The following is a 55,890-nucleotide window of genomic DNA, read 5'->3' as shown; positions in this document are numbered from 1 at the left end:
AAGAAGTGGTTGAAATGCGGAATGGTCAGAAGCGCAAGAGTGAACGCAAGTTCTTCCCTGGCTACGTGCTGGTACAGATGGACATGAACGAAGGTACTTGGCACTTGGTCAAGGACACTCCTCGTGTTATGGGTTTCATCGGCGGTACCGCTGATAAGCCTGCTCCGATCACTGACAAAGAGGCAGAAGCGATTCTGCGTCGTGTTGCTGACGGTAGCGACAAGCCTAAGCCGAAGACGTTGTTCGAGCCGGGTGAGGTTGTTCGTGTCACAGATGGTCCGTTTGCTGATTTCAACGGCACCGTCGAAGAAGTTAACTACGAAAAGAGCCGGATCCAAGTGGCAGTGCTCATTTTCGGTCGCTCTACTCCGGTAGAGTTGGAGTTCAGCCAGGTCGAGAAGGTCTAGCTGAGCAAGCATCCCAACCCCGCAGCCTTAGGCTGTGGGGTTTTGTCGTCACTGGGATAAACGCGCAAGTAACCGGGGAGCCTTTCGAGGCGTTCGAACCCGTAATTGGAGTGCCTCATGGCCAAGAAGATTACCGCTTACATCAAGCTGCAAGTGAAGGCCGCTCAGGCCAACCCTAGCCCACCCGTCGGTCCAGCTCTGGGTCAGCACGGCGTGAACATCATGGAATTCTGCAAGGCCTTCAACGCCCGTACTCAGGGTCTTGAGCCAGGTCTGCCGACTCCAGTGATCATCACTGTATACAGCGACCGTAGCTTCACCTTCGAAACCAAGTCGACCCCGGCTTCGGTTCTGTTGAAGAAAGCTGCTGGTCTGACTAGCGGTTCCGCTCGTCCTAACACCGTTAAGGTTGGCACCGTAACTCGTGCTCAGCTGGAAGAAATCGCGAAAACCAAAAACGCGGATCTGACTGCAGCTGATATGGATGCAGCCGTGCGTACCATCGCCGGTTCTGCTCGTAGCATGGGCCTTAACGTGGAGGGTGTGTAATGGCTAAGCTGACCAAGCGCCAAAAGGCTATCGCCGGCAAAATCGAAGCAGGCAAGGCCTACAACTTTGTAGACGCTGCTGCCCTGCTGACCGAGCTGTCGACTGTCAAGTTCAGCGAGTCCGTTGACGTTGCTGTAAACCTCGGTGTTGACCCACGTAAATCCGACCAGGTCGTTCGTAGCGCTACTGTGCTGCCACACGGTACTGGCAAGACTGTACGTGTTGCTGTCTTCACCCAAGGTCCGGCAGCTGAAGCCGCTCTGGCCGCTGGCGCTGATCGCGTTGGCATGGACGACCTGGCTGCCGAAATGAAAGGCGGCGACCTGAACTATGACGTAGTTATTGCTTCCCCGGATGCAATGCGCGTTGTAGGTCAGTTGGGTCAGATCCTGGGTCCACGTGGCCTGATGCCTAACCCTAAAGTCGGCACCGTAACTCCAGACGTAGCTACCGCGGTTAAAAACGCCAAGGCTGGTCAGGTTCGTTATCGCACCGACAAAAACGGCATCATTCACACCTCCGTTGGCAAAGTCGGCTTCGATGCCGTCAAGCTGAAGGAAAACGTTGAAGCCCTGATCGCTGATCTGAAGCGTATCAAGCCAGCTTCCTCGAAAGGTATCTACGTCAAGCGCGTTACCCTGAGCACCACTATGGGCCCAGGTCTGGTCATCGACCAAGGCTCGCTGGACGTATAAGACACAGATTGGCGCAAGCGATTGCGCCAATTGGAAAAAATTGGGGTCCCTGCCTGGCGGGGGCTATCCAAGACCGTAGGCGGCGCAAGTCTTAAACCACAAGCCTACGCAGATGGTGCTCCCGGTTCCTTACCGAATCAGACACCAAAACGACATCCGGCCTAGGCCAGATGAAACGGTAACAAGCAGGAGTTAAACCCGTGGCAATTAATCTCGAAGACAAGAAGGCCATCGTCGCTGAAGTCAACGAGGCTGCCAAAGCTGCTCTGTCCGCTGTCGTGGCTGATGCCCGTGGTGTGACAGTAGGCGCTATGACCGGACTCCGTAAAGAGGCTCGTGAAGCTGGCGTATACGTACGTGTTGTACGTAACACCCTGCTCAAGCGCGCTGTTGCTGACACTGAATACAGTGTCCTCAACGACGTGTTCACCGGCCCGACTCTGATCGCGTTCTCCAAAGAACATCCAGGCGCTGCTGCCCGTTTGTTCAAGGAATTCGCCAAGAGTCAGGATAAGTTCGAGATCAAGGCAGCTGCGTTCGAGGGCAAGTTCCTCGCAGCTAACCAAATCGACGTACTGGCAACACTGCCGACCCGTAACGAAGCTATTTCGCAGCTGATGAGCGTGATTCAAGGCGCTACCAGCAAGCTGGCTCGTACTCTGGCTGCAGTTCGCGAGCAAAAAGAAGCTGCCGCAGCCTAAGGCTGAGCAAATTCTCTCGCGTATTTTTGTTTATTTCGATGGCCGCGTAGGCCGTCCCCCAATTCAGGAAATACAGCAATGTCTATCTCCCAAGACGATATCCTCAACGCCGTAGCTGAAATGTCGGTTCTGCAGGTTGTTGAGCTGATCAAAGCTTTCGAAGAAAAATTCGGCGTTTCCGCTGCCGCTGCTTCCGCTGGCCCAGCCGCTGTTGCTGCTGTTGCTGAAGAGCAAACCGAATTCAACGTCATGCTGCTGGAAGCTGGCGAGAAGAAAGTAAACGTGATCAAGGCAGTACGTGAACTGACCGGTCTGGGCCTGAAAGAAGCCAAGGCTGTAGTTGACGGCGCTCCTGCCATGGTTCTGGAAGCTGTTGCCAAAGACGCAGCTGACAAAGCCAAAGCAGCACTGGAAGAAGCAGGCGCTAAAGTCGAGCTGAAGTAAGCATCGACCTTGCGTCTCCAGCCCACGCGTTAAGCTGAAGGCTGATGGCTGGTGGCTCTTGCCACCGGCCTTTTTCCGTTCTTGGCTGCCGACTCGGTCGCCGCCATGAACGCGCTGTAGCCACCCGATGCGGTGGTGCAAACCATGGGGTTTGCAAGATTTTCTGGCTGCTCCCGTCGGAGGGGCCAAACAAGCAGGTGACCAAGCTGGGGAACGCTGATGGCTTACTCATATACTGAGAAAAAACGTATCCGCAAGGACTTTAGCAAGTTGCCGGACGTCATGGATGTCCCGTACCTTCTGGCTATCCAGCTGGATTCGTATCGTGAATTCTTGCAGGCGGGAGCGACCAAAGATCAGTTCCGCGACGTGGGCCTGCATGCGGCCTTCAAATCCGTTTTCCCGATCATCAGCTACTCCGGCAATGCTGCGCTGGAGTACGTCGGTTATCGCCTGGGCGAACCGGCATTTGATGTCAAAGAATGCGTGTTGCGCGGTGTTACGTACGCCGTACCTTTGCGGGTAAAAGTCCGTCTGATCATTTTCGACAAAGAATCGTCGAACAAAGCGATCAAGGACATCAAAGAGCAAGAAGTCTACATGGGCGAAATCCCACTGATGACTGAAAACGGTACCTTCGTTATCAATGGTACCGAGCGTGTTATCGTTTCCCAGCTGCACCGTTCCCCGGGCGTGTTCTTCGACCACGACCGCGGCAAGACGCACAGCTCCGGCAAGCTCCTGTACTCCGCGCGGATCATTCCGTACCGCGGTTCGTGGTTGGACTTCGAGTTCGACCCGAAAGACTGCGTGTTCGTGCGTATCGACCGTCGTCGCAAGCTGCCGGCCTCGGTACTGCTGCGCGCGCTCGGCTACACCACTGAGCAAGTACTGGACGCTTTCTACACCACTAACGTGTTCAGCCTGAAGGATGAAACCCTCAGCCTGGAACTGATCGCATCGCGTCTGCGTGGTGAAATTGCCGTTCTGGACATCCAGGATGAAAACGGCAAGGTCATTGTTGAGGCTGGTCGTCGTATTACTGCGCGCCACATCAACCAGATCGAAAAAGCCGGTATCAAGTCGCTGGAAGTGCCTCTGGACTACGTCCTGGGTCGCACAACCGCCAAGGTCATCGTTCACCCGGCTACAGGCGAAATCCTGGCTGAGTGCAACACCGAGCTGAACACCGAGATCCTGGCCAAAATCGCCAAGGCTCAGGTTGTTCGCATCGAGACCCTGTACACCAACGATATCGACTGTGGTCCGTTCGTCTCCGACACGCTGAAGATCGACTCCACCAGCAACCAATTGGAAGCGCTGGTCGAGATCTATCGCATGATGCGTCCTGGCGAGCCGCCAACCAAAGACGCTGCCGAAACCCTGTTCAACAACCTGTTCTTCAGCCCTGAGCGTTATGACCTGTCTGCGGTCGGCCGGATGAAGTTCAACCGTCGTATCGGTCGTACCGAGATCGAAGGTTCGGGCGTGCTGTGCAAGGAAGACATCGTCGCGGTACTGAAGACCCTGGTCGACATCCGTAACGGTAAAGGCATCGTCGATGACATCGACCACCTGGGTAACCGTCGTGTTCGCTGCGTAGGCGAAATGGCCGAGAACCAGTTCCGCGTTGGCCTGGTACGTGTTGAGCGTGCGGTCAAAGAGCGTCTGTCGATGGCTGAAAGCGAAGGCCTGATGCCGCAAGACCTGATCAACGCCAAGCCAGTGGCTGCGGCGGTGAAAGAGTTCTTCGGTTCCAGCCAGCTCTCGCAGTTCATGGACCAGAACAACCCGCTCTCCGAGATTACCCACAAGCGCCGTGTTTCCGCACTGGGCCCGGGCGGTCTGACCCGTGAGCGTGCAGGCTTCGAAGTTCGTGACGTACACCCGACGCACTACGGGCGTGTTTGCCCGATCGAAACGCCGGAAGGTCCGAACATCGGTCTGATCAACTCCCTGGCTGCCTATGCGCGCACCAACCAGTACGGCTTCCTCGAGAGCCCGTACCGTGTGGTGAAAGACGCTCTGGTCACCGACGAGATCGTATTCCTGTCCGCCATCGAAGAAGCCGATCACGTGATCGCTCAGGCTTCGGCCACGATGAACGACAAGAAAGTCCTGATCGACGAGCTGGTAGCTGTTCGTCACTTGAACGAGTTCACTGTCAAGGCGCCGGAAGACGTCACCTTGATGGACGTTTCGCCGAAGCAAGTAGTTTCGGTTGCAGCGTCGCTGATCCCGTTCCTGGAGCACGATGACGCCAACCGTGCGTTGATGGGTTCCAACATGCAGCGTCAAGCTGTACCGACCCTGCGTGCTGACAAGCCGCTGGTAGGTACCGGCATGGAGCGTAACGTAGCCCGTGACTCCGGCGTTTGCGTCGTGGCTCGTCGTGGCGGCGTGATCGACTCTGTTGATGCCAGCCGTATCGTGGTTCGTGTTGCCGATGACGAAGTTGAAACTGGCGAAGCCGGTGTCGACATCTACAACCTGACCAAATACACCCGCTCGAACCAGAACACCTGCATCAACCAGCGTCCGCTGGTGAGCAAGGGTGATCGCGTTCAGCGTAGCGACATCATGGCCGACGGCCCGTCCACCGATATGGGTGAGCTGGCACTGGGTCAGAACATGCGCATCGCGTTCATGGCATGGAACGGCTTCAACTTCGAAGACTCCATCTGCCTGTCCGAGCGTGTTGTTCAGGAAGACCGTTTCACCACGATCCACATTCAGGAACTGACCTGTGTGGCACGTGACACCAAGCTTGGGCCAGAGGAAATCACTGCAGACATCCCGAACGTGGGTGAAGCTGCACTGAACAAACTGGACGAAGCCGGTATCGTTTACGTAGGTGCTGAAGTTGGCGCAGGCGACATTCTGGTTGGTAAGGTCACTCCGAAAGGCGAGACCCAACTGACTCCGGAAGAGAAGCTGTTGCGTGCGATCTTCGGTGAAAAAGCCAGCGACGTTAAAGACACCTCCCTGCGTGTACCTACCGGTACCAAAGGTACTGTCATCGACGTACAGGTCTTCACCCGTGACGGCGTTGAGCGTGATGCTCGTGCACTGTCCATCGAGAAGACCCAGCTCGACGAGATCCGCAAGGACCTGAACGAAGAGTTCCGTATCGTTGAGGGCGCGACCTTCGAACGTCTGCGTTCCGCTCTGGTAGGCCACAAGGCTGAAGGCGGCGCAGGTCTGAAGAAAGGTCAGGACATCACCGACGAAATCCTCGACGGTCTTGAGCATGGCCAGTGGTTCAAACTGCGCATGGCTGAAGATGCTCTGAACGAGCAGCTCGAGAAGGCTCAGGCCTACATCGTTGATCGCCGCCGTCTGCTGGACGACAAGTTCGAAGACAAGAAGCGCAAACTGCAGCAGGGCGATGACCTGGCTCCAGGCGTGTTGAAAATCGTCAAGGTTTACCTGGCAATCCGTCGCCGCATCCAGCCGGGCGACAAGATGGCCGGTCGTCACGGTAACAAGGGTGTGGTCTCCGTGATCATGCCGGTTGAAGACATGCCGCACGATGCCAATGGCACCCCGGTCGACGTCGTCCTCAACCCGTTGGGCGTACCTTCGCGTATGAACGTTGGTCAGATCCTCGAAACCCACCTGGGCCTCGCGGCTAAAGGTCTGGGCGAGAAGATCAACCGTATGATCGAAGAGCAACGCAAGGTCGCAGACCTGCGTAAGTTCCTGCACGAGATCTACAACGAGATCGGCGGTCGCAACGAAGAACTGGACACCTTCTCCGACCAGGAAATCCTGGATCTGGCGAAGAACCTGCGCGGCGGCGTTCCAATGGCTACCCCGGTGTTCGACGGTGCCAAGGAAAGCGAAATCAAGGCCATGCTGAAACTGGCAGACCTGCCAGAAAGCGGCCAGATGCAGCTGTTCGACGGCCGTACCGGCAACAAGTTCGAGCGCCCGGTTACTGTTGGCTACATGTACATGCTGAAGCTGAACCACTTGGTAGACGACAAGATGCACGCTCGTTCTACCGGTTCGTACAGCCTGGTTACCCAGCAGCCGCTGGGTGGTAAGGCTCAGTTCGGTGGTCAGCGTTTCGGGGAGATGGAGGTCTGGGCACTGGAAGCATACGGTGCTGCTTACACTCTGCAAGAAATGCTCACAGTGAAGTCGGACGATGTGAACGGTCGTACCAAGATGTACAAAAACATCGTGGACGGCGATCACCGTATGGAGCCGGGCATGCCCGAGTCCTTCAACGTGTTGATCAAAGAAATTCGTTCCCTCGGCATCGATATCGATCTGGAAACCGAATAACACGTGACGCGAATCGAGAGCGGGGCTGTTTAGCCCGCTCTCTGCTCCGCCAGGAGGAAAGGCCTTGAAAGACCTACTGAATTTGCTGAAAAACCAGGGTCAAGTCGAAGAGTTCGACGCCATCCGTATTGGGTTGGCATCGCCTGAGATGATCCGTTCGTGGTCGTTCGGTGAAGTTAAAAAGCCGGAAACCATCAACTACCGTACGTTCAAACCTGAGCGTGACGGCCTGTTCTGCGCCAAGATCTTTGGCCCGGTAAAGGATTACGAGTGCCTGTGCGGTAAGTACAAGCGCTTGAAGCACCGTGGTGTGATCTGCGAGAAGTGCGGCGTTGAAGTTGCACTGGCCAAGGTTCGTCGTGAGCGCATGGCGCACATCGAACTGGCTTCGCCGGTTGCCCACATCTGGTTCCTGAAATCGCTGCCGTCCCGTATCGGCTTGCTGATGGACATGACCCTGCGTGATATCGAACGCGTTCTCTACTTCGAGAGCTATGTCGTTATCGATCCAGGCATGACCACCCTTGAAAAAGGTCAGCTGCTGAACGACGAGCAGTACTTCGAAGCGCTGGAAGAGTTCGGCGACGATTTCGATGCCCGCATGGGTGCCGAAGCTGTCCGCGAACTGCTGCACGCTATCGACCTGGAGCACGAGATTGGCCGTCTGCGTGAAGAAATTCCGCAAACCAACTCCGAAACCAAGATCAAGAAACTGTCCAAGCGTCTGAAGTTGATGGAAGCCTTCCAGGGTTCCGGCAACTTGCCAGAGTGGATGGTGCTGACCGTTCTGCCGGTTCTGCCGCCAGACCTGCGTCCGCTGGTACCGTTGGACGGTGGTCGTTTCGCGACGTCCGACCTCAACGACCTGTACCGCCGCGTGATCAACCGTAACAACCGCTTGAAGCGCCTGCTTGATCTGTCCGCTCCGGACATCATCGTGCGCAACGAAAAGCGTATGTTGCAAGAAGCTGTCGATGCCTTGCTCGACAACGGTCGTCGTGGCCGCGCTATCACCGGTTCGAACAAGCGTCCTCTGAAATCCCTGGCTGACATGATCAAGGGTAAGCAAGGTCGTTTCCGTCAGAACTTGCTCGGTAAGCGTGTTGACTACTCCGGTCGTTCGGTAATTACCGTAGGCCCGACCCTGCGTCTGCACCAGTGCGGTCTGCCTAAGAAGATGGCTCTCGAGCTGTTCAAGCCGTTCATCTTCGGCAAGCTGGAAATGCGCGGTCTCGCGACCACCATCAAAGCGGCCAAGAAAATGGTCGAGCGCGAACTGCCAGAGGTTTGGGACGTTCTCGCTGAAGTGATTCGCGAACACCCGGTTCTCCTCAACCGTGCACCGACCCTTCACCGTCTGGGTATCCAGGCGTTTGAACCGGTACTGATCGAAGGTAAGGCTATCCAGCTGCACCCTCTGGTCTGTGCTGCGTACAACGCCGACTTCGACGGCGACCAAATGGCCGTGCACGTACCGCTGACACTGGAAGCCCAGTTGGAAGCGCGTGCGTTGATGATGTCGACCAACAACATTCTGTCGCCAGCCAACGGTGAGCCAATCATCGTTCCGTCGCAGGACGTTGTATTGGGTCTGTACTACATGACCCGTGAAGCGATCAACGCCAAAGGCGAAGGTCGTGTGTTCGCTGACCTGCAAGAAGTTGACCGTGTGTTCCGTGCCGGCGAAGCCGCACTGCACGCCAAGGTCAAAGTGCGGATCAACGAAACCGTCAACGACCGTGACGGCGGCAGCGTGAGCGGCACCCGTATCGTCGACACCACTGTCGGCCGTGCGCTGCTGTATCAAGTTGTGCCAAAAGGTCTGTCGTACGACGTCGTCAACTTGCCGATGAAGAAAAAGGCGATCTCCAAGCTGATCAACCAGTGCTACCGCGTGGTTGGTTTGAAAGAGACCGTGATCTTCGCTGACCAGTTGATGTACACCGGTTTTGCTTATTCGACCATCTCCGGCGTTTCCATCGGTGTTAACGACTTCGTTATCCCGGATGAAAAAGCCCGCATCATCAGTGCTGCCACTGACGAAGTGAAAGAGATCGAGAGCCAGTACGCCTCGGGCCTGGTAACACAGGGCGAGAAGTACAACAAAGTGATCGACCTTTGGTCCAAGGCCAACGACGAAGTTTCCAAGGCAATGATGGCCAACCTCTCGAAAGAGAAAGTCATCGACCGCCACGGCGACGAAGTTGACCAGGAGTCCTTCAACTCGATGTACATGATGGCCGACTCGGGCGCACGGGGTTCTGCTGCGCAGATCCGTCAGCTCGCCGGTATGCGTGGCCTGATGGCCAAGCCGGACGGTTCCATCATCGAAACGCCGATTACTGCGAACTTCCGTGAAGGTTTGAGCGTACTTCAGTACTTCATCTCCACTCACGGTGCTCGTAAGGGTCTTGCGGATACCGCGTTGAAAACCGCTAACTCCGGTTACCTGACTCGTCGTCTGGTAGACGTTGCACAAGATCTGGTTGTAACCGAGATCGATTGCGGCACCGAGCACGGCCTGCTGATGACTCCGCACATTGAAGGCGGTGACGTTGTAGAGCCGCTGGGTGAGCGCGTATTGGGTCGTGTTATTGCCCGTGACGTATTCAAGCCAGGTACCGAGGAAGTTATCGTTCCTGCCGGCACCCTGGTAGACGAGAAGTGGGTCGAGTTCATCGAACTCAACAGCATCGACGAAGTGATTGTTCGCTCGCCGATCAGCTGCGAAACCCGCTACGGCATTTGCGCCAAGTGCTACGGCCGTGACTTGGCTCGTGGTCACCAGGTGAACATCGGTGAAGCGGTCGGCGTTATCGCTGCCCAGTCCATCGGTGAGCCGGGTACCCAGCTGACCATGCGTACGTTCCACATCGGTGGTGCGGCAAGCCGGACCTCCGCAGCTGACAGCGTTCAGGTGAAGAATGGCGGTACCGTCCGTCTGCACAACCTGAAGCACGTTGAGCGAGTGGATGGCCACCTGGTTGCTGTGTCCCGTTCCGGTGAGCTGGCTATCGCTGATGACTTCGGTCGTGAGCGCGAGCGTTACAAGCTGCCGTACGGTGCCGTGATTTCGGTTAAAGAAGGTGACAAGGTCGACGCTGGCGCAATCGTGGCCAAGTGGGATCCGCACACTCACCCAATCGTTACCGAAATGAAAGGTACCGTGACCTACGTGGGCATGGAAGAAGGCATCACGATCAAGCGTCAGACTGACGAATTGACCGGTATGACCAACATTGAAGTACTCGACGCTAAAGATCGTCCAGCTGCCGGTAAAGACATCCGTCCTGCCGTTAAGATGGTCGATGACAACGGCAAGGATCTGTTGCTGCCAGGCACTGACGTAATCGCTCAGTACTTCCTGCCAGCCAACGCCCTGGTCGGTGTAGCGGATGGTGCGAAGATCGCGATCGGTGATGTTATCGCGCGTATCCCGCAAGAAACTTCGAAGACCCGTGACATCACCGGTGGTCTGCCGCGTGTTGCCGACTTGTTCGAAGCTCGTCGTCCGAAAGAAGCGTCGATTCTGGCTGAAGTCAGCGGCACCATCGCATTCGGTAAAGAGACCAAGGGCAAGCGCCGTCTGGTCATTACCCCGAACGACGGTACCGACCCGTACGAAGAGCTGATTCCGAAGTGGCGTCACCTGAACGTCTTCGAAGGCGAACAGGTAAACCGCGGCGAAGTTATCTCCGACGGCCCAAGCGATCCACACGACATCCTGCGTCTGCTGGGTGTGAGTGCGCTGGCCAAGTACATCGTTAACGAGATCCAGGACGTTTACCGCCTGCAAGGCGTGAAGATCAACGATAAGCACATCGAGACCATCCTGCGTCAGATGCTGCGTAAAGTTGAAATCGCTGAATCCGGCGATTCCAGTTTCATCAAGGGCGACCAGATGGAACTGACTCACGTACTGGTAGAAAACGAGCGCCTGACGAACGACGAGAAATTCGTTTCCAAGTTCACTCGCGTACTGCTGGGTATCACCAAGGCGTCGTTGTCCACTGAGTCGTTCATCTCGGCGGCCTCCTTCCAGGAGACCACTCGCGTACTGACCGAAGCAGCGGTAACCGGCAAGCGCGATTACCTGCGCGGCCTGAAAGAGAACGTGGTCGTGGGTCGTCTGATCCCGGCCGGTACCGGTTTGGCTTACCACAGCGAGCGTAAGCGCCGCCGTGATGCAGACAAGCCGCTGCGCGTAAGCGCCAGTGAAGTGGAAGCTGCACTGACCGAAGCACTGAACTCAAGCGGTAACTGAGTTCTGCAGTAGATAAGTCCGGGCCCTGGCAGCCCCATTCGTCGGATCGAGGCAGTTTTGCCGCGGTTCGATGAGAGGGGAGGTCGGGGCCTTGCCTTGACTGGGGACAAGATCCTCTTTAGACTCTTGTACCCCTAAATTTGGCGGGAATTCGTTCCTGCCATTTTGCTTTTCTTGCAAGACAATAGCGTCGCAAGACAACAGTGGAGCTAGTAGATGGCAACTATCAACCAGCTGGTACGTCAGCCGCGTAAGCGTATCGTCGAGAAATCCGACGTACCTGCGCTGCAGAACTGCCCGCAACGTCGTGGCGTATGCACCCGTGTGTATACCACCACGCCGAAAAAACCTAACTCGGCACTGCGTAAAGTATGCCGTGTGCGCCTGACCAACGGTTTCGAGGTTTCCTCGTACATCGGTGGTGAAGGTCACAACCTGCAAGAGCACAGCGTGGTACTGATCCGCGGCGGTCGTGTAAAAGACTTGCCAGGTGTTCGTTACCACACCGTACGCGGCTCCTTGGATACTTCCGGCGTTAAAGGTCGTAACCAGGGTCGTTCGAAGTACGGTACCAAGAAGCCTAAGTAGTAGCGGCTTTTTGTAAAACTGAATCATCTTATTTTCTGAGTCGATAAGAGTAAGGTCGGAGGCGTCCCGAAAGGGCACCGATTCCGAGCGAACCTGAAGACCGTTTGAGGGCTTATCCATGCCAAGAAGACGCGTAGCAGCCAAGCGCGAAGTGCTTGACGATCCAAAATACGGAAGCCAAATCCTGGCCAAGTTCATGAACCACGTGATGGAAAGCGGCAAGAAAGCCGTTGCCGAGCGTATCGTTTATGGCGCGCTGGAAAAGGTTAAAGAACGCAAGAATAGCGACCCCCTGGAAATCTTCGAGAAAGCTCTCGACGCCATCGCTCCGCTGGTCGAAGTGAAGTCGCGCCGTGTAGGCGGTGCTACTTACCAGGTTCCGGTTGAAGTTCGCCCGTCCCGTCGTAACGCTCTGGCAATGCGCTGGTTGGTAGACTTCGCCCGTAAGCGCGGCGAGAAGTCTATGGCTCTGCGTTTGGCCGGCGAGCTGTTGGACGCTGCTGAAGGTAAAGGTGCTGCTGTTAAGAAGCGTGAAGACGTGCACCGTATGGCTGAAGCTAACAAAGCTTTCTCGCACTACCGCTTCTAATTCTAGCTTCACTAATTTTGCGAGGGCTTTATGGCTCGTACTACTCCGATTAGCCGCTACCGTAACATCGGTATCGTCGCTCACGTGGATGCTGGTAAAACCACCACCACCGAGCGCGTACTGTTTTACACCGGCAAAAGTCACAAAATGGGCGAGGTGCATGACGGCGCCGCGACCACAGACTGGATGGTTCAGGAGCAGGAGCGTGGTATTACCATTACTTCTGCTGCTATTACCGCCTTCTGGAAAGGTTCCGAGAAGCAGTACAAAGACGAGCACCGCTTCAACGTAATCGATACCCCGGGCCACGTAGACTTCACCATTGAAGTTGAACGTTCCCTGCGCGTACTCGACGGCGCTGTCGTTGTGTTCTGCGGTACCTCGGGTGTTGAGCCTCAGTCGGAAACCGTATGGCGTCAAGCCAACAAGTACGGCGTTCCACGTCTTGTTTACGTAAACAAGATGGACCGTGCTGGTGCCAACTTCCTGCGCGTGATCGGTCAGATCAAGCAGCGTCTGGGTCACACTCCGGTGCCAATCCAATTGGCTATCGGTTCCGAAGACAACTTCCAAGGCCAGATCGATCTGCTGACCATGGAAGCTGTTTACTGGAATGACGCTGACAAAGGTATGGTTCCTGTTCGCAAGCCTATCCCGGCTGAGCTGCAAGAACTGGCTGACGAGTGGCGTAACAACATGGTTGAGGCTGCGGCCGAAGCCAGCGAAGAGCTGATGAACAAGTACCTCGAAGGTGAAGAACTCACCAACGTGGAAATCAAGGCCGCTCTGCGTCAGCGTACTATCGCTGGTGAGATCGTCTTGGCTGTTTGCGGTTCCTCGTTCAAGAACAAGGGCGTTCCCCTGGTTCTCGATGCTGTGATCGACTACCTGCCTGCTCCAACCGACATTCCTGCTATCAAGGGTTCCAACCCTGATAACGAGGAAGAAGAAATGGAGCGTCACGCAGACGACAGCGAGCCGTTCTCGGCCCTGGCGTTCAAGATCGCTACCGACCCATTCGTGGGTACCCTGACTTTCGTCCGCGTTTACTCGGGCGTGTTGGCCTCCGGCGACGGCGTGATCAACTCGGTCAAGGGTAAGAAAGAGCGCGTGGGCCGTATGGTGCAAATGCACGCAAACGCCCGTGAAGAGATCAAGGAAGTACGCGCTGGCGACATCGCGGCCCTGATCGGCATGAAGGACGTCACCACTGGTGAAACCTTGTGCGACGCTGCTAAGCCAATCATCCTGGTTCGCATGGACTTCCCGGAGCCGGTTATTTCGGTTGCCGTAGAGCCTAAGACCAAGGATGACCAGGAAAAAATGGGTATCGCTCTGGGCAAACTTGCTCAGGAAGATCCATCTTTCCGCGTTAAGACTGATGAAGAGACTGGTCAAACGATCATCTCTGGCATGGGCGAGCTGCACCTGGACATCCTGGTTGACCGGATGCGCCGTGAGTTCAACGTCGAAGCCAACATCGGTAAGCCTCAGGTTTCCTATCGTGAGCGCATCACGAAGAACTGTGAAATCGAAGGCAAGTTCGTTCGTCAGTCCGGCGGTCGTGGTCAGTTCGGTCACTGCTGGATCCGTTTTGCTCCTGCTGACGAAGGTCAGGAAGGTCTGCAATTCGTGAACGAAGTAGTAGGTGGTGTTGTTCCTAAGGAATACATCCCTGCTATCCAGAAGGGTATCGAAGAGCAGATGAAGAACGGTGTTGTTGCCGGCTATCCGCTGATCGGCCTGAAAGCAACCGTTTTTGACGGTTCTTACCACGACGTCGACTCCAACGAGATGGCGTTTAAGGTGGCTGCTTCCATGGCTACCAAGCAACTGGCCCAGAAGGGCGGTGGTGAGTTGCTTGAGCCAATCATGGCGGTAGAAGTTGTTACACCTGAAGACTATATGGGTGATGTCATGGGCGACCTTAACCGTCGTCGCGGCATGATCTTGGGTATGGAAGACACGGTTTCCGGCAAAGTGATTCGCGCCGAGGTTCCGTTGGGTGAGATGTTCGGTTATGCGACCGACGTTCGCTCCATGTCCCAGGGTCGCGCAAGCTACTCTATGGAATTCAAAAAATACAACACAGCTCCGGCGCACATCGCTGAAACTGTATCCAAAAAACAAGGCTGATTCAGTCCTTTAGGCAAGGAGTTAATTGTCGTGGCTAAAGAAAAATTTGATCGTTCCCTACCGCACGTCAACGTTGGCACCATCGGTCACGTTGACCACGGTAAAACCACTCTGACCGCAGCTCTGACTCGCGTTTGCTCCGAAGTTTTCGGTTCCGCAATCGTTGATTTCGATAAAATCGACAGCGCTCCAGAAGAGAAAGCTCGTGGTATCACCATCAACACCGCGCACGTTGAATACAACTCGCTGATCCGTCACTACGCTCACGTTGACTGCCCAGGTCACGCTGACTATGTGAAGAACATGATCACCGGTGCTGCCCAGATGGACGGCGCAATCCTGGTTTGCTCGGCCGCTGATGGTCCGATGCCACAAACCCGTGAGCACATCCTGCTGTCCCGTCAGGTAGGCGTTCCGTACATCGTGGTTTACCTGAACAAGGCTGACCTGGTAGACGACGCTGAGCTGCTGGAACTGGTTGAGATGGAAGTGCGCGATCTGCTGAGCACTTACGACTTCCCAGGTGACGACACTCCGATCATCATCGGTTCTGCTCGTATGGCTCTGGAAGGCAAAGACGACAACGAAATGGGCACCACGTCCGTTCGTAAACTGGTTGAGACTCTGGACAGCTACATCCCAGATCCAGTCCGTGTTATCGACAAGCCGTTCCTGATGCCAATCGAAGACGTATTCTCGATCTCCGGTCGCGGTACTGTTGTAACTGGTCGTATCGAGCGCGGTATCGTTAAGGTTCAAGATCCACTGGAAATCGTTGGTCTGCGTGACACTACCGTCACCACCTGCACCGGTGTTGAAATGTTCCGTAAGCTGCTCGACGAAGGTCGTGCTGGCGAGAACTGCGGCGTTCTGCTGCGTGGTACCAAGCGTGACGACGTTGAGCGTGGCCAGGTTCTGGTTAAGCCAGGTTCGGTTAAGCCGCACACCAAGTTCGAAGCTGAAGTGTACGTGCTGAGCAAAGAAGAAGGCGGTCGTCACACTCCGTTCTTCAAAGGCTACCGTCCACAGTTCTACTTCCGTACTACCGACGTAACCGGTAACTGCGAACTGCCGGAAGGCGTAGAAATGGTAATGCCAGGCGACAACATCAAAATGGTTGTCACCCTGATCAAAACCATCGCTATGGAAGACGGTCTGCGTTTCGCAATCCGTGAAGGCGGCCGTACCGTTGGTGCTGGCGTTGTAGCTAAAATCATCGAGTAATTATCTCTTCTGAGATAGCTCTGATGTTTTGAAAAGGCCCCCGCTCAGCGGGGGCCTTTTTTATTGGGTTGACACCTATCAGGGCCGTCTATAGAATTGCGCCTCCTTTTAACGGGCGTATTGCGCTCGCTGGGAATAGCAGCCGGAGTCTGAAATCCAATGCAAAATCAGCAAATCCGTATCAGGTTGAAGGCTTTTGACCATCGCCTGATCGACCAATCCACCCAGGAAATCGTGGAAACCGCGAAACGTACTGGTGCTCAAGTGCGTGGTCCAATTCCACTGCCTACCCGTAAAGAGCGGTTCACCGTTCTGGTCTCCCCGCACGTCAACAAAGACGCGCGTGACCAGTACGAGATCCGTACTCATAAGCGCGTACTGGACATCGTCCAGCCAACGGATAAAACCGTTGATGCACTTATGAAGCTCGATCTGGCGGCCGGTGTGGAAGTACAGATCAGCCTCGGCTAAGACTTGGGTCTTAGTCGTGTAACGCTCTGAAATGGGCGGCCATAGCGGGTGAAAGCCCCGTACACTCATGAGGTTTACAACATGACTATTGGTGTAGTCGGTCGTAAATGCGGTATGACCCGTATTTTCACCGAAGAAGGTGTCTCCATTCCGGTCACGGTCATTGAGATCGAACCGAATCGCGTCACCCAGTTCAAAACTGAAGAGACCGATGGCTATCGTGCAGTGCAAGTCACTGTCGGCGAGCGTCGTGCTTCGCGCGTGACTGCTGCTCAAGCAGGTCACTTCGCTAAAGCAAACGTTGCAGCTGGTCGCACTGTTATGGAGTTCCGTCTCGAAGACGGCGACTACCAGGCTGGCGATCTGATCAACGCTGAAATCTTCGCCGCTGGTCAACTGGTTGATGTAACCGGTCAGTCCAAGGGTAAAGGCTTCCAGGGTACGATCAAGCGTTGGAATTTCCGTGGCCAAGACAACACTCACGGTAACTCCGTTTCCCACCGCGTCCCGGGCTCTATTGGCCAGTGCCAGACTCCTGGTCGTGTATTCAAGGGCAAAAAAATGTCCGGTCATATGGGCGCTGAGCGCGTGACCGTGCAGTCCCTCGAAGTAGTGCGCGTCGACGCTGAACGCAATCTGTTGTTGGTCAAGGGTGCTGTTCCTGGCGCTACTGGCGGCAACCTGGTTGTACGTCCAGCGGCCAAGGCTCGCGGTTAAGGGGAAGCTGACATGCAATTAAATGTAAATGACGCTCAAGCGATCGAAGTTTCCGAACTGACGTTTGGCGGCGAGTTCAACGAGACGCTGGTTCACCAAGCAGTCGTGGCCTACATGGCCGGCGGCCGTCAAGGTAGCAAGCAGCAAAAGACCCGTTCCGACGTTCGTGGTGGCGGTAAGCGCCCTTGGCGTCAGAAAGGTACTGGCCGTGCTCGTGCCGGTACTATCCGTAGCCCAATCTGGCGCGGCGGCGGTACCACTTTCGCAGCTCGTCCACAGGATCACTCGCAGAAGCTCAACAAGAAGATGTACCGCGCAGCTCTGCGCTCCATCCTTGCTGAACTCGTGCGTACCGACCGTCTGGTCGTGGTTCAAGACTTCGCTGTTGAAAGTCCCAAAACCAAAGATCTGCTGGGCAAACTGAACAACATGAGCCTGACCGACGTTTTGATCGTGTCGGAAGCTGTTGATCAGAACCTGTACCTGGCTGCTCGCAACCTGCCACACGTTGATGTACGTGACGTGCAAGGTTCCGATCCAGTTAGTCTGATCGCATACGACAAGGTGTTGATCACCGTGTCGGCCGTGAAGAAATTCGAGGAGCTGCTGGGATGAACCAGGAACGCGTATTTAAAGTTCTGCTTGGCCCGCACGTTTCCGAAAAGGCTACGGTTCTGGCTGACAAGAAAGGCCAGTTCGTTTTCAAGGTTGCAACTGACGCAACCAAGCTGGAAATCAAGAAGGCCGTCGAAAGCCTGTTCAGCGTGAAAGTAGAGCGTGTTACTACCCTGAATGTTCTGGGTAAGAGCAAGCGCACTGCTCGCGGTCTGGGCAAGCGTAATGACTGGAAGAAGGCAGTTATCTCCCTTCAGCCAGGCCAAGATCTCGATTTCAGCAGCAGTGCTGAGTAAGGAAGGGGTGCATCATGGCAATCGTTAAATGCAAACCGACTTCCCCTGGCCGCCGTTTTGTGGTCAAGGTGGTCAACCAGGAGCTCCATAAAGGCGCTCCTCACGCACCGCTGCTCGAGAAAAAATCGAAGACTGGTGGTCGTAACAACAATGGTCGTATTACCACTCGTCACATCGGTGGTGGCCATAAGCAGCATTATCGTCTGGTCGACTTCCGTCGCAACGACAAAGATGGCATCTCTGCCACTGTCGAGCGTATCGAATACGATCCAAACCGTACTGCTCACATCGCTCTGCTGCTGTACGCAGATGGCGAGCGTCGCTACATCATCGCCCCTAAAGGCGTGAGTGCTGGCGACCAGCTGATCGCAGGTGCCCTGGCACCGATCAAGCCGGGCAACGCTCTGCAACTGCGTAACATTCCAGTTGGTAGCACCGTACACGGCATCGAATTGAAGCCAGGTAAAGGCGCGCAAATCGCTCGTTCCGCTGGTGCTTCGGCTCAGCTGATCGCTCGTGAAGGTGTCTACGTGACCCTGCGTCTGCGTTCTGGTGAGATGCGTAAAGTGCTGGCTGAATGCCGCGCGACCCTGGGTGAAGTCTCGAACTCCGAGCACAGCCTGCGTTCGCTGGGTAAAGCTGGTGCCAAACGCTGGCGTGGCGTTCGCCCAACCGTTCGTGGTGTTGCCATGAACCCGGTTGACCACCCACACGGTGGTGGTGAAGGTCGTACCTCTGGTGGTCGTCATCCGGTATCGCCATGGGGCTTCCCGACTAAGGGCGCGAAGACTCGTGGTAATAAGCGTACCGACAAAATGATCGTCCGTCGTCGCAAGTAAATAGAGGGATACGACAGTGCCACGTTCTCTGAAAAAAGGTCCTTTTATTGATCTTCACCTACTGAAGAAGATCGAAGTGGCGGCGGAAAAGAACGATCGCAAACCAGTTAAGACCTGGTCGCGTCGTTCGATGATCCTGCCACAAATGGTCGGTTTGACCATCGCTGTACACAACGGTCGTCTGCACGTCCCAGTTCTCGTGAACGAAGACATGGTTGGCCACAAACTGGGCGAGTTTGCCGGTACCCGCACTTATCGTGGGCACGTGGCAGACAAGAAAGCCAAGCGTTAAGGGGTTAGGAAATGGAAGTAGCCGCTAAGTTGTCGGGCGCTCGAATCTCCGCCCAGAAAGCCCGCTTGGTCGCCGACCAGATCCGCGGGAAGAAGGTGGGCGAAGCGCTCAACCTGTTGGCTTTCAGCAGTAAGAAAGCCGCCGAGATCATGAAGAAAGTGCTGGAGTCGGCCGTAGCCAACGCCGAGCATAACGAAGGCGCAGACGTTGATGACCTGAAGGTCAGCACCGTTTTCGTCAACGAAGGGCGTTCGCTGAAGCGCATCATGCCACGTGCCAAAGGCCGTGCTGATCGCATCGTCAAGCGGTCTTGCCATATCACTGTCAAGGTTGCTGACAAGTAACGGAGTCGAAGAGATGGGTCAGAAAGTACATCCCATTGGCATTCGCCTGGGAATCGTCAAGGAGCACACCTCCGTCTGGTACGCAGACGGTCGGACTTATGCGGACTACTTGTTCGCTGATCTGAAGGTGCGTGAGTATCTCCAAGACAAACTAAAAAGCGCGTCCGTAAGCCGTATCGATATCCATCGTCCGGCGCAAACTGCACGTATCACCATCCACACCGCTCGTCCAGGTATCGTTATCGGGAAGAAAGGTGAAGATGTTGAGAAACTGCGTCAGGACCTGACCAAGCAAATGGGTGTGCCTGTGCACATCAATATCGAAGAGATCCGTAAGCCGGAGCTCGACGGTATGCTGGTTGCGCAGAGCGTAGCTCAGCAGCTGGAGCGTCGCGTAATGTTCCGTCGCGCTATGAAGCGCGCCGTACAGAACGCCATGCGCATTGGTGCCAAAGGCATCAAAATCCAAGTGAGCGGTCGTCTCGGCGGTGCTGAAATCGCACGTACTGAATGGTATCGCGAAGGTCGTGTGCCACTGCACACCCTGCGTGCCGACATCGACTATGCCAACTACGAAGCTCACACCACTTACGGTGTGATCGGTGTAAAGGTTTGGATCTTCAAAGGCGAAGTAATTGGTGGTCGCCAAGAAGAACTGAAACCACAAGCACCAGCGCCTCGTAAAAAAGCTGCTAAGTAAGGGGTACGCCAAATGTTGCAACCAAAGCGTACGAAGTTCCGCAAGCAGATGACAGGCCACAACCGTGGTCTGGCTCAGCGCGGTAGCAAAGTCAGCTTCGGCGAGTTCGCGCTGAAGTCTGTAGCTCGTGGTCGTCTCACCGCTCGTCAGATCGAGTCAGCGCGTCGTGCACTGACCCGTCACGTTAAACGTGGCGGCAAGATCTGGATCCGTGTATTCCCGGACAAGCCGATCTCCAAAAAGCCTCTCGAGGTTCGGATGGGTAAAGGTAAGGGTAACGTGGAATACTGGGTAGCCCAGATTCAGCCAGGCAAAGTCCTGTATGAAATCGAGGGTGTAACTGAAGAGCTGGCGCGTGAGGCTTTTGCCCTGGCTGCTGCAAAGCTGCCGCTCGCCACCGCCTTTGTTAAACGGACGGTGATGTGATGAAAGCGAATGAACTTCGTGAAAAATCCGCACAGCAGCTGAACGAGCAACTGCTCGGCCTGCTGCGCGACCAGTTCAATCTGCGTATGCAGAAAGCAACTGGCCAGTTGGGGCAGTCTCATCTGCTCTCGCAAGTTAAGCGTGACATCGCTCGCGTGAAGACTGTGCTCAACCAGCAGGCAGGTAAGTGATCATGGCTGAAGCCGAAAAGACTGTCCGTACGCTGACTGGCCGTGTTGTCAGCGACAAGATGGACAAAACCATCACCGTACTGATCGAGCGTCGCGTTAAGCACCCGATCTACGGTAAATATGTTAAGCGTTCGACTAAGCTGCACGCGCACGACGAAACCAACCAGTGCCACATCGGCGACAAAGTCACTATTCGTGAAACTCGTCCGCTGGCCAAGACCAAGTCTTGGGCACTGGTTGATGTTCTCGAACGCGCTGTGGAAGTCTAAGGACTAGGGGTCGGAGAAATTATATGATTCAGACTCAATCCATGCTCGATGTGGCCGATAACAGCGGCGCTCGCCGTGTTATGTGCATCAAGGTGCTGGGTGGCTCCCATCGTCGTTACGCTGGTATCGGTGACATCATCAAAGTTACCGTGAAGGAAGCAATTCCTCGCGGTAAAGTGAAAAAAGGCCAAGTGATGACTGCTGTTGTAGTCCGCACTCGTCACGGCGTACGCCGTGCTGATGGCTCCATTATCCGCTTTGATGGCAACGCTGCTGTTCTTCTGAACAACAAGCAAGAGCCGATCGGCACCCGTATCTTTGGGCCAGTGACCCGTGAACTTCGTACTGAGAAGTTCATGAAGATCGTCTCGCTCGCCCCAGAAGTGCTGTAAGGAGATCCGACATGCAAAAGATTCGTCGTGACGACGAGATCATCGTGATCGCCGGCAAAGACAAAGGTAAGCGCGGTAAGGTGCTTAAGGTTCTCGCTAATAACCGTCTGGTTATCGGTGGTCTGAACCTGGTTAAGCGTCATACCAAGCCTAACCCGATGTCGGGCGTGCAGGGCGGTATCGTCGAGAAAGAAGCTCCGCTGGACGCTTCTAACGTCGCCATCTTCAACGGCGAAACCAACAAGGCTGACCGCGTTGGTTTCAAAGTAGAAGACGGTAAGAAAATTCGTGTCTTCAAGTCGACCCAAAAAGCGGTTGATGCTTGAACACTGCTAGGTAGATTAGACCATGGCACGACTACAAGAGATTTACCGGAAGGAAATCGCCCCTAAGCTTAAGGAAGAACTTAAGCTTGGGAACGTGATGGAAGTTCCGCGCGTTACCAAAATCACCCTGAACATGGGTCTGGGCGAAGCGATCGGCGACAAAAAAGTCATCGAGCACGCTGTTGCCGACCTGGAAAAGATCACCGGTCAAAAAGTCGTTGTGACTTACGCTCGGAAATCCATCGCTGGCTTTAAAGTCCGTGAAGGTTGGCCGATCGGCGTCAAAGTGACTCTGCGCCGTGAGCGTATGTACGAATTCCTGGATCGTCTGCTGTCGATCTCCCTGCCTCGGGTACGCGACTTCCGCGGCCTGAATGCCAAGTCCTTCGATGGTCGTGGTAACTACAGCATGGGCGTGAAAGAGCAGATCATCTTCCCGGAAATCGACTACGACAAGATCGATGCTCTCCGCGGTCTGGACATCACCCTGACCACCACTGCCAAGAACGATGATGAAGGTCGCGCCCTGTTGCGTGCTTTCAAATTCCCGTTCCGCAACTGATTGGAGTAGGACCATGGCCAAGATGAGCATGAAAAACCGCGAGCTGAAGCGTCAGCTCACGGTTGCCAAGTACGCCAAGAAGCGTGCAGCACTGAAAGCAATCATCGTTGATCTGAACGCAAGTCCAGAAGCACGTTGGGAAGCTACAGTTGCTCTGCAGAAGCAGCCACGTGACGCAAGCGCCTCGCGCATGCGTAACCGCTGCCGCCTGACCGGTCGTCCACACGGCGTTTACCGCAAGTTCGGCCTCGGCCGTAACAAACTGCGTGAAGCGGCAATGCGTGGTGACGTACCAGGTCTGGTTAAAGCCAGCTGGTAAGTACTTTCAGCGTCCAGGTGGTCTGAATCGCAAGATACTGACCGCCGGTGACCTTGAATCTGGAACAAGCCCCTTTTGGGGCTTGTTTCATTTCCGGAGTATGTCTAAAATACGCGGCTCGCCTGAGCCCGTGTTTTTTACGCTCGGAGATTCTCGGCGACATATGTAGCCGCAAGGCTAATTTTTTTGTATTAGGAGCGTCTAGCCCATGAGTATGCAGGACCCGTTAGCGGACATGCTAACTCGTATCCGTAATGCCCAGATGGCTGAAAAGTCCGTCGTAAGCATGCCATCTTCCAAGTTGAAGGTAGCTGTTGCCAAAGTCCTGAAAGACGAAGGCTACATTGCGGGTTATCAGATCAGCAGCGAAACCAAACCACTGCTGTCCATCGAGCTGAAGTACTTCGAAGGCCGTTCGGTCATCGAGGAAGTGAAGCGCGTTAGCCGTCCAGGCTTGCGTCAGTACAAGTCCGCTGAAGATCTGCCGAAAGTTCGTGGCGGTCTGGGCGTGTCTATCGTCTCCACCAACAAAGGTGTGATGACGGATCGTGCTGCGCGCGCTGCCGGTGTCGGCGGCGAAGTTCTTTGCACTGTGTTCTAAGGGGGGATAAGCATGTCTCGCGTCGCTAAGAACCCCGTTAAGCTGCCAGCCGGTGTCGAAGTAAAATTCGCAGGCCAACAGCTTTCGGTGAAGGGTGCCAAGGGTACTCTTGAACTGAACATCCATTCGTCCGTTGAGATCGTTGAAGAAGCTGGTGAGCTGCGTTTCGCTGCTCGCAATGGCGATCAACAAACTCGCGCAATGGCCGGTACCACGCGTGCGTTGGTAAACAACATGGTCCAAGGCGTAAGCCAAGGCTTCGAGCGTAAGCTCCAGCTGGTCGGTGTTGGTTACAAAGCGCAAGCAAAAGGCACGGTTTTGAACCTGGCCCTTGGCTTCTCGCACCCAGTGGATTACGAATTGCCGGAAGGCATCACCGCTGAGACTCCTAGCCAGACCGATATCCTGATCAAGGGCATCGATAAGCAACTGGTAGGTCAAGTGGCTGCTGAGATCCGCGACTTCCGTCCACCAGAGCCGTACAAAGGCAAAGGTGTGCGCTACGCGGACGAAGTCGTCCGTCGTAAAGAAGCCAAGAAGAAGTAGGGCATAGCAAATGACCGACAAAAAAGTTACTCGACTGCGTCGCGCTCGCAAAGCACGCCTGAAAATGCACGAACTCGAAGTCGTGCGTCTCTGCGTGTTCCGCTCGTCGCAGCACATCTACGCCCAGGTCATCTCGGCCGACGGCAACAAAGTCCTGGCAAGCGCCTCGACTTTGGATAAAGAACTGCGTGATGGTGCCACTGGCAACATCGACGCGGCCACTAAGGTTGGCCAGCTGGTCGCTACGCGTGCTAAGGCCGCTGGCGTCTCGCAAGTGGCTTTCGACCGCTCTGGCTTCAAGTACCACGGTCGCGTGAAAGCGCTGGCTGATGCTGCTCGTGAAGCTGGGCTGGAGTTCTAAGTTATGTCAAATAACGACCAAAAGCGCGACGAAGGCTACATTGAGAAGCTGGTTCAAGTTAACCGCGTAGCCAAAACCGTTAAAGGCGGCCGTATCTTCACCTTCACCGCGTTGACCGTGGTTGGTGATGGTAAAGGGCGTGTTGGCTTCGGCCGTGGCAAGTCGCGTGAAGTGCCTGCTGCGATCCAGAAGGCAATGGAAGCTGCTCGTCGCAACATGATCCAAGTTGATCTGAACGGCACCACTCTGCAGTACGCAATGAAGTCCGCCCATGGCGCTTCGAAGGTGTACATGCAGCCTGCTTCTGAAGGTACCGGTATCATCGCTGGCGGCGCTATGCGTGCTGTCCTCGAAGTTGCTGGCGTTCAGAACGTTCTGGCCAAGTGCTACGGCTCGACTAACCCGGTAAACGTGGTTCACGCCACTTTCAAGGGTCTGAAAGCCATGCAATCTCCTGAGTCCATCGCTGCGAAGCGTGGTCTGACTGTCAAGGAGATCTTCTGATCATGGCTACCGTTAAAGTAACGCTGATCAAAAGCATGACCGGCCGCATCCCTAACCACAAACTGTGCGTTAAAGGTTTGGGTCTGCGTCGCATCGGTCACACTGTAGAAGTCCAGGATACTCCCGAGAATCGCGGGATGATCAACAAGGCTTACTACATGCTGCGTGTAGAGGGTTAATCGATGAAACTCAATGATCTGAGTCCAGCGCCGGGTTCCCGTCGCGAAAAGCATCGTCCGGGCCGTGGTATCGGTAGCGGTTTGGGTAAGACTGGTGGCCGTGGCCACAAAGGTCAAACCTCCCGCTCCGGTGGCACCATCGCTCCAGGCTTTGAAGGCGGTCAACAGCCGCTGCATCGTCGCCTGCCTAAGTTCGGTTTCGTTTCCCTGAAAGCCATGGACCGCGCAGAAGTGCGTCTGTCCGAGCTGGCTAAAGTGGAAGGCGACATCGTTACTGTGCAGACCCTGAAAGATGCCAACGTGATCAACGTCAACGTACAGCGTGTGAAAATCATGCTGTCCGGTGAAGTGACTCGCGCTGTCACTATCGGCAAGGGAATCGGCGCCACCAAAGGTGCGCGTTCGGCTATCGAAGCAGCTGGCGGCAAGTTCGAGGAATAAATGGCTAAGCAAGGTGCTCTCTCAGCGCTCGGCAAAGGCGGTATGTCTGAACTTTGGGCTCGTCTGCGTTTTCTGTTCCTGGCGATTATCGTCTACCGAATAGGCGCACACATCCCGGTTCCAGGTATCAACCCGGACCGACTCGCAGACCTGTTTCGACAGAATGAGGGGACCATTCTTAGCTTGTTCAACATGTTTTCCGGCGGCGCGCTGGAACGGATGAGCATCTTTGCACTGGGGATCATGCCGTACATTTCGGCATCGATCATCATGCAACTGATGACCGCCGTCAGCCCGCAGCTGGAGCAGTTGAAGAAGGAAGGTGAAGCTGGCCGTCGCAAGATTAGCCAGTACACCCGCTACGGCACTGTCATCCTCGCCCTGGTTCAAGCTATCGGCATGTCCGTTGGCCTGGCGGGGCAGGGTGTTGCGTTCACTGGTGACTTTGGCTTCCATTTCGTCGCGGTATCCACTTTTGTGGCTGGTGCGATGTTCATGATGTGGCTGGGTGAGCAGATTACTGAGCGTGGTGTTGGTAACGGTATCTCGATGTTGATTTTCGCAGGTATCGTCGCCGGTCTTCCGAGAGCAATCGGGCAGTCTTTCGAGTCTGCACGTCAGGGTGATATCAATATCTTCGCCTTGGTTGCCATCGGTTTGCTGGCAGTAGCGATTATCGGTTTTGTGGTGTTCATTGAGCGTGGCCAGCGTCGTATTGCTGTTCACTACGCCAAGCGTCAGCAGGGCCGCAAGGTTTTTGCTGCGCAGACCAGCCACTTGCCGCTGAAAGTGAATATGGCCGGTGTTATTCCGGCAATTTTCGCGAGCAGCATTTTGCTGTTTCCGGCTTCGTTGGGTACCTGGTTTGGTCAGTCTGAAAATATGGGCTGGCTGCAGGACCTCTCTCAGTCGATCGCTCCTGGTCAGCCGTTGAATATTCTGCTGTTTAGTGCAGGGATTATTTTCTTCTGCTTCTTCTATACGGCGTTGATGTTCAATCCGAAAGACGTAGCGGAAAACCTGAAGAAGTCCGGTGCCTTTATTCCGGGCATCCGTCCAGGTGAGCAGTCGGCACGCTACATTGATGGCGTTCTGACTCGTTTGACCCTGTTCGGTGCTCTATATATGACGGCCGTGTGCTTGTTGCCCCAGTTCCTGGTGGTTGCAGCAAACGTTCCGTTCTACCTTGGCGGGACCTCGTTGCTGATCGTGGTCGTGGTTGTGATGGACTTCATGTCCCAAGTACAATCGCACCTCGTTTCGCACCAGTACGAATCCCTGATGAAGAAAGCCAACCTGAAGGGCTACGGCAGCGGCATGTTGCGCTGAGTACCCCATAAGGTTCGAGGAGTTGGTGATGAAAGTTCGTGCATCGGTGAAAAAGCTGTGCCGTAACTGCAAGATTATTCGCCGCGAAGGTGTTGTTCGAGTAATTTGCAGCGCGGAACCGCGTCACAAACAGCGCCAAGGCTGAGTGTGATCCGCTTGAAGCCCGGCAGCTAGTGCGCTGCCGGGTTGATTATTTGTTATTACAGCGATATTATCTCGCGCCCTATTTCTTGGCTTCCGGGGCGTAGGTAGCTGTCAATTGGAGTCCCACTGAATGGCCCGTATTGCAGGCGTTAACATTCCAGATAACAAGCACACTGTTATCTCGCTGACCTACATCTATGGTGTTGGTCGCACTACTGCGCAGAAAATTTGCGCAGTTGCTGGGGTAAACCCAGCCGCTAAGATCAAGGATCTGAGCGACGAGCAGATTGAACAGCTGCGTGGCGAAGTCGCGAAGTTCACCACTGAAGGTGATCTGCGTCGCGAAATCAACATGAAAATCAAGCGTTTGATGGACCTCGGTTGCTATCGCGGTCTGCGTCATCGTCGTGGTCTTCCAGTACGCGGTCAGCGTACCAAGACTAACGCGCGTACCCGTAAAGGTCCGCGTAAGCCGATCCGCAAGTAATCGCCCCAGCGAATCGACAGGAAAATTATCATGGCAAAACCTGCTGCTCGTCCTCGTAAAAAAGTTAAAAAGACAGTGGTTGATGGCATCGCCCACATCCATGCTTCTTTTAACAACACAATCGTGACCATCACCGACCGTCAAGGTAACGCGCTTTCTTGGGCTACCTCCGGTGGTTCGGGTTTCCGCGGTTCCCGCAAGTCCACCCCGTTTGCTGCTCAAGTAGCTGCTGAACGTGCTGGTCAAGCTGCGCTGGAATACGGCCTGAAAAACCTCGACGTTAACGTCAAGGGTCCAGGTCCAGGTCGTGAGTCTGCTGTCCGTGCTTTGAACGGCTGTGGCTATAAGATCGCCAGCATCACCGACGTGACGCCAATCCCGCACAACGGGTGCCGTCCGCCGAAGAAGCGCCGCGTGTAATCCAGGAGATTGTAAAGAATGGCTCGTTACATTGGTCCAAAATGCAAACTCGCTCGTCGCGAAGGCACCGATCTCTTCCTGAAGAGCGGCGTGCGCGCGATCGAATCGAAGTGCAACATTGAAGCAGCACCTGGTATCCACGGCCAACGCCGCGGTCGCCAGTCCGATTACGGCACCCAACTGCGTGAAAAGCAGAAGGTCCGTCGTATCTACGGCGTTCTCGAGCGTCAATTCAGCGGCTACTACAAAGAAGCTGCTGGCAAGAAAGGTGCAACCGGTGAAAACCTGCTGCAACTGCTCGAATGCCGTCTGGACAACGTTGTATACCGTATGGGCTTTGGTTCGACTCGTGCCGAATCCCGTCAGCTGGTATCGCACAAGTCGATCAGCGTTAACGGTCAGACCGTAAACGTTCCGTCCTACCAGGTTCGTGCTGGTGACGTGGTCGCAGTTCGCGAGAAAGCAAAAAACCAACTTCGCATTGTCCAAGCTCTCGATCTGTGTGCCCAACGTGGCCGCGTAGAATGGGTAGAAGTAGACACTGAGAAGAAGTCGGGCGTTTTCAAGAACGTTCCTGCTCGCAGTGATCTGTCCGCCGACATCAACGAAAGCCTGATTGTCGAGCTCTACTCCAAGTAAGGGCTAGAAAATAGGTGCATCCATGCAGATTTCGGTAAATGAGTTCCTGACACCCCGCCACATTGATGTGCAGGTTGTCAGTCCAACCCGCGCCAAGATCACTCTCGAGCCTCTCGAGCGTGGTTTTGGCCACACCCTGGGCAACGCGCTGCGCCGCATCCTGTTGTCCTCAATGCCCGGCTGTGCAGTAGTCGAGGCCGAGATTGACGGTGTGCTCCACGAGTACAGCGCCATCGAAGGTGTACAGGAAGACGTAATTGAAATCCTGTTGAACCTTAAAGGTCTGGCTATCAAGCTGCACGGCCGTGACGAAGTTACGCTGACCTTGTCGAAGAAGGGTTCGGGGGTGGTTACCGCTGCCGATATTCAGCTGGATCATGATGTCGAGATCGTTAACCCCGATCACGTAATCGCTAACCTGGCGTCTAACGGCGCCCTGAACATGAAGCTCACCGTAGCTCGTGGTCGTGGTTATGAACCGGCCGACTCGCGTCAGAGCGATGAAGACGAAAGCCGCAGCATTGGTCGCTTGCAGCTTGACTCTTCGTTCAGCCCGGTTCGCCGTATCGCATACGTGGTGGAAAACGCCCGTGTCGAGCAGCGTACTAACCTGGACAAGCTGGTTATTGATCTGGAAACCAACGGTACTCTGGATCCTGAAGAGGCTATCCGCCGCGCTGCAACCATTCTGCAACAGCAGTTGGCTGCGTTCGTCGACCTCAAAGGTGACAGCGAACCAGTGGTAATCGAGCAGGAAGACGAGATCGATCCGATCCTGCTTCGCCCGGTTGACGATCTGGAACTGACTGTACGTTCGGCTAACTGCCTTAAGGCGGAAAACATTTACTACATCGGTGACCTGATTCAGCGCACCGAAGTAGAACTGTTGAAGACTCCGAACCTGGGCAAGAAATCCTTGACTGAAATCAAGGACGTTCTGGCCTCCCGCGGTCTGTCCCTCGGCATGCGCCTCGACAACTGGCCGCCTGCAAGTCTTAAGAAGGACGACAAGGCGACTGCCTGATCGTCGTAATCACCGAACGTGAGTTTGGTAAGGAATGAACCATGCGTCATCGTAAAAGTGGTCGTCACCTGAGCCGTACCAGCTCGCACCGCAAGGCCATGTTCCAAAACATGGCGGTGTCGCTGTTCGAGCACGAGCTGATCAAAACTACACTGCCGAAAGCTAAAGAACTGCGTCGCGTTGCTGAGCCGCTGATCACTTTGGCTAAGACAGACAGCCTGGCTAACCGCCGTCTGGCTTTCGACCGTACTCGCTCGAAAGCTATCGTTGGTAAGCTCTTCAACGACCTGGGCAAGCGTTACGCTACCCGTGAGGGTGGCTACCTGCGCATCCTCAAGTGCGGTTTCCGCGCTGGCGACAACGCGCCTATGGCGTACGTCGAGTTGGTTGATCGTGCTACTGCCGGCGAAGCTGTAAGCGCCGAGTAAGACGACAAGCTGTAACGAAGAACCGGGCCTAGTGCCCGGTTTTTTGTGCGCGTAACAAATGCGCGAAACGTACAAGCTTCCACAGGTGGCGCTCGGCACTATAGGCGGCGGGGTTGTTGGTAGTTATTTTCTATTGGTGCCTACAATTTAATGAATTTGTAGGTGTCATGTTGATGGTCAATAATTCCACCAAGCCGATTAGCCGGCAGTTCCAAGTCCGACCTGAGGGAAATTGAGCATGAGCCAGAACAAAATCCTTACGACCGCCAGCGGTGCTCCCGTTGCGGATAACCAGAATTCCCGTTCCGCCGGTCCACGCGGGCCGTTGCTGCTCGACGATTTTCACCTGATCGAGAAGCTTGCTCACTTCAACCGTGAAAACATCCCTGAGCGTCGTGTGCACGCCAAGGGGTCGGGTGCTTTTGGCACGTTCACGGTCACCCAGGACATCACCCGCTACACCAGCGCCAAGCTGTTCGAGTCTATCGGCAAGCAAACGCCAACCTTCCTGCGGTTCTCCACCGTGGGCGGCGAGCGTGGTTCAGCCGACACCGAACGCGACCCGCGCGGCTTTGCCTTGAAGTTCTACACCGAGGAAGGTAACTGGGACATCGTGGGTAACAACACCCCTGTGTTCTTCATTCGCGACCCGCTTAAATTCCCTGACTTTATCCACACGCAAAAGCGCCTGCCGCAAAGCAATCTGAAAAGCGCGCAGATGATGTGGGATTTCTGGTCGCACTCTCCAGAGGCGCTGCACCAGGTCACCATCCTGTTTTCGGACCGTGGCATTCCCGATGGCTACCGTCACATGCACGGCTTCGGCAGCCACACCTACAGCCTGATTAACGCCAGCGGCGAGCGTCACTGGGTGAAGTGGCACTACAAGACCAAGCAGGGCATCAAGAACCTGGCACCGGCCGAGGCTGCACGCCTGGCGGGTACCGACCCTGACTACGCCCAGCGTGATCTGTTTGGTGCGATCGAGCGCGGTGACTTCCCGAAATGGCGTGTGTGCATCCAGATCATGACCGAGGCCCAGGCCAACGCTCACTACGAGAACCCGTTTGATGTGACCAAGACCTGGTCGCAAAAAGAATTCCCGTTGATTGAAGTGGGCGAGCTGGAACTCAACCGCAACCCTCAGAACTACTTCGCTGAAGTGGAACAGGCTGCTTTCGGCCCGAGCAACATGGTGCCAGGTGTAGGTCTGTCTCCCGACCGCATGCTGCAAGGCCGCGTGTTCGCCTACGCCGATGCCCATCGCTACCGCGTCGGCACCAACCACCAGCAACTGCCGGTGAACGCGCCACGCAGCCCGGTGAACAGCTATCAGCGTGATGGTTCGATGGCATTCGGCAGCAATGGTGGGGCGGCGCCCAACTACGAGCCGAACAGCTACAGCGACGCGCCGAAGCAAGCGCCGCAATACGCTGAGCCGGCGCTGGCCTTGAGTGGCGCAGCTGATCGTTACGATCACCGTGAAGACACCGATTACTACAGCCACGCCGGTGCGCTGTTCCGCCTGATGAATGATGAGCAGAAAGCTCTGCTCACAAACAACATCGCCGGTGCAATGGCTGGGGTTTCCAGTGATGTGGTTCAGCGTCAGTTGCAGCACTTCTACAAGGCAGACCCTGCTTATGGAGACGCAATCGCAAAGGCGCTGGGTGTATCGCTTAACTAACTCTAAACGATAAGCAGAACCGCCCTCATTTGGGCGGTTTTTGCGTTATTTCAGCTACTTTTCTCAGGAAATCTTCACTTTTCTGCCGTTGGTCCCGTGACCTCCGAGTCATCATGGTTCAAACTACAGACTTTCAAGCAGGGAGATGTAGGGCGATGCAAGGTCACCCCGACGTAATCGATTACCTCAACACGTTGCTGACGGGCGAACTGGCAGCTCGTGACCAATATTTCATCCATTCGCGCATGTACGAAGACTGGGGCTTTACCGAGCTTTACGAACGTATCAACCACGAAATGGAAGAAGAGGCACAGCACGCCGACGCACTGATGCGCCGTATCCTGATGCTCGAAGGCACGCCGCGCATGCGTCCCGACGACCTGGATGTGGGCACCACGGTGCCTGACATGCTCGCAGCGGACCTGCGCCTTGAATACAAGGTGCGTGCCGCGCTCTGCAAGGGCATCGAGCTGTGCGAGCAGCACAGCGACTTCGTTACCCGTGAAATCCTGCGCGTGCAGTTGAACGACACTGAAGAAGATCACACCTACTGGCTGGAAAAGCAGTTGGGCCTGATCAAGCTGATTGGCCTGGAAAACTACCTGCAATCGCAGTTCTGATTCCCGGCTGCAAAAAAGCCCCTGTCACTGATGAAGTGACAGGGGCTTTTTATTGGGCCCGATAAATCAGGCCCGGTCGCGCGCCAGCAACGGCTTCAAGTAGTACCCGGTGTGAGACTGGGGCATCTCGGAGACCTGCTCCGGCGTGCCCACCGCGATGATCTGGCCGCCCTTGGAGCCGCCTTCCGGCCCCAGGTCCACCAGCCAGTCGGCGGTCTTGATCACATCCAGGTTGTGCTCGATCACCACCACGGTGTTGCCGTGGTCACGCAAGCGGTGCAACACATCCAGCAACTGCTGGATATCCGCAAAGTGCAGACCCGTGGTCGGCTCATCGAGGATATACAGGGTCTTGCCGGTATCGCGCTTGGACAGCTCACGGGACAGCTTCACCCGCTGTGCCTCACCACCGGATAGCGTGGTTGCCGACTGCCCCAGCTTGATATACGACAGGCCCACATCCATCAGTGTCTGCAGCTTGCGCGCCAGCGCCGGGACCGCGTCGAAGAACACCCGGGCTTCCTCGATGGTCATCTCCAGGGTTTCGTGGATGCTCTTGCCCTTGTATTTGATCTCCAGGGTTTCGCGGTTATAGCGCTTGCTCTTGCACACATCGCACGGCACGTAGATGTCCGGCAGGAAGTGCATCTCCACCTTGATCAGGCCATCGCCCTGGCAGGCTTCGCAGCGCCCGCCCTTGACGTTGAACGAGAACCGGCCTGGCCCGTAGCCGCGCGAGCGGGATTCCGGCACGCCGGCGAACAGCTCCCGAATCGGCGTGAACAGCCCGGTATAGGTCGCCGGGTTGGATCGCGGTGTGCGACCAATCGGGCTCTGGTCGATATCGACCACCTTATCCAGGTGCTCCAGGCCCTTGATGCTGTCATGGGCTGCCGCTTCCAGGGTGGTTGCGCCGTTCAAGGCGGTCGCACTCAATGGGAACAACGTGTTGTTGATCAGCGTCGACTTGCCCGAGCCGGACACCCCGGTCACGCAGGTCAGCAGGCCCAGCGGGATTTCCAGGTCGACATTGCGCAAGTTATTGCCACGCGCGCCCTTGAGGTGCAGCGCCAGCTTCTTGTTGCGCGGCGTACGCTTGGCCGGCACTTCGATCTTCACACGGCCGGAGAGGTACTTGCCGGTCAACGAGTCCGGGTGCGCCATGACTTCGGCCGGCGTGCCCTCGGCGACGATATGCCCGCCATGCACACCCGCCCCCGGGCCGATATCGACCACATAGTCCGCCAGGCGGATCGCGTCTTCATCGTGCTCGACCACAATCACCGTGTTGCCGATATCCCGCAGGTGTTTCAGCGTGCCCAACAGGCGATCGTTATCGCGCTGGTGCAAGCCAATCGATGGTTCGTCGAGAATGTACAACACACCCACCAGGCCCGCGCCAATCTGGCTGGCCAGGCGGATACGCTGGGCTTCGCCGCCGGACAATGTGTCCGCGCTGCGGTCCAGCGACAGGTAGTCCAGGCCCACGTTCACCAGGAACTGCAGGCGCTCGCGGATTTCCTTGAGGATCTTGTCGGCAATTTCCCCGCGGCGGCCCGTCAGCTTGAGCCCGCCAAAGTATTCGCAGGCATCGCCGATCGGCAGGTTGGTCACCGCCGGCAGCGTCTTCTCGCCAACCCACACATGCCGTGCCTCACGACGCAGGCGCGTGCCACGGCAATCCGGGCACGGCTGGGTGCTGAGGAACTTCGCCAGTTCCTCGCGCACGCTGGCCGATTCGGTTTCGCGGTAGCGGCGCTCCAGGTTCGGCACAATGCCTTCGAACGGGTGCGAGCGCTTAACGATATCGCCACGGTCGTTGAGGTATTTGAAGTCGACGTTCTGCGAGCCGCTACCGTGCAGGATGACTTTCTGCTGCTCGGCCGGCAGTTCGTTGAACGGCACTTCCAGGCTGAATTTATAGTGGGAGGCCAGCGACCCGAGCATCTGGAAGTAGTAGACGTTACGCCTGTCCCAGCCACGTATCGCGCCTTCTGCCAGCGTCAGGTCGCCATTGACCAGGCGCTTGATGTCGAAGAACTGTTTAACCCCCAGCCCGTCACACGTCGGGCAGGCGCCCGCCGGGTTGTTGAAGGAAAATAGCTTGGGCTCCAGCTCGCTGATGGCATGGCCACAGATCGGGCAAGCGAAACGCGCCGAGAAGATGATCTCTTCGCCTGGCTCGTCGTCCATCGGCGCCACCAGGGCGATACCGTCGGCCAGCTTCAAGGCCGTCTCGAACGATTCCGCCAGGCGCTGCTGCAGGTCGGCGCGCACTTTGAAGCGGTCGACCACTACATCAATAGAGTGCTTTTTCTGCTTGTCGAGCTTGGGCGCTTCGTCCAGCTCATACAGCTTGCCGTTGATACGTGCGCGCACAAAACCCTGGGCGCGCAGTTCTTCGAAGACGGAAAGGTGTTCGCCCTTGCGCTCACGAATCACCGGCGCCAGCAACATCAGCTTGGCGCCTTCCGGCTGGGCCAGCACCAGGTCGACCATCTGGCTGACGGTCTGCGCTTCCAGTGGAATGTCGTGGTCCGGGCAACGCGGGATACCCACGCGGGCGTAGAGCAGGCGCAGGTAGTCGTAGATTTCGGTGATGGTGCCCACGGTAGAGCGGGGGTTGTGGGAGGTCGACTTCTGCTCGATGGAAATCGCCGGCGACAGGCCTTCAATCGTGTCGACGTCAGGTTTTTCCATCATCGACAGGAACTGGCGGGCATAGGCCGACAGCGATTCCACATAGCGGCGCTGGCCTTCGGCGTACAGCGTGTCGAACGCCAGGGACGATTTGCCCGAGCCGGACAAGCCGGTGATGACGATCAGCTTGTCCCGGGGCAGGGTCAGGTCGATGTTCTTCAGGTTGTGGGTTCTAGCCCCACGAATCAGGATCTTGTCCAAGATGGCCTCGCACGGCGGGCGTAAATAATGCCGGAGTATACGGCTAAAGACTGGATGAATATACACTGCCAGAGTGCCAGGTGCAGCCTTACATGAAAGCTGCGCGGCAAAGCGCCGCATATACCCTCTCAATCGATGGGACTGGTAGAATCGCCGCCGGTTCACACGAGGTTTTTCCATGCACGATCCCCACAGCGAACGCATGAGTAGCGGCGAGACCCGAGCGGCAAGCGGTCTGGCCCTGGTGTTCGCCTTCCGTATGCTGGGCATGTTCATGGTGTTGCCGGTACTGGCGACCTATGGAATGGACCTCGCAGGCGCGACCCCCGCATTGATCGGCCTGGCGATTGGCGCCTATGGCCTGACCCAGGCGATTTTTCAGATCCCGTTCGGGATCATTTCCGACCGCATCGGCCGGCGTCCGGTGATTTACCTGGGGTTGATCGTGTTCGCCCTCGGCAGCGTGCTGGCGGCCCAGTCCGACTCGATATGGGGCGTGATCGCGGGGCGCATCCTGCAAGGCGCGGGCGCAATTTCGGCGGCGGTCATGGCGCTGTTGTCGGACCTGACCCGTGAGCAACACCGCACCAAGGCCATGGCCATGATCGGTATGACGATCGGCCTGTCGTTCGCCGTGGCCATGGTAGTGGGCCCGTTGCTGACCCGCGCGTTCGGCCTGCACGGTTTGTTCCTGGCCACCGGTGGCATGGCGCTGTTCGGTATCGTGATCGTGGCCTTTATGGTGCCGCGCTCCACCGGTACGCTGCAGCACAGGGAGTCGGGCGTTGCGCGCAAGGCCTTGTTGCCGACCCTCAAGCACCCGGACCTGCTGCGCCTGGATTTAGGTATCTTCGTGTTGCACGCAATGCTGATGTGCAGCTTCGTCGCGCTGCCCCTGGCGCTGGTCGAAAAAGCCGGCCTGCCCAAGGAACAGCACTGGTGGGTCTACCTGACCGCGCTGCTGGTTTCGTTCTTCGCCATGATCCCGTTCATCATCTACGGCGAGAAGAAACGCAAAATGAAACGAGTTTTGCTCGGCGCCGTCGCGACGCTGATGCTCACTGAGCTATTCTTCTGGCAGTTCGGCGACAGCCTGCGGGCGCTGGTAATCGGCACGGTGGTGTTTTTTACCGCGTTCAACCTGCTGGAGGCCTCGTTGCCTTCGCTGATCAGTAAGGTTTCACCGGCCGGTGGCAAGGGCACGGCGATGGGGGTGTATTCCACCAGCCAGTTCCTGGGTTCTGCATTGGGCGGCATCATGGGTGGCTGGATGTTTCAGCACGGCGGTTTGTCGGTTGTGTTCCTCGGATGCGCAGGTCTGGCTGCCCTCTGGTTAGCCTTTGCTGTTACCATGCGCGAACCTCCCTATGTAACGAGCCTGCGTTTGCCGTTATCGCCAGAAGCGATCCGCGAAGCCGGTCTGGTTGAGCGCCTCAAGGCCGTTACCGGGGTTACAGATGCCGTGGTTATTGCTGAAGAAGCCGCCATCTACATCAAATTAGACACCGAATTATTGGATCGCGCGACGCTCGAGCAACTGGTCAACCCAGTGCCGACAGCGCGCCCAGCCTAGGAGAACGTTATGGCCCGTGGGGTTAACAAAGTCATATTGGTCGGTACGTGCGGCCAGGATCCCGAAGTTCGCTACTTGCCTAACGGTAACGCCGTGACCAACCTGAGTCTGGCGACCAGCGAACAGTGGACCGACAAGCAGACCGGTCAAAAGGTCGAGAAAACCGAATGGCACCGTGTGTCGATGTTTGGCAAGGTGGCCGAGATCGCCGGTGAATACCTGCGTAAAGGTTCGCAGGTCTACATCGAAGGCAAGCTGCAAACCCGCGAGTGGGAAAAAGACGGCATCAAGCGTTACACCACCGAAATCGTGGTCGACATGCAAGGCACCATGCAACTGCTGGGCGGCCGCCCACAGCAGGGTGACCAACAAGGCGGGGGTAATAACTACCAGCAGTCCGCTCCGGCCCCGCGCCAGCAGGCTCCACGCCCACAGCAGTCGGCACCGCAACAGTCGCGTCAGGCACCGCCTCCACAGCAGGCCGCTCCGCAGCCGGCTCCGGATTTCGACAGCTTTGATGACGATATCCCGTTCTAGGATACGACTGAGCCTCGATCTGTAAAGTATTTCCCTGAAAGCCCCGAGAGTGCTGCTCTTGGGGCTTTTTCTTTGCCAAAAAAAAAGTAAAGACTACGCTCGGAAAACTGAATAGGAGGATGGTTGGGGATGAATGTAAAGAATCGAGGTGGGGAGAGGCTAGCAAGAGTGGCGAAGACCAAAAGCTTCGTCATGGGGAATGGCGAGAGAGCGTGTCTGTTGGTCGATGAACATGGAATGCCTCTCTATTATCCAAATCTATTCATAACCACGCAGATTCGAAACCGTAGCTTGTCTGCCTCGACATCGCTAAACAGCGCCGGACATCTTTGTGCTTTCCTGCAAGCTCTACCCCTGGCTCAGCAGGTGAGCTGGGTGGGGGGGCGCAGCGTTTATGTTCTGGTTCAGCACCCGTGTGTGCTCGAAATCGGCTCGCCGCACGTACCTCTAGCCAAGCTCCCAGAAAAAGAGCGATCCTTGACTCTGATGAAGTGTTTCACCCAACGGGGCTGTTAATTTGAGCCTCACTGAGCAGAGGCGAAATCTTCGCCTTCCTGCCTTATTATGGCTGCGGCAAAAAAAGGGTCAGTGCAGATGTGAAGATCCGCTCAGTGAAGGTGGAACCAGCACGGCAATGACTAGAAGTGCCAATGGTGGCCATGGAGAGTTTTCGCCCTATGTCGTGGAAAAGCCTAAGTTTCCTTGGACCAAATGAACACTGACGGGCCAGCGGGTGACATAGCACTGGTTGGTGCGAAGGTCGTCATGGGTAGGTTGGCATCGGCCTACCAAGATGCCGGTTTTGGTTTCGAAAAGTGTTGATTGACGCAGAGAAGGTGTTTGAGGGTTTCGCCGATATGTGGGTTCTATAGAAAGTAAGATGAAAGCCTATTATGGAGAACCGTGAATTCTGAGTTAATTTACCAAGTATACTAGCTTGGGCCAATTTAGGTTTAGTTAGAAAGGCGGTATTAGAAGTGGAAGCCGAAGACTATAGAGTTACTAGCGGGTCATCATCAAGTCAAGGGCGCTTCAGCGTAATTCCGCTGTGGCTTATGTGGCTAGTCGGCGGGGTCGCGTTGCTGACAGTGTTTATGCTTGCCATGTATCTTAAGACCTTTGGCACCGTTCTATCTAATAAGCAAGACGTCTGGGGACAGTTTGGAGACTTTTTTGGTGGGATATTGAATCCTCTTTTGAGCAGTCTTGCGCTGGCTGCGGTTTTAGTCACGCTTAGAATTCAAGGACAAGACTTGAAGGCGGCTCAGGATGAAAATAGGCAGACAAATCTCCATCTGGACGCTCAAGCGAGATATATAAGGTTGCAAAGTTTTGAATCTGTATTTTTCAGGCTTTTAGATCTCCATCTGAACGCAAAAAAGGAATTCACATTATTTGCCGACGGAGTAGAGAGTAAAGGAGTTAGTGGGTTTGAAAGAGTGGGTAATGAGCTTTCAGAGTTTGAACTGAATACTCTATTAGTGGTGGTTAGTAATGATGAGGCCCGCTCTGCAGAGTTGATTAGTCAGAGATTCGAAGAGCAGTTCGGAAATGTGTTTAGTACATATTTTAGAAGTATGTATCAAGTCTTAAAGTATGTGGATGCATATACTGGGTTCAAAAGTAGCCATATGCCAGCGGAAAGCTTGGTGAATCCTAGTTTGGCAGTTGTAGGCAGCGATCTGGTCTCCTATATTTCTGAATATCAAGCAAAGCGCCAATATGTGAATATGTTGCGCGCTCAGATGGAGCAGGCTGAAAGGCGTGTATTATTTTCAAGTTGTTTGACTGCTAAAGGAGCGGGGCTAAAATTCTACGTTGAAAAATATTCTCTATTGAAAGGCATGAACGTTCAACGTACTTCCTTAACGGATGAGCAAGCGTACAGCTTCTATAGCTCATCAGCTTTTCACGGACATGAAAGCATAGATTATGCTTTGCTGAAAGCTAATGACAAAAAGCAACCGATCTGATACTAAATATGCGACTTTTCTTCTGAACAGAGACTGCACAATCGCGCTGAGTTAAGCCGACTATCGCAAAGCTCGTCCAGTACCCACAGGCACTTAAAAATGACTGAATCACCCTTCAATATAATCGAACCCGAGCAGAATTCTCTCGAAATTCATTTTTATCGAGCAAACGAAAAGCCCTTCGGAGTATTTAGCAATCTATTTAAACGCAGCTTTAGCTTCGAAGGTGTGGAGTACCCCACGGCGGAACATGCCTATCAAGCAGGCAAAGCACGAAAAGAAGCTGTCAGAGATTGGATTCTTAACGCGCCCTCACCAGCCTTAGTAGCTATGGCTGCGCATGGGCTTTACACATGGGATATTGCTCCAAATTGGTCGAAAATAAAATTTAGTAGAATGAAAGCAGTATTGATTGAGAAATACAGTCAAAATCCAGATCTAGCGGAAATTTTGATCTCAACGGGTGATGCGAGATTAGTAGAGTCGGCCACTACTGATAATCTTGTAAACAGGACATGGGGTGAAGTAAACGGCAAAGGGAAAAATATGCTTGGTGTCTTGCTCATGGAAGTGAGAAGCGAGCTTAAAAGTGAAAATATTAGCCCATTGTCGAAATAGAGGTATAGCTCCGCATATGACAAGTCTTGGGGAAAGTAAATACAGTCAAGAAATGGATTTGCTGCAAGATACTTATGCGGGCGCCATGCTTGAGGACGTCCGTGATCTGCAAAAAGCTATCGTGGGCGCAAGTGAAGCTAGCTTAATCGGTGTTGGTTCTGGGGGATCATTTACGGTTGCATCGTTACTGTGCAATTTACATGAGGCGTACACTGGACGAGTTTCAAGGCCGTCAACCCCGCTGGAGATAATTTGCAACCCTACGTTAGCCGCTTCTAGTCCGGTATTTCTCGTGTCCGCAGAGGGCAAAAATCCCGATGTTATCGAGGCTCTGCGCCGTGCCAGGCGACATAGCGCGAGGCCTGTTCACGTAATAGTCAATAGAGCAGATTGCCCTCTGGTGCTGGAGGCCGATGCGTTAGGTGATGTAAAATCGCACTGTTACGAGCTAGCGAATAAAGATGGATACCTAGCTACAAATAGCCTTCTTTTGGATTCCATTTTGGTCGCGAGAGCCTATAGCGAGCTTAATCCACAGCTTGAACAATTACCTCGAACTATATCAGAGTTAAAAATCGGAGATGCATCGATAGAAGAGTGGGTTAATGATGGGAAGAAGTTTGTAGAGGCATGTGTGCTTCGAGGGACTCTTACTATTGTATATTCTCCCTTGTTGAAACCAATCGCGGCGGATTTAGAATCCAAACTTTCAGAAGCTGCCTTGCTTCATGTTCAGCTAGTCGATCTAAGATCCTACGCTCACGGTAGACATCTTTGGCTAGCAAATAGGCCTGATGACTGTGCAATTTTGGCGATCACTGATCGCGCTCTGTCTGGACTATGGGACGCCATGAAGGATTTGTTTCCTGCACAGGTTCCAGTTTATACGATGCGTTTGCATGGGGCTTCTCCCAACGATTTAATTTCTGGGCTTATAGCTCAAATGCACTTGGTTGGAGAAATTGGGAAGCTGCTGAAAATTGATCCAGGTAAGCCCGGTGCGTCAGACTTCGGTAGGAAACTCTACTATTTGAATCTAAGTGATCATATAGAAAAGCCCCATGATCATCAACATAAAGCCATAAGTAGTAAGTACGATACGATTGGCGCATTGTGGCCCTCTAATAGAGATCACGGTCCTGTAAATAGAGCAGAAAAAGAATTTATTCAAGATTTAGAATCGAAGATTTTTAAATGCATCGTGTTCGATTACGACGGCACTCTTTGCAGTTCCCAACGAAGGGATGCCCCGCCCGATGCTGCAATACTACGCCATCTTACTCGTCTGGTTGAAGCCGGCGTACATGTCGGAATAGCCTCAGGGAGGGGGGACTCGGTCCAGCAGTGTCTTGAATCCTGTCTTCCAGCTGAAATTTTAGAAAAAATAACCATCGGTCTTTACAATGGCGGCTGGATTTCTAAAGCAGATAAGAGTGTTATGCCGAGCGGGCAGACTAGCGAATTTTTGAGCCATGTAACCCGAATTATTGTCAGGCTAAAAGGGCTCGGTATACCTATTGATAGCTACAAGGTTAATCCCCCGTATCAGGTAAGCATCCGTTTTCGGGAGGGGCTTTCAACGGACAAAATGTGGTTTGTCGTTGCCGATGCGCTGCGACAAGATGGTCTTGACACCACTGGTCTTGTAAAAAGTAAGCATTCAGTGGATGTGTTGGCTCCGGGAATTAATAAGTCACGCGTTATAGCTGATATTGTCCAAAAAACCCATATACACCCGTACGAGATAATCACAGTAGGCGATCAGGGCGCTTGGCCAGGAAATGATTTCGCCCTACTAGAACATAAGTACTCGCTCAGCGTAGATGTTCCCTCCAGACGCTTAGACCGCGGATGGAAATTAGCACCCACTCATTTACGGGATGTTGATGCTACACTTTGGTATTTGCAAAAAATAGACCTTGATCTCCAAGGTCTATTCCGGTTCGTCGCAATACGCGATTAGGAGCGAAAGTACATTATGAAGGATCAAAATGCTGCTCAGTTGTTAGCAAAAATCATGAGTTGGCAGGAAATAAGCTCTGTGCAGTCATTAAAACGGCTCCAGCTACTGGCTGAGTATAAATATAATAGTTATCAGCGCTTTGGTCCCGGTAGAAGATTCATCGAAAGCCTTGCTCTTTGGTTGGATCAATTTGATACAACAGACAGAGAGGCCGCTCTGAAGTTGGTACTGACGCGACTTGTATTCTTTTCCGAGTCGGAGCTGTCACACTTGGTTAGCACGGCATATCCAGATTTGATAGTTCAAGAGCGGATTAGATTGGTTGCCGAAGAGTCGGATATTCCTAGCCATAAAGTTTCTAAGATCTGCGCGAAGGAAAGATTTAAAGAGCTTCGCGCTAAGTCTCTGTACTTAGGCCTTAGCGATGGGGCAAGGACGAATGAAGTAAGAAGGTCTAGCTTGGGTGACATTAGTAATGAGCAAATTTGGCAGGCTTATGAGCTTAGCGATGAAAAAGCTCGTGACATGCTTGAGTCTTTAGACGCTGCGCTGAAGGAAATTGGTAAAAAGGAGGATAAGTCGCGTTTTAACCTGATTTGGCTTCTAGATGATTTTTCGGGAAGTGGTAATACTTATATTCGATACGATAGCGCTTCAGGGAAGTACAAAGGAAAAATAAAGAAAATATTTGAAAGGCTTTACAAAGGTGACTTGATCGACCCTCATCATTACGAGGTTTTTTTGTTGTTATATACTGCCACCCGACAAGCTATTGATCACATTGAATACTGGTCTGAGCGCTTTACGTCCGAGAATGGATATAAATCTGTTCAGGTGAAGGTTTTGTTTCCGATTGAGCCTGAATATTCACTAACTAATGACCCAGATACGGACATCGCAAATTTACTTAAGTTAGAAAAGTATTACGATAGTAGGGCGTCTGATAAACACATAGCTGTTGGTGGGACGGATGATGCGCGGATGGGATTCGCTGCTTGCGCATTACCGATTGTCTTATCTCATAACTCTCCAAATAACTCGATTTATATGTTTTGGGGACCTGAGAATTATAAACCATTCGGATTATTTCCTCGCGTCAGTCGGCATAGAGAATTCTGATGGCATACAATACAAACCCTTTTCTTGAGCGTATGTCTGAAAGGACTACATCTGATCTTGACTTTGTGAGGCTTTTTTCGCCAAAAATTTTGGAAAAGCTTCCTGGAGAGGCTTTTGAGGGTGGAGTCCATGTGTTCCGAAGTGCGCCCGGGGCGGGAAAGACAACTCTTCTTAGGGCATTTACTCCTACAGCTCTCCGCGGTTTTTGGCAGGCTCGCAGGCAAGAAGAGATGCACGAGTCTTTTCAGAAGCTTGTAGATCGAGGGGTCCTGGACGATATCAATAGCCCTCAATTCCTTGGCATACTACTTTCGTGTGCATCTGGGTATGCGGATTTGCCGCCGGGTGCAGATCTCAATCAATCCGGACTGTTCAGGGCATTATTAGACTGCAGGATAGTGCTCAGGACGTTAAGGAACTTAGCTGTATTGCTTGACTTTCCATCTGAGCAGGATCTGCAATCAGTTGGTCTTGATTACTCAGATATGAGCTCGAAACTTCGCGGCATACCTGTAGCTGAAAATGCATTCGAGCTGCTGTGCTGGGCCGAGCTCCATGAACAGAAAGTATATGCACAGTTAGATGCGTTCGTTGGAGACAGTTCAGCAGATATGCCTTCGCATCTGCAGTTTGAAGGAGTGTTGTGGCTAGATGCGGTGAAATTCATTTTAAATGGCGAGGTGGTGGCAACTAAACGATTGCTGATGATTGACGATTTACATAAGTTAAGACGTAAACAGAGAACCTTGTTAATTGATGAACTAGCCGTCCAAAGGAATGGCGTTCCGGTTTGGTTGGCTGAAAGGACCGTGTCACTTGGTGATGAACTCCTGTCCCAAGGCTCAAGGCGTGGAAGAGATGTAAATGAGTATACGTTGGAAGAAATGTGGAGTGGCTCGAAGGGAAGTCACCAGTTTGCCCAGTTTGCTAAAAGCATTTTAGACCGCCGAATGCTCATGCAAGAACTTGTAGCATCAAAATCATTTCCGCATTATCTTCGTGAGGAGTTAGTACTAGCGGAGGTTAAGGAAGAAATTCAGCGTGGTATTGCCGAGTTTAAGAAAGAGTCACAAAGAATTAGTGATATGTTACGATATGCTACTTGGTTAACTAGGGCTGATGAGTTAATTAGTAATGGTAGTTATGATGCTTTGGTTGAACTGTTTTCAATTAGAATACTAGTTGCTCGCGAGGAATCTAAGCGTCAATTGTCTTTTGATCTGGAATTGTCAACGGATGACTTTGCGTCCAGAGATGTATCTGCAGTAAGGGGCGCGGTAGAGATATTTATTCACGAGGAACTGGGGATACCTTATTATTTCGGGATGGATAAGTTGTTCACAATGGCTACATCCAACGTCGAAGAGCTGTTGTCATTAGCCGCTGCTCTATTTGTCGGAATGCAAAATAAGCAAATTATCCGAAAGCCAGATTTGACGCTCACGCCACGAGAGCAAGAAAAGCTATTAACTGATGCTGCAAAGCGTAAATGGGAATTCATCCCAAAAAACCATACTGAAGGTCTGCGTGCACAGCGTTTGCTAGATAGTATTGGGGCTTTTTGTAGGGAAAAAACGTTCGCTCCTACTGCTCCATATGCGCCTGGTGTGACCGGGGTACGTCTTTCACAGCTGGAGCTCCACAGGCTCAAAAGTGGTCTTTCCGGACTTGGCGAAAAAGCTGCGGTCCTCCTGCGTGTACTTGCCGAATGCTCTGCAGAGAATTTATTAGTTGCCAAGTCTAGCTCTGCGTCTGTGAACCGGGATGCTGGCACAATTTTCTACCTTAATAGAACACTCTGTGCGCTATACGGCTTGCCATTGCAGCAAGGCGGGTGGCAGTCAGTGAGCAGTATGCAGTTGTACGAATGGATGGAAAGGGGTCCCAAAGGTTCCCAAAGAAAACTTACCAATATTAAGTAGGATGCTAATATGCTTTGGGATCATTATGTATTTCGGCAGGGAAGTAAGGTTGATGAGCTTTGGGACAGCCTGTATACAAATACTAAGGTCGATGTGGTTTATATCGCCGGTAGGGGATTTGATGTTCGCGGACGTATAGTGATGGAACGTTTCGTCAGTGGTTTGACGTCTGCTAAGGTTAGGATTAATAAGTCAAAACTTATCCTTGTTGAACTAGCTGATTATGAGCTTGATGTCGATGTTGTGGCCATCACTGCTGAAAACACTAATGCTCTGAAAACATCCTTCTTTCCTAATGCTACAATTGAGGAGGTTTCAATAGGCACTGTTGGTGATGAAGATATTAGCTCCGGAATCGCACTTTCGCGCGGTGTTAAAGAAATACTGGGTATGATAGATGGGCATACGGATATTGTTCTTGATATTAGTGCGATGCCCCGAGTGCTATATTTATCTTTATTGACGAATATTCTCAATAAATTGATTCCTAACAAGTTTGATGATTCTAGTGGTAGCCCTCTTGCAGCTAATCGGGTTAATTTCCAGGTTTTAGTTGCGGAGGATGCTCGATTAGATGGTTTGATTAAGGCAGAAGACCCCAGTAATGATTTGATTTACGTGCCTGGGTTTGCTGGAGCGATGCATGTGGAAAGCGCAAGAGATTGGCCGATTGTCTGGTTTCCCTTTCTCGGCGAAAATCGATCACAACAAATGCAAAAAATAATTGAATTAGCTGAAATACCTGACTCGGCCGAGATTTGTCCCATTCTACCACATCCCTCTAAAGACCCAAGACGAGCAGATAATTTGCTTGTAGAATACTCTGAAGTTCTTTTCGATGCCCGATCTACACCTACTACTAATATATTTTACGTCCACGAATCTAATCCATTTGAGGCGTATCGACAGCTTTTAACTGCAATGAATCGATATAAAGATAGCATGCGTATTCTTGGTGGGTGTAAGTTAGTAGTTTCGCCATTGGGAAGTAAGTTGATGACTCTTGGTGCAGGGTTAGCTTGTTTCGAAATGAAACCTAGTGACCTGAATGCCAAGTATGGAGTAGCGCTCCCTCATTCGGAACCGAAACGCTATGTTGCATCAATTGAGGAACTAAGACGCTCTACTCCAACCCTTTATTCATTACTGTTGACCGGTGAATCCTATATCGATGATTAGCTTGGTTTTTCGGGGTTTAGGTCTTAAGTGCTAAGTTGTTATTTTTTTCATTACAGCTTTCATGCTCATCCACATAACCAGTCCATGCCGCTTGGTATGAGCATGGTAAAGAGCATTCAATGCGCGGGGATTTAGATGCTTAATTTGCTCAGCCCGCGGGCTCGATTTGTCTGCGTACCCCCGGTAATCTTCGTTACCTCTCATCAGTTGTCATTTCAACGACCGTGTAAAATATAACCGTTTTTTTATGGAAACTTCACAGAAAGCGGTATTGATAAGTGCTAATATGCTGTTAACTCTCTGAGCAGTATGGTTAAAAACTTTACACCTTAGGTCTCAGTCGTCCTTTCCCGTTCTAAGGGCTAACCCCCGGAACGTGCAAAACCCCCGCTGGCGAAAGCCTCGGGGGTTTTTTATTGGCAGTGGTCAGGCGTCCTTCGAGGCTGCGCTTATGACCATTTCCTTGAAGCGTCGCAACACGGCCGAGCCGTCATCCTTGCGGGTGGCCAGGTGTAGCGGCGCCACCAGGCTCTGGCACTCCGTCAGTTCCCGGTAGACGATGCCATCGCCGCGCAGGCGCTGCATCGACGCCGGCACGATGGACACCCCCAGGCCCGCGGCCACGAGGCTCAAGGTGGCGGTCATGCGCGGTGCTTCCTGGACCACTTGCGGGCTGAATCCCGCTTCACGGCAGGCCACCAGAATCGCGTCATACAAACCCAGCCCCACGCGACGGCGATACAGCACGAAGGATTCGGTCGCCAACGCCGCCAAGGGCAGGGGAGCGGCCGAGTCGCGGGCCAGCGGATGATCGGTGGGCAGCGCCAGCAACATTGGCTCCACCAGGATCGGTTCGTCCTGCAGCGACTGAGTTCCGCTGAGCGGCGAGCGGATAAACGCCGCGTCGAGTTTTTCGTGCACCAACGCGTCCAGCAGTTCGCCGGTGCCGGCTTCCTCCAGCACTACCGAAACGCCGGTGAAGGTTTCGCGAAACAATCGCAATACGCTGGGCACAAACGGGTGCAAGGCGGCCGAGCTGGTAAACCCGATGGCCAACCGGCCTCGTTCGCCGCGCGCGGCGCGCTGCACCACTTCGGCAACAGCGTCGACGCGCGCCAGGACTTCACGGGCCTCATCCAGCAAGGCCAACCCGGCGGTGGTGGGCCGTACGCCACGGGGCAGGCGCTCCATCAGAACCACGCCCAACTCGGCTTCCAGGCTTTGCAATAACCGCGTCAATGGTGGTTGCTGCATGCCGAGGCGTTCGGCCGCCCGGGTGATATAGCCTTCTTCGGCAATGGCAACGAAGGCTTTGAGTTGGCGAAGCTCCAACATAGGAATACTTTTAAGGTATGGGAGGTTGCCAATCCTGGCATTTGTTCTCATGGCTCACAAGATTTAGGCTTTAGCCAACCTCGAAAAAGAAGGAAAGCCGTGATGACCTGGTCCGCCAAGCAGTACACGATGTTTGAACAACAGCGCACTCGCCCCGTCCGTGACTTGGTGGCGGCGATTCCCCAGGGCGAGGTACGCACCGCCGTCGACCTGGGTTGCGGCCCCGGCAATTCCACGCAGGTGCTGGCCGAGCGTTTCCCGCACGCCCACGTCACTGGGATGGACAGCTCTGACGACATGCTGATCGACGCGCGCAAACGCCTGCCCGCGCTCAGCTTTGAACTGGCGGATATTGGCGCCTGGAGCCCCGAGCAACACTTCGATGTAATCCTGGCGAATGCCTCCCTGCAATGGCTGCCGGACCATGCCACGCTCTATCCGCACCTGGTCAACCAACTGACACCGGGCGGCACGCTGGCGGTGCAAACCCCGGATAACCTCGACGAGCCTGCCCACCGGCTGGCCCGCGAAGTGGCCGCCGAGGGCCCGTGGTCGGCCAAGATCGGCGCGGTCAAACACAATGAGCGGCACGCCGCGAGCTACTACTACGAATTGCTCAGCAAGCATTGCAGCAGCGTGGATGTGTGGCGCACCACCTACCTGCACCCGCTGGCCGATCATGCCGCCGTGGTGGAGTGGTTCAAGGCTTCGGCATTGCGGCCGTTTCTCGCGCCGTTGGGCGACGATGAAAAAGCCGCTTTCCTACGCGAGTATCAGGCGCGGATTACCCAGGCTTACCCAGCCCTGGCCGATGGCAGTGTACTGCTGCCATTCCCCCGCCTGTTCATTGTCGCCACCCGCTAAACCCCACGCGTGGCGGTCAAGCGGCCGCCGCTTGTGCCTGCAAGTATTCATCCGCCGACACCACGCCCGCATAGCCAAACGCCAACGACGCCATGTACGCGCCATGCACCTGCGCGGCGGGAATCACCTGCCCATTGAATTCCAGGTCACGGGTGGCGCACGCGTCATGAATCACCGTGACTGTGTAGCCCAAGTCTGCTGCGGCCCGCACCACGGCGTCGACGCACATATGGCTCATGCTGCCGACCACCACCAGGTCGGTGATGCTGCGTTGTTCGAGTAACGTGCGCAGGCCTGTTTCGCGAAACGAATTCACAAAATGCTTGAGCACCACCGGTTCATCGCCCTCGTTCAATACCTTGGCATGCAGATGTGCGCCCTCGGAACCTGGCGTGAAGAACGGCGCGTCCTCAGCGGTGAACTCATGGCGCACGTGAATCACCGCATCACCCGCTTTGCGAAACGCCTGCAGCACCTGCGCCGCCTTGTCCGCCGCAGCGTCCACGCCGGCAAGCGGCCACTTGCCCTGGGGGAAGTAGTCGTTCTGGATATCGATTAGGATGAGCGCTTGCTTGGCCATGGGTATTGCCTCGTGATGGGTTGATGGGCCCAGTATCTTAGCTGGCGCCGACGCCGGGCATTGGCTGCACCGACAATAACAGGGGGAAAACTGACAATGGCCGTGGTTGAGTTGGGTGTGTTGATCTACCAGGGGGCGCAACTGGCTGCGGTGCATGGTTTGACCGACCTGTTTGGAGTGGCCAACCGGATCGCCGCCGAGCATCGGTCCGCGCAGTTGCCGCTGCTGCGGGTCAGCCACTGGCAGGTCAATAACGACGGCACGCCAACCAAGGTATTCGACAGCCAGCCCGGCCCCGACCAACCCCTGATGGCTGTGCTGGTGCCGCCGTCCATCGGTGAGTTCAGCGAAGCGCAAACACCGCCCGCGTTACTGGAGTGGCTCCGCCAGCAACATGCGGCGGGTACCGTGCTGGGCGGCGTGTGCATCGGCTCGATCATGCTGGCGCGCAGCGGCTTGCTGGACGGGCGCAGCGCCACCACCCATTGGTCGTCTGCCAGCGCCTTTGCCGTGCGTTTCCCGGCGGTGCGCCTGGAGGCGGACAAACCGATTGTCGATGACGGCGACCTGATCACCACCGCCGGGCTGATGGCCTGGTCCGAACTGGGCCTGCGCCTGGTGGACCGCCTGATGGGCCCAAGTATCGCCGCCGACACTGCGCGCTTTTTGGTGATCGAACACAGCGACAGTGCCAGCCAGTGCGGCAGCAACTTTGCGCCGATCCTCGGGCATGGCGATGCAGCCATTCTCAAGGTTCAGCATTGGCTGCAAGCCAGCGGCGCGGTGGATGTGTCGGTGGCGGCGATGGCGCAGGAGGCGGGCCTGGAGGCGCGCACATTCCTGCGGCGCTTTCGCATTGCCACCGGGTTGAAACCCACCGAGTACTGCCAGCACCTGCGGGTGGGCAAGGCACGGCAGATGCTGGAGTTTACCAACGGCACCATCGACCATATTGCCTGGACCGTGGGTTATCAGGACCCGAGCGCCTTCCGCGCCACCTTCAAGAAAATCACCGGGCTGGCGCCGAGTGATTACCGCAGCCGTTTTGGCGTGTGAATCGTGCAGAACGCCGTGCTGATAAGGCGGCGTCGTGCAGAATCAAACAGGCCAACTGCCATCGGTTTTTCGGTAACCGCTTGATTTCAAAACCATCCGCCTTGAAAGCGCCTTGGCCTGATCCCTGCAGCTCTGCTGTTACACACATGGCAGGCTGGCCAAGGGGAACGCATGACCCCGATTCAACGCAAGAAACAAGTGGTTGCCCACTCCACGCGAGACGGCGCGCCCCAGCACGAGGTGGACACCAACCTCGCCCTGGCGCGCTGGCTGGCGCAGATCCTGGGGCTTAAATTCGGCGGCAGTTATGACCCCCACAAGCACGCCGGCCGCGACCTGTACCTGTTGCCGACGCAAACCCTGGTGGGCCCGGCCCAGGCTCGCGCGCTGAATATCAAAGGCCCCGAAGACCTGTGGGGCGGGTATGTGGACCACGACTTCATTTGCACCAAGGCCATCAGCCACGGGGTGCTCGGCCCAGACGCCACTACGCCGGAAGGCTGGTCGTCGAAGTTTTGTGAGCGCGTGCGCGATGTGGTGCTGGACGGCCTCAGCGTATTTGCCCTTGAGGATGCCCGGGAAGCCGCCACGCGCCTGCTCTACAGCGGGCCGATCCGCTTGAAACCGGTGCACGCCTGCGCCGGGCGTGGTCAGGAAGTTATCCACAGCCTGGATGAATTCGCGGCACTGCTGGCGCGGCCCGACGCGGCGAAACTGTTCAGCGACGGTGTGGTGCTGGAGCAGGACCTGCGTGAGGTGATCACCCATAGCGTGGGCCAAAGCTTTATCGGCGATCACGTGTTCAGCTACTGCGGCGAGCAATACCTGACCCAGGACGGGCATGGCGACGAGGTGTACGGCGGCTCCGACCTGTTGGTGGTGCCGGGTGACTATGAAGCGTTGCTCAAACTCGACCTGCCCGATGACGTCCGCCTGGCCATCGAGCAGGCCCAGGTATTCGACGCCGCTGCAGACGAGGCCTACCCTGGCTTCTACGCCTCGCGGCGTAACTACGACATCGCCCAAGGCCTGGCCAGCGACGGCCAGCGCCGCAGTGGCGTGCTCGAACAATCCTGGCGCATGGGCGGGGCCAGCAGCGCGGAAGTCGCGGCGCTGCAAAGTTTCATCAACCATCCCGGCCTCAAAGCCATTCATGTGTCTTCGGTGGAAACCTACGTGGACCAGGCGCTGCCGGCGGATGCCATCGAGGTGTATCGCGGCCCGGCGGAAAACAGCGACTTTCTTCTCAAGTACGTGACGGTTAAATCTTATGACGGCTAGAAGCGAAAGCATTGCGATCGATATCGACGACGAACAGATGAGCGGGACGTTCCTGAGCCCTAAATCCAAAGTGCCGGGTGTGCTGTTCGTGCACGGCTGGGGCGGTAGCCAGGAGCGCGACCTGGAACGCGCCAAAGGCATCGCCGGCCTCGGCTGCGTGTGCCTGACCTTCGACCTGCGTGGGCATGCCGGCACCGGCATTCCGTTGTCGCGGGTTACCCGCGAAGACAACCTGCGCGACCTGCTGGCGGCCTACGACCGGCTGCTCTCCCACCCGGCCATCGACACCTCGGCGGTGGCGGTGGTGGGCACCAGTTACGGCGGGTACCTGGCAGCGATCCTCACCTCATTGCGCCCGGTGCGCTGGCTGGCGCTGCGCGTGCCGGCGCTGTACCGCGACCAGGAATGGCTCAAGCCCAAGCGCGACCTGGATAAAGTCGACTTGTTGGATTACCGCAGCACCCTGGTGCACGCCGAAACCAATCGTGCCCTGCATGCCTGCGCCAAATTTACCGGTGATGTGCTGATCGTCGAATCGGAAACCGATGACCACGTGCCCCATGCCACCATCATGAGTTACCGCGCCGCATGCCAGCAGACCCATTCCCTGACGCACCGCATCATTGATGGCGCCGACCACTCCTTGAGTGACCCGGTGTCCCAGCAAGCCTACACCTCGATCCTGGTGGACTGGATTACCGAAATGGTCGTGGGCGAGCGGTTGAGCATCATCCAGGCCCGATAACCTCCAGGCGCACACTAAATCTGTGGGCAGTGGGCCCTTGTGGCGAGCGGGCTTGCCCGCGTTGGGCCGCGCAGCGGCCCCAAACCAGACGCTGAGGTCATTCAGGAAGAATTTCGGCGTTTTTACTGGGGCTGCTTCGCAGCCCAACGCGGGCAAGCCCGCTCGCCACACAAGCCCGCTCGCTACACAAGCGCGCTCCCCACAAAAGGGCCCGCTCGGCACACAAGCCCGTTTGCCACTGGCGTGGTTCAGGCAGGCGCCTTCTTCACTCGTAACGCCTTGGCCTTGGCCTCCACGCCGACGTACATCACCAGCGCGATCAGCAGCGGCACAATAAAGTAGATCGCCCGGTAGGCGATCAGCCCGGCGAGCAAACTGCCGCGTGAGGCTTCGTGTTGCAACAGCGCAATAAACACCGCTTCGAGCACGCCGAGCCCGGCGGGGATGTGGGTGACCACCCCGGCAATCGCGCTGATCAGCAGCACGCCCAGCACCAAGGGATAGTCCAGCTTGGCCGGCAGCAAGGTGAAAATCACCGCGGCCATCAGCGACCAGTTCAGGGCGCCGAGTGCCAGTTGCAGGCAGGCCATGCGCAGCGACGGCAGGTTGATTTCGATGCCGCGAATCGACCACGCGCGTTTTGTCGAAAACCGGCACGCCGCCAGGTAGCCCAGGCTCGCCAGCACCAATAGCGCGCCAATCCCCTGCAAGGCCGCGCTGCTGACTTTCCAGCCTGGCGGCATCGTCACCAGCCCGCTGCTGAACACCACACCGGCCAATGCCATGTAACCAAACCAATTGGTGGCCAGGCTCAGGCCAAGAATCTTGGCGATATTGCTGGTGCTCACCCCCAACCGCGAATACAGCCGATAGCGCATGGCGATGCCGCCGACCCAGGCACTGAGATTGAGGTTGAACGCATAGCTGATAAACCCCACCGGCAATATCTGCTTCCAACGCAAGGGTTGGCGAATGTAGGTGCGGCCGATCAGGTCGAAGCAGGCGTAGACGATAAAACTGCACAACGTAAGCGCGCTGGCGATGATCAGCGTGCGCACCTTGAAGTCGCCCAAGGTCTGGAATACTTCGCTCCAATCAATGCGTCGGGCGAGCAGGGTGAACAGCACGATCAGCAGCAGGAAGAACGCCACGGTCAGCGGCTTCTTCCAGCGCTTGAAGCGCTCAGCGCTCATTGACATGGCCCTCTACCGGCTGCAAGCGCGGCTTGTGCGCGGGCAGCCAGCCGGTCAATGCGGGAAAATGGCGCATCACATGGAACACCAGGAACCCCACGGTCAAGCGCCATAACCACAGGCGCGGCTTGCGGTTCTCCGGCATGGTCTGGCAATGGTTTTTCGCCAGCGCTTCCAGGCGTTCATACAGCTGTTGATTGAACGCCCGGTCGCGAATCAGCACGTTGGCCTCCAGGTTCAGCGCCAGGCTCAACGGGTCGAGGTTACTGGAGCCCACGGTGCTCCAGTCGTCATCCACCAACGCGACTTTGCCGTGCAGCGGGCGCTGGCAATACTCGTGAATCACCACGCCGTCCTTGAGCAGGTAATCGTAAAGCATGCGCGCGGCCAGCTTGGCCAACAGCACGTCGGGCTGGCCTTGCATGATCAGTTGCACCTGCACGCCGCGCCGCGCGGCGTTGCGGATTTCGCGCAGCAGGCGGTAGCCGGGGAAAAAGTACGCGTTGGCGATCACTACGCGTTGTCGGGCTTGGCTCAAGGCGTGGATGTACGCCTCTTCGATGTCGTCGCGATGCTGGATATTGTCGCGGTAAATCAGGCGCACCTGGCCGTCGCTGCTATCGTCCGCCCACAACGCAGGCCGTTGCTGGCGCCGCCGCCAACCGCGCCGCGTGCGCACCGGGCGGCCACTTTGGGCCAGGGCAAAATGATGCAGGTCGGCCACCGCCGGGCCCACCACCTGCACCGCGTAATCCTGCTTGGCTTCGGGGCCGAAATCCCCCAGGTGGTCAGCGGAAAAGTTGATCCCGCCGATAAACCCAACCGTCGCATCCACCACCACGATTTTGCGGTGCAGGCGGCGAAACCAGTTGGTGCGAACCCCCAGGGTCTTGGACGCGGGGTCGAACATCTGCACCGTCACCCCGGCGTCTGCCAGCGCGCCGAGAAAGCCCGGGCTCAGCTCGCCACAACCAAAACCATCCAGGCTCACCACCACCTTGACCCCGCGTTGCGCGGCCTCGATCAGGATGCCGTGCAGCTCCGTGCCGACTTTGTCCTCGAAGAGGATAAAGGTCTCCAGCAGGATCTCGCGCCGGGCACCGCGCAGCGCCTCGAACACCTTGGGGAAGTAAGCCTCGCCGTTCTCCAGCAGCTCCACGCTGTTGTCGCGCTGCCAGCCGTAATCCAGGTCGCGGGCCTTGGCGTCGTCCGGCGGCTGGTCGGTGGCGATGTGTTCTACCGCAACGTTCATAACTCAACCTCCACCGACAGCGGCACATGGTCGGACAGATGGGACCAGGGGCGGGTGGTAAGCACCCGAGGGTTATGAATCTTCAGGTTGCGCACATAAATACGGTCCAGCGGCAGCAACGGCAAACGCGCCGGGAAGGTGCGTGGTGGCTTGCCGTGGGTGTGCACGAACACTTCGGTGAGGCCGCTTTGGCTGAGGTCGGCACGCTGGCGCCAGTCGTTGAAATCCCCGGCGACCACCAGTGGCGCATCGGCCGGGATTTCACTGATGCGCTGCTCCAGCAGGCGCAATTGCTGTTGGCGATGTACCTCGCGCAGGCCCAGATGGATGCAGATCGCATGCACCTCCTTACCGCTGCCGGGCAGGCGCAACACGCAATGCAGCAGGCCACGGTTTTCGTGGCCGCTTTGGGAGATGTCGAGATTGTCGTAGCGCACGATCTGGAATTTCGACAGCAGCGCATTGCCGTGGTCGCCATGCGGGTAGACCGCATTGCGCCCGTAGGCGAACTGCGGCCAGATGCTGTCGGCGAGGAATTCGTATTGCGGCATGTTCGGCCAATCGCTGTAGCGCTGCGGGTGACGCTCGTGGTTGCCGTGGATTTCCTGCAGAAACACCATGTCGGCGCCCACGCTGCGCACTGCTTCACGCAGCTCGGGCAGGATGAAACGCCGGTTCAGGGCGGTGAAGCCCTTGTGGATATTGACCGTCAGCACCGTGAAGCGAGTGATGGCGACGCTGGGGGTGATGGGTACCCAGTCGGGGATCGCAGCCATGATTGCTCCTGTGAAAGAAGTGGGGGCCTGGCCCCCGTTTATGGCTGACTGCGATTTTTGCTTGAAAGTTTCCACCTTCCTACAGACGGTACACCTTCCAAATGTGGGAGCGGGCTTGCTCGCGAATGCGGTGTATCAGTCAATGGTTCTGTTGACTGACACTCAGCTTTCGCGAGCAAGCCCGCTCCCACATTTGATCTGTGTTGCGGTCGAATCAGTGACCTACCATGACACGACTCGACGACTCGGCATACACCGGCCCCAACCGATCCAGTCGACCACTCCAGGCCGTCAGCGCCAGGGCCACCAACACCACCAGGCCGCCAATCCAAGCGGTGTGGATCAGCCCCATATGCGCCACGATCAAACCACCGGCCCACGCGCCCCCGGCGATTCCCAGGTTGAACGCCGCGATGTTCAGGCCCGAGGCCACGTCCACCGCGTTTGGCGTGTGATGCTCCGCCTGGCGCACCACATACACCTGCAGGCCCGGCACGTTGCCGAAGGCGACCGCGCCCCATACCAGCACGGTGGCCAGGGCCAGCCAAGGGTTGCCGGCGGTGAAGGTCAGTACAAACAACACTGCAGCCAGCAACGCGAAGATGATTTTCAGCGCGCTGATCGGCCCGCGTTTATCTGCCAGCTTGCCGCCCCAGATATTCCCGGCGGCCACCGAGATGCCATACACCAGCAATACCAGGCTGACCGTGCCGGCGCTGAAACCGGAAATGTCCTGAAGGATCGGCGCCAGGAAGGTAAACGCGATAAACGAGCCGCCGTAGCCGACGGCGGTCATGGCGTACACCAGCAACAGCCGGGGTTGCTTGAGCACTTGCAGCTGCTGCAGCAACGACGCGGGTTTGCTGTGGGCGATGTTTTTCGGCACATAGATCAGGCTGCCGATAAACGCGAGCACCCCCAGGGCCGACACGGCGAGGAAGGTTTCGCGCCAGCCGAAGTGTTG

At 55.4% G+C, this 55,890-nt stretch carries 60 protein-coding genes (2 of these 60 running past the window's edge); 53 read left to right on the top strand and 7 right to left on the bottom strand.

What is annotated here, in order from left to right; translation table 11 throughout:
- The 41 genes from nusG to bfr all read left to right on the top strand — a co-directional run.
- Positions 1-407, top strand: partial view of a transcription termination/antitermination protein NusG gene (nusG, locus tag CXQ82_RS28150; protein WP_003176436.1) — the 3' portion only. 127 nt of this gene lie to the left of the window's left edge; only the last 407 of its 534 coding nucleotides appear in the window; its start codon lies off the left edge, out of view; the stop codon is at positions 405-407.
- Between the two features lie 117 nt (positions 408-524).
- Positions 525-956 carry a 50S ribosomal protein L11 gene (gene rplK, locus CXQ82_RS28145; RefSeq protein WP_003176435.1) on the top strand — a complete coding sequence of 144 codons (432 nt, stop codon included), beginning with the start codon at positions 525-527 and terminating at the stop codon, positions 954-956.
- Positions 956-1,651 carry a 50S ribosomal protein L1 gene (gene rplA / locus CXQ82_RS28140; RefSeq protein WP_003232403.1) on the top strand — a complete coding sequence of 232 codons (696 nt, stop codon included), beginning with the start codon at positions 956-958 and terminating at the stop codon, positions 1,649-1,651. The genes rplK and rplA overlap by 1 nt, the downstream gene beginning before the upstream one ends.
- 200 nt (positions 1,652-1,851) lie before the next feature.
- The gene (gene rplJ / locus CXQ82_RS28135) at positions 1,852-2,352 is read left to right on the top strand and encodes a 50S ribosomal protein L10 (RefSeq protein ID WP_010174464.1); all 501 of its coding nucleotides are present in this window, start codon (positions 1,852-1,854) and stop codon (positions 2,350-2,352) included.
- A 78-nt stretch (positions 2,353-2,430) separates the two neighbouring features.
- Positions 2,431-2,796, top strand: coding sequence for a 50S ribosomal protein L7/L12 (gene rplL, locus CXQ82_RS28130; protein WP_101273228.1), 366 nt, complete (start codon positions 2,431-2,433; stop codon positions 2,794-2,796).
- A 219-nt stretch (positions 2,797-3,015) separates the two neighbouring features.
- A complete protein-coding gene (gene rpoB / locus CXQ82_RS28125) occupies positions 3,016-7,089 on the top strand; it encodes a DNA-directed RNA polymerase subunit beta (protein WP_032884533.1) in 4,074 nt (1,357 codons plus the stop codon).
- A gap of 64 nt (positions 7,090-7,153) precedes the next feature.
- Entirely contained in the window at positions 7,154-11,353 is a 4,200-nt protein-coding gene (rpoC, locus tag CXQ82_RS28120) for a DNA-directed RNA polymerase subunit beta' (RefSeq protein WP_101273227.1), read from the top strand.
- Positions 11,354-11,569: 216 nt separating this feature from the next.
- Complete coding sequence (gene rpsL, locus CXQ82_RS28115) at positions 11,570-11,941, top strand: 30S ribosomal protein S12 (protein ID WP_002555494.1); 372 nt, start codon at positions 11,570-11,572, stop codon at positions 11,939-11,941.
- A 118-nt stretch (positions 11,942-12,059) separates the two neighbouring features.
- On the top strand, positions 12,060-12,530 hold the full coding sequence (rpsG, locus tag CXQ82_RS28110; protein WP_002555493.1) for a 30S ribosomal protein S7: 471 nt from the start codon (positions 12,060-12,062) through the stop codon (positions 12,528-12,530).
- A gap of 30 nt (positions 12,531-12,560) precedes the next feature.
- On the top strand, positions 12,561-14,666 hold the full coding sequence (fusA, locus tag CXQ82_RS28105; protein WP_101273226.1) for an elongation factor G: 2,106 nt from the start codon (positions 12,561-12,563) through the stop codon (positions 14,664-14,666).
- A 30-nt stretch (positions 14,667-14,696) separates the two neighbouring features.
- Positions 14,697-15,890: an elongation factor Tu gene (gene tuf, locus CXQ82_RS28100; RefSeq protein ID WP_003176426.1), complete on the top strand. Its 1,194-nt coding sequence runs from the start codon at positions 14,697-14,699 to the stop codon at positions 15,888-15,890.
- 159 nt (positions 15,891-16,049) lie between these two features.
- Positions 16,050-16,361, top strand: a complete 312-nt coding sequence (gene rpsJ / locus CXQ82_RS28095) for a 30S ribosomal protein S10 (RefSeq protein WP_003186070.1) — start codon at positions 16,050-16,052, stop codon at positions 16,359-16,361.
- A gap of 81 nt (positions 16,362-16,442) precedes the next feature.
- Positions 16,443-17,078: a 50S ribosomal protein L3 gene (gene rplC / locus CXQ82_RS28090; RefSeq protein WP_003194649.1), complete on the top strand. Its 636-nt coding sequence runs from the start codon at positions 16,443-16,445 to the stop codon at positions 17,076-17,078.
- A 12-nt stretch (positions 17,079-17,090) separates the two neighbouring features.
- Complete coding sequence (rplD, locus tag CXQ82_RS28085; protein ID WP_003176424.1) at positions 17,091-17,693, top strand: 50S ribosomal protein L4; 603 nt, start codon at positions 17,091-17,093, stop codon at positions 17,691-17,693.
- Positions 17,690-17,989: a 50S ribosomal protein L23 gene (gene rplW, locus CXQ82_RS28080; protein ID WP_002555488.1), complete on the top strand. Its 300-nt coding sequence runs from the start codon at positions 17,690-17,692 to the stop codon at positions 17,987-17,989. The genes rplD and rplW overlap by 4 nt, the downstream gene beginning before the upstream one ends.
- A 14-nt stretch (positions 17,990-18,003) precedes the next feature.
- Positions 18,004-18,828: a 50S ribosomal protein L2 gene (rplB, locus tag CXQ82_RS28075; protein ID WP_003176423.1), complete on the top strand. Its 825-nt coding sequence runs from the start codon at positions 18,004-18,006 to the stop codon at positions 18,826-18,828.
- Positions 18,829-18,844: 16 nt separating this feature from the next.
- Positions 18,845-19,120, top strand: a complete 276-nt coding sequence (gene rpsS, locus CXQ82_RS28070) for a 30S ribosomal protein S19 (RefSeq protein WP_003232420.1) — start codon at positions 18,845-18,847, stop codon at positions 19,118-19,120.
- An 11-nt stretch (positions 19,121-19,131) separates the two neighbouring features.
- A complete protein-coding gene (rplV, locus tag CXQ82_RS28065; RefSeq protein ID WP_003103908.1) occupies positions 19,132-19,464 on the top strand; it encodes a 50S ribosomal protein L22 in 333 nt (110 codons plus the stop codon).
- Between the two features lie 13 nt (positions 19,465-19,477).
- Positions 19,478-20,164: a 30S ribosomal protein S3 gene (gene rpsC / locus CXQ82_RS28060; protein WP_003176422.1), complete on the top strand. Its 687-nt coding sequence runs from the start codon at positions 19,478-19,480 to the stop codon at positions 20,162-20,164.
- A 12-nt stretch (positions 20,165-20,176) separates the two neighbouring features.
- Complete coding sequence (gene rplP, locus CXQ82_RS28055) at positions 20,177-20,590, top strand: 50S ribosomal protein L16 (protein WP_003232424.1); 414 nt, start codon at positions 20,177-20,179, stop codon at positions 20,588-20,590.
- Positions 20,590-20,781, top strand: coding sequence for a 50S ribosomal protein L29 (rpmC, locus tag CXQ82_RS28050; protein ID WP_002555481.1), 192 nt, complete (start codon positions 20,590-20,592; stop codon positions 20,779-20,781). Before rplP ends, rpmC begins: the two co-directional genes overlap by 1 nt.
- 2 nt (positions 20,782-20,783) lie before the next feature.
- Positions 20,784-21,050: a 30S ribosomal protein S17 gene (gene rpsQ, locus CXQ82_RS28045; protein WP_003176419.1), complete on the top strand. Its 267-nt coding sequence runs from the start codon at positions 20,784-20,786 to the stop codon at positions 21,048-21,050.
- A gap of 23 nt (positions 21,051-21,073) precedes the next feature.
- The gene (gene rplN, locus CXQ82_RS28040; RefSeq protein WP_002555479.1) at positions 21,074-21,442 is read left to right on the top strand and encodes a 50S ribosomal protein L14; all 369 of its coding nucleotides are present in this window, start codon (positions 21,074-21,076) and stop codon (positions 21,440-21,442) included.
- An 11-nt stretch (positions 21,443-21,453) separates the two neighbouring features.
- Entirely contained in the window at positions 21,454-21,768 is a 315-nt protein-coding gene (gene rplX, locus CXQ82_RS28035) for a 50S ribosomal protein L24 (RefSeq protein ID WP_003176416.1), read from the top strand.
- Between the two features lie 22 nt (positions 21,769-21,790).
- A complete protein-coding gene (gene rplE / locus CXQ82_RS28030) occupies positions 21,791-22,330 on the top strand; it encodes a 50S ribosomal protein L5 (protein WP_003194642.1) in 540 nt (179 codons plus the stop codon).
- 13 nt (positions 22,331-22,343) lie between these two features.
- On the top strand, positions 22,344-22,649 hold the full coding sequence (gene rpsN / locus CXQ82_RS28025; RefSeq protein ID WP_003176414.1) for a 30S ribosomal protein S14: 306 nt from the start codon (positions 22,344-22,346) through the stop codon (positions 22,647-22,649).
- A 208-nt stretch (positions 22,650-22,857) separates the two neighbouring features.
- Entirely contained in the window at positions 22,858-23,250 is a 393-nt protein-coding gene (gene rpsH / locus CXQ82_RS28020) for a 30S ribosomal protein S8 (protein WP_010566853.1), read from the top strand.
- Between the two features lie 12 nt (positions 23,251-23,262).
- A complete protein-coding gene (rplF, locus tag CXQ82_RS28015) occupies positions 23,263-23,796 on the top strand; it encodes a 50S ribosomal protein L6 (protein ID WP_003176412.1) in 534 nt (177 codons plus the stop codon).
- Positions 23,797-23,806: 10 nt separating this feature from the next.
- Positions 23,807-24,157 carry a 50S ribosomal protein L18 gene (gene rplR, locus CXQ82_RS28010; RefSeq protein ID WP_003186037.1) on the top strand — a complete coding sequence of 117 codons (351 nt, stop codon included), beginning with the start codon at positions 23,807-23,809 and terminating at the stop codon, positions 24,155-24,157.
- A 3-nt stretch (positions 24,158-24,160) separates the two neighbouring features.
- Positions 24,161-24,661, top strand: a complete 501-nt coding sequence (gene rpsE, locus CXQ82_RS28005) for a 30S ribosomal protein S5 (RefSeq protein ID WP_003176409.1) — start codon at positions 24,161-24,163, stop codon at positions 24,659-24,661.
- Between the two features lie 2 nt (positions 24,662-24,663).
- Positions 24,664-24,840, top strand: a complete 177-nt coding sequence (gene rpmD, locus CXQ82_RS28000) for a 50S ribosomal protein L30 (protein WP_003176408.1) — start codon at positions 24,664-24,666, stop codon at positions 24,838-24,840.
- 3 nt (positions 24,841-24,843) lie between these two features.
- Complete coding sequence (rplO, locus tag CXQ82_RS27995) at positions 24,844-25,281, top strand: 50S ribosomal protein L15 (protein WP_003176407.1); 438 nt, start codon at positions 24,844-24,846, stop codon at positions 25,279-25,281.
- Complete coding sequence (gene secY / locus CXQ82_RS27990; RefSeq protein ID WP_003176406.1) at positions 25,282-26,610, top strand: preprotein translocase subunit SecY; 1,329 nt, start codon at positions 25,282-25,284, stop codon at positions 26,608-26,610. It abuts the gene before it with no gap.
- Between the two features lie 28 nt (positions 26,611-26,638).
- Entirely contained in the window at positions 26,639-26,755 is a 117-nt protein-coding gene (gene rpmJ, locus CXQ82_RS27985; protein ID WP_002555468.1) for a 50S ribosomal protein L36, read from the top strand.
- Positions 26,756-26,884: 129 nt separating this feature from the next.
- On the top strand, positions 26,885-27,241 hold the full coding sequence (rpsM, locus tag CXQ82_RS27980) for a 30S ribosomal protein S13 (protein ID WP_003194635.1): 357 nt from the start codon (positions 26,885-26,887) through the stop codon (positions 27,239-27,241).
- A 30-nt stretch (positions 27,242-27,271) separates the two neighbouring features.
- Positions 27,272-27,661 carry a 30S ribosomal protein S11 gene (gene rpsK / locus CXQ82_RS27975; RefSeq protein ID WP_002555466.1) on the top strand — a complete coding sequence of 130 codons (390 nt, stop codon included), beginning with the start codon at positions 27,272-27,274 and terminating at the stop codon, positions 27,659-27,661.
- An 18-nt stretch (positions 27,662-27,679) separates the two neighbouring features.
- Positions 27,680-28,300 (top strand): 30S ribosomal protein S4, encoded by a 621-nt coding sequence (rpsD, locus tag CXQ82_RS27970; RefSeq protein WP_003176404.1) that lies wholly within the window; start codon positions 27,680-27,682, stop codon positions 28,298-28,300.
- 22 nt (positions 28,301-28,322) lie between these two features.
- Positions 28,323-29,324, top strand: coding sequence for a DNA-directed RNA polymerase subunit alpha (rpoA, locus tag CXQ82_RS27965; protein WP_003176403.1), 1,002 nt, complete (start codon positions 28,323-28,325; stop codon positions 29,322-29,324).
- A 41-nt stretch (positions 29,325-29,365) separates the two neighbouring features.
- Positions 29,366-29,752: a 50S ribosomal protein L17 gene (rplQ, locus tag CXQ82_RS27960; RefSeq protein ID WP_003176402.1), complete on the top strand. Its 387-nt coding sequence runs from the start codon at positions 29,366-29,368 to the stop codon at positions 29,750-29,752.
- 238 nt (positions 29,753-29,990) lie between these two features.
- Positions 29,991-31,439 (top strand): catalase, encoded by a 1,449-nt coding sequence (locus tag CXQ82_RS27955; protein ID WP_101273225.1) that lies wholly within the window; start codon positions 29,991-29,993, stop codon positions 31,437-31,439.
- A gap of 155 nt (positions 31,440-31,594) precedes the next feature.
- Positions 31,595-32,059, top strand: a complete 465-nt coding sequence (gene bfr / locus CXQ82_RS27950; protein WP_033900044.1) for a bacterioferritin — start codon at positions 31,595-31,597, stop codon at positions 32,057-32,059.
- A gap of 66 nt (positions 32,060-32,125) precedes the next feature.
- Here the strand turns inward: bfr and uvrA are convergent, their stop codons facing one another.
- Entirely contained in the window at positions 32,126-34,960 is a 2,835-nt protein-coding gene (gene uvrA, locus CXQ82_RS27945; RefSeq protein WP_101273224.1) for an excinuclease ABC subunit UvrA, read from the bottom strand.
- A 178-nt stretch (positions 34,961-35,138) separates the two neighbouring features.
- On the opposite strand from uvrA, the gene CXQ82_RS27940 reads away from it, so the two are divergent.
- The 8 genes from CXQ82_RS27940 to CXQ82_RS27905 all read left to right on the top strand — a co-directional run bounded on the left by CXQ82_RS27940 (position 35,139) and on the right by CXQ82_RS27905 (position 45,844).
- On the top strand, positions 35,139-36,533 hold the full coding sequence (locus CXQ82_RS27940) for an MFS transporter (protein WP_101273223.1): 1,395 nt from the start codon (positions 35,139-35,141) through the stop codon (positions 36,531-36,533).
- A gap of 9 nt (positions 36,534-36,542) precedes the next feature.
- On the top strand, positions 36,543-37,070 hold the full coding sequence (locus tag CXQ82_RS27935) for a single-stranded DNA-binding protein (protein ID WP_010467282.1): 528 nt from the start codon (positions 36,543-36,545) through the stop codon (positions 37,068-37,070).
- Positions 37,071-38,047: 977 nt separating this feature from the next.
- Complete coding sequence (locus CXQ82_RS27930) at positions 38,048-39,043, top strand: putative phage abortive infection protein (RefSeq protein ID WP_157832199.1); 996 nt, start codon at positions 38,048-38,050, stop codon at positions 39,041-39,043.
- Positions 39,044-39,142: 99 nt separating this feature from the next.
- The gene (locus CXQ82_RS27925; protein ID WP_101273221.1) at positions 39,143-39,661 is read left to right on the top strand and encodes an NADAR family protein; all 519 of its coding nucleotides are present in this window, start codon (positions 39,143-39,145) and stop codon (positions 39,659-39,661) included.
- Positions 39,633-41,624: an HAD-IIB family hydrolase gene (locus CXQ82_RS27920; protein WP_218274439.1), complete on the top strand. Its 1,992-nt coding sequence runs from the start codon at positions 39,633-39,635 to the stop codon at positions 41,622-41,624. The genes CXQ82_RS27925 and CXQ82_RS27920 overlap by 29 nt, the downstream gene beginning before the upstream one ends.
- 15 nt (positions 41,625-41,639) lie before the next feature.
- Positions 41,640-42,743: a hypothetical protein gene (locus tag CXQ82_RS27915; RefSeq protein WP_101273219.1), complete on the top strand. Its 1,104-nt coding sequence runs from the start codon at positions 41,640-41,642 to the stop codon at positions 42,741-42,743.
- The gene (locus tag CXQ82_RS27910) at positions 42,743-44,665 is read left to right on the top strand and encodes a hypothetical protein (RefSeq protein WP_101273218.1); all 1,923 of its coding nucleotides are present in this window, start codon (positions 42,743-42,745) and stop codon (positions 44,663-44,665) included. The genes CXQ82_RS27915 and CXQ82_RS27910 overlap by 1 nt, the downstream gene beginning before the upstream one ends.
- Before the next feature lie 9 nt (positions 44,666-44,674).
- Positions 44,675-45,844, top strand: coding sequence for a hypothetical protein (locus CXQ82_RS27905; RefSeq protein WP_101273217.1), 1,170 nt, complete (start codon positions 44,675-44,677; stop codon positions 45,842-45,844).
- A gap of 426 nt (positions 45,845-46,270) precedes the next feature.
- On the opposite strand, the gene CXQ82_RS27900 is transcribed toward CXQ82_RS27905, so the two are convergent.
- Positions 46,271-47,179, bottom strand: a complete 909-nt coding sequence (locus CXQ82_RS27900) for a LysR family transcriptional regulator (protein ID WP_101273216.1) — start codon at positions 47,177-47,179, stop codon at positions 46,271-46,273.
- Between the two features lie 102 nt (positions 47,180-47,281).
- Between CXQ82_RS27900 and tam the strand changes: the two genes are divergently transcribed.
- Positions 47,282-48,043, top strand: a complete 762-nt coding sequence (tam, locus tag CXQ82_RS27895) for a trans-aconitate 2-methyltransferase (protein ID WP_101273215.1) — start codon at positions 47,282-47,284, stop codon at positions 48,041-48,043.
- Positions 48,044-48,059: 16 nt separating this feature from the next.
- Here the strand turns inward: tam and CXQ82_RS27890 are convergent, their stop codons facing one another.
- Positions 48,060-48,623 carry a cysteine hydrolase family protein gene (locus CXQ82_RS27890; RefSeq protein WP_101273214.1) on the bottom strand — a complete coding sequence of 188 codons (564 nt, stop codon included), beginning with the start codon at positions 48,621-48,623 and terminating at the stop codon, positions 48,060-48,062.
- Between the two features lie 96 nt (positions 48,624-48,719).
- Here CXQ82_RS27890 and CXQ82_RS27885 point away from each other — a divergent pair, with 96 nt between their 5' ends.
- The 3 genes from CXQ82_RS27885 (at position 48,720) to CXQ82_RS27875 (ending at position 51,705) form a co-directional block, all read left to right on the top strand.
- The gene (locus CXQ82_RS27885; RefSeq protein WP_101273213.1) at positions 48,720-49,679 is read left to right on the top strand and encodes a GlxA family transcriptional regulator; all 960 of its coding nucleotides are present in this window, start codon (positions 48,720-48,722) and stop codon (positions 49,677-49,679) included.
- A gap of 171 nt (positions 49,680-49,850) precedes the next feature.
- Positions 49,851-50,960: a DUF3182 family protein gene (locus tag CXQ82_RS27880; RefSeq protein WP_101273212.1), complete on the top strand. Its 1,110-nt coding sequence runs from the start codon at positions 49,851-49,853 to the stop codon at positions 50,958-50,960.
- On the top strand, positions 50,950-51,705 hold the full coding sequence (locus CXQ82_RS27875) for a S9 family peptidase (RefSeq protein WP_101273211.1): 756 nt from the start codon (positions 50,950-50,952) through the stop codon (positions 51,703-51,705). Before CXQ82_RS27880 ends, CXQ82_RS27875 begins: the two co-directional genes overlap by 11 nt.
- A 248-nt stretch (positions 51,706-51,953) precedes the next feature.
- On the opposite strand, the gene CXQ82_RS27870 is transcribed toward CXQ82_RS27875, so the two are convergent.
- From CXQ82_RS27870 to CXQ82_RS27855, 4 genes are all read right to left on the bottom strand, one after another.
- A complete protein-coding gene (locus CXQ82_RS27870; protein ID WP_101273210.1) occupies positions 51,954-52,898 on the bottom strand; it encodes a lysylphosphatidylglycerol synthase domain-containing protein in 945 nt (314 codons plus the stop codon).
- Positions 52,888-54,150: a cardiolipin synthase ClsB gene (gene clsB / locus CXQ82_RS27865; RefSeq protein WP_101273209.1), complete on the bottom strand. Its 1,263-nt coding sequence runs from the start codon at positions 54,148-54,150 to the stop codon at positions 52,888-52,890. Before clsB ends, CXQ82_RS27870 begins: the two co-directional genes overlap by 11 nt.
- On the bottom strand, positions 54,147-54,926 hold the full coding sequence (locus CXQ82_RS27860) for an endonuclease/exonuclease/phosphatase family protein (protein WP_101273208.1): 780 nt from the start codon (positions 54,924-54,926) through the stop codon (positions 54,147-54,149). The genes clsB and CXQ82_RS27860 overlap by 4 nt, the downstream gene beginning before the upstream one ends.
- Before the next feature lie 214 nt (positions 54,927-55,140).
- A protein-coding gene (locus CXQ82_RS27855; RefSeq protein WP_101273207.1) for an MFS transporter crosses the window boundary here: on the bottom strand, positions 55,141-55,890 show its 3' portion. Its footprint extends 453 nt past the window's final position; the window shows 750 of its 1,203 coding nt (coding positions 454-1,203); its start codon lies off the right edge, out of view — the gene reads right to left on this strand; its stop codon occupies positions 55,141-55,143.

This window comes from Pseudomonas sp. S09G 359, assembly GCF_002843605.1.
Taxonomy (GTDB): Bacteria; Pseudomonadota; Gammaproteobacteria; order Pseudomonadales; family Pseudomonadaceae; genus Aquipseudomonas.
This window is presented reverse-complemented; position numbering and strand designations above follow the sequence as displayed.

What these genes read in the sequence shown, in the direction of transcription:
- rplO (WP_003176407.1), top strand. Translation starts at nt 24,844, where the DNA reads ATGAAACTCAATGATCTGAGTCCAGCGCCGGGTTCCCGTCGCGAAAAG.
- rpmD (WP_003176408.1), top strand. Translation starts at nt 24,664, where the DNA reads ATGGCTACCGTTAAAGTAACGCTGATCAAAAGCATGACCGGCCGCATC.
- bfr (WP_033900044.1), top strand. Translation starts at nt 31,595, where the DNA reads ATGCAAGGTCACCCCGACGTAATCGATTACCTCAACACGTTGCTGACG.
- secY (WP_003176406.1), top strand. Translation starts at nt 25,282, where the DNA reads ATGGCTAAGCAAGGTGCTCTCTCAGCGCTCGGCAAAGGCGGTATGTCT.
- rpoB (WP_032884533.1), top strand. Translation starts at nt 3,016, where the DNA reads ATGGCTTACTCATATACTGAGAAAAAACGTATCCGCAAGGACTTTAGC.
- CXQ82_RS27860 (WP_101273208.1), bottom strand. Translation starts at nt 54,926, where the DNA reads ATGGCTGCGATCCCCGACTGGGTACCCATCACCCCCAGCGTCGCCATC.
- CXQ82_RS27905 (WP_101273217.1), top strand. Translation starts at nt 44,675, where the DNA reads ATGCTTTGGGATCATTATGTATTTCGGCAGGGAAGTAAGGTTGATGAG.
- rplX (WP_003176416.1), top strand. Translation starts at nt 21,454, where the DNA reads ATGCAAAAGATTCGTCGTGACGACGAGATCATCGTGATCGCCGGCAAA.
- rpsM (WP_003194635.1), top strand. Translation starts at nt 26,885, where the DNA reads ATGGCCCGTATTGCAGGCGTTAACATTCCAGATAACAAGCACACTGTT.
- CXQ82_RS27915 (WP_101273219.1), top strand. Translation starts at nt 41,640, where the DNA reads ATGAAGGATCAAAATGCTGCTCAGTTGTTAGCAAAAATCATGAGTTGG.
- rplF (WP_003176412.1), top strand. Translation starts at nt 23,263, where the DNA reads ATGTCTCGCGTCGCTAAGAACCCCGTTAAGCTGCCAGCCGGTGTCGAA.
- rpsH (WP_010566853.1), top strand. Translation starts at nt 22,858, where the DNA reads ATGAGTATGCAGGACCCGTTAGCGGACATGCTAACTCGTATCCGTAAT.
- rplL (WP_101273228.1), top strand. Translation starts at nt 2,431, where the DNA reads ATGTCTATCTCCCAAGACGATATCCTCAACGCCGTAGCTGAAATGTCG.
- rpsN (WP_003176414.1), top strand. Translation starts at nt 22,344, where the DNA reads ATGGCCAAGATGAGCATGAAAAACCGCGAGCTGAAGCGTCAGCTCACG.
- tam (WP_101273215.1), top strand. Translation starts at nt 47,282, where the DNA reads ATGACCTGGTCCGCCAAGCAGTACACGATGTTTGAACAACAGCGCACT.
- rplD (WP_003176424.1), top strand. Translation starts at nt 17,091, where the DNA reads ATGCAATTAAATGTAAATGACGCTCAAGCGATCGAAGTTTCCGAACTG.
- rpsE (WP_003176409.1), top strand. Translation starts at nt 24,161, where the DNA reads ATGTCAAATAACGACCAAAAGCGCGACGAAGGCTACATTGAGAAGCTG.
- rpsC (WP_003176422.1), top strand. Translation starts at nt 19,478, where the DNA reads ATGGGTCAGAAAGTACATCCCATTGGCATTCGCCTGGGAATCGTCAAG.
- rpmJ (WP_002555468.1), top strand. Translation starts at nt 26,639, where the DNA reads ATGAAAGTTCGTGCATCGGTGAAAAAGCTGTGCCGTAACTGCAAGATT.
- CXQ82_RS27935 (WP_010467282.1), top strand. Translation starts at nt 36,543, where the DNA reads ATGGCCCGTGGGGTTAACAAAGTCATATTGGTCGGTACGTGCGGCCAG.
- rplB (WP_003176423.1), top strand. Translation starts at nt 18,004, where the DNA reads ATGGCAATCGTTAAATGCAAACCGACTTCCCCTGGCCGCCGTTTTGTG.
- rpsQ (WP_003176419.1), top strand. Translation starts at nt 20,784, where the DNA reads ATGGCTGAAGCCGAAAAGACTGTCCGTACGCTGACTGGCCGTGTTGTC.
- rplE (WP_003194642.1), top strand. Translation starts at nt 21,791, where the DNA reads ATGGCACGACTACAAGAGATTTACCGGAAGGAAATCGCCCCTAAGCTT.
- rplK (WP_003176435.1), top strand. Translation starts at nt 525, where the DNA reads ATGGCCAAGAAGATTACCGCTTACATCAAGCTGCAAGTGAAGGCCGCT.
- rpsG (WP_002555493.1), top strand. Translation starts at nt 12,060, where the DNA reads ATGCCAAGAAGACGCGTAGCAGCCAAGCGCGAAGTGCTTGACGATCCA.
- fusA (WP_101273226.1), top strand. Translation starts at nt 12,561, where the DNA reads ATGGCTCGTACTACTCCGATTAGCCGCTACCGTAACATCGGTATCGTC.
- CXQ82_RS27885 (WP_101273213.1), top strand. Translation starts at nt 48,720, where the DNA reads ATGGCCGTGGTTGAGTTGGGTGTGTTGATCTACCAGGGGGCGCAACTG.
- CXQ82_RS27940 (WP_101273223.1), top strand. Translation starts at nt 35,139, where the DNA reads ATGCACGATCCCCACAGCGAACGCATGAGTAGCGGCGAGACCCGAGCG.
- rplR (WP_003186037.1), top strand. Translation starts at nt 23,807, where the DNA reads ATGACCGACAAAAAAGTTACTCGACTGCGTCGCGCTCGCAAAGCACGC.
- rpoA (WP_003176403.1), top strand. Translation starts at nt 28,323, where the DNA reads ATGCAGATTTCGGTAAATGAGTTCCTGACACCCCGCCACATTGATGTG.
- rpsD (WP_003176404.1), top strand. Translation starts at nt 27,680, where the DNA reads ATGGCTCGTTACATTGGTCCAAAATGCAAACTCGCTCGTCGCGAAGGC.
- rplN (WP_002555479.1), top strand. Translation starts at nt 21,074, where the DNA reads ATGATTCAGACTCAATCCATGCTCGATGTGGCCGATAACAGCGGCGCT.
- CXQ82_RS27890 (WP_101273214.1), bottom strand. Translation starts at nt 48,623, where the DNA reads ATGGCCAAGCAAGCGCTCATCCTAATCGATATCCAGAACGACTACTTC.
- CXQ82_RS27875 (WP_101273211.1), top strand. Translation starts at nt 50,950, where the DNA reads ATGACGGCTAGAAGCGAAAGCATTGCGATCGATATCGACGACGAACAG.
- rplW (WP_002555488.1), top strand. Translation starts at nt 17,690, where the DNA reads ATGAACCAGGAACGCGTATTTAAAGTTCTGCTTGGCCCGCACGTTTCC.
- CXQ82_RS27900 (WP_101273216.1), bottom strand. Translation starts at nt 47,179, where the DNA reads ATGTTGGAGCTTCGCCAACTCAAAGCCTTCGTTGCCATTGCCGAAGAA.
- rplC (WP_003194649.1), top strand. Translation starts at nt 16,443, where the DNA reads ATGACTATTGGTGTAGTCGGTCGTAAATGCGGTATGACCCGTATTTTC.
- CXQ82_RS27925 (WP_101273221.1), top strand. Translation starts at nt 39,143, where the DNA reads ATGACTGAATCACCCTTCAATATAATCGAACCCGAGCAGAATTCTCTC.
- rplQ (WP_003176402.1), top strand. Translation starts at nt 29,366, where the DNA reads ATGCGTCATCGTAAAAGTGGTCGTCACCTGAGCCGTACCAGCTCGCAC.
- CXQ82_RS27955 (WP_101273225.1), top strand. Translation starts at nt 29,991, where the DNA reads ATGAGCCAGAACAAAATCCTTACGACCGCCAGCGGTGCTCCCGTTGCG.
- rpsK (WP_002555466.1), top strand. Translation starts at nt 27,272, where the DNA reads ATGGCAAAACCTGCTGCTCGTCCTCGTAAAAAAGTTAAAAAGACAGTG.
- CXQ82_RS27910 (WP_101273218.1), top strand. Translation starts at nt 42,743, where the DNA reads ATGGCATACAATACAAACCCTTTTCTTGAGCGTATGTCTGAAAGGACT.
- CXQ82_RS27870 (WP_101273210.1), bottom strand. Translation starts at nt 52,898, where the DNA reads ATGAGCGCTGAGCGCTTCAAGCGCTGGAAGAAGCCGCTGACCGTGGCG.
- rplA (WP_003232403.1), top strand. Translation starts at nt 956, where the DNA reads ATGGCTAAGCTGACCAAGCGCCAAAAGGCTATCGCCGGCAAAATCGAA.
- rplV (WP_003103908.1), top strand. Translation starts at nt 19,132, where the DNA reads ATGGAAGTAGCCGCTAAGTTGTCGGGCGCTCGAATCTCCGCCCAGAAA.
- rplP (WP_003232424.1), top strand. Translation starts at nt 20,177, where the DNA reads ATGTTGCAACCAAAGCGTACGAAGTTCCGCAAGCAGATGACAGGCCAC.
- CXQ82_RS27880 (WP_101273212.1), top strand. Translation starts at nt 49,851, where the DNA reads ATGACCCCGATTCAACGCAAGAAACAAGTGGTTGCCCACTCCACGCGA.
- rpmC (WP_002555481.1), top strand. Translation starts at nt 20,590, where the DNA reads ATGAAAGCGAATGAACTTCGTGAAAAATCCGCACAGCAGCTGAACGAG.
- rpsL (WP_002555494.1), top strand. Translation starts at nt 11,570, where the DNA reads ATGGCAACTATCAACCAGCTGGTACGTCAGCCGCGTAAGCGTATCGTC.
- rpsJ (WP_003186070.1), top strand. Translation starts at nt 16,050, where the DNA reads ATGCAAAATCAGCAAATCCGTATCAGGTTGAAGGCTTTTGACCATCGC.
- clsB (WP_101273209.1), bottom strand. Translation starts at nt 54,150, where the DNA reads ATGAACGTTGCGGTAGAACACATCGCCACCGACCAGCCGCCGGACGAC.